The sequence below is a fragment of the Falsigemmobacter faecalis genome, assembly GCF_003863335.1.
Taxonomy (GTDB): domain Bacteria; phylum Pseudomonadota; class Alphaproteobacteria; order Rhodobacterales; family Rhodobacteraceae; genus Wagnerdoeblera; species Wagnerdoeblera faecalis.
In genome coordinates, this window is record NZ_RRAZ01000016.1 from 1,378 (window position 1) to 59,048 (window position 57,671).

Annotated in this window: 48 protein-coding genes, 2 tRNA genes and 5 pseudogenes (1 of these 55 running past the window's edge); 37 read left to right on the plus strand and 18 right to left on the minus strand. The window is 60.9% G+C overall.

Annotated elements, in window-relative coordinates:
* The 4 genes and pseudogenes from EG244_RS20675 to EG244_RS11940 all read right to left on the minus strand — a co-directional run.
* Positions 1–400 (minus strand): annotated as a pseudogene (locus EG244_RS20675) (hypothetical protein); the annotation flags it as partial.
* Positions 400–2,733: a hypothetical protein gene (locus tag EG244_RS11930; protein ID WP_124965228.1), complete on the minus strand. Its 2,334-nt coding sequence runs from the start codon at positions 2,731–2,733 to the stop codon at positions 400–402. The gene EG244_RS11930 and the pseudogene EG244_RS20675, both read right to left, overlap by 1 nt.
* Entirely contained in the window at positions 2,730–3,488 is a 759-nt protein-coding gene (locus tag EG244_RS11935) for a hypothetical protein (RefSeq protein ID WP_124965229.1), read from the minus strand. Before EG244_RS11935 ends, EG244_RS11930 begins: the two co-directional genes overlap by 4 nt.
* A 502-nt stretch (positions 3,489–3,990) precedes the next feature.
* Positions 3,991–4,557 carry a transposase gene (locus EG244_RS11940; protein ID WP_124965230.1) on the minus strand — a complete coding sequence of 189 codons (567 nt, stop codon included), beginning with the start codon at positions 4,555–4,557 and terminating at the stop codon, positions 3,991–3,993.
* Between the two features lie 350 nt (positions 4,558–4,907).
* On the opposite strand from EG244_RS11940, the pseudogene EG244_RS11945 reads away from it, so the two are divergent.
* From EG244_RS11945 to chrA, 7 genes and pseudogenes are all read left to right on the plus strand, one after another.
* Positions 4,908–5,060 (plus strand): annotated as a pseudogene (locus EG244_RS11945) (integrase core domain-containing protein); the annotation flags it as partial.
* A 543-nt stretch (positions 5,061–5,603) separates the two neighbouring features.
* Entirely contained in the window at positions 5,604–5,954 is a 351-nt protein-coding gene (locus tag EG244_RS11955; protein ID WP_124965232.1) for an ArsR/SmtB family transcription factor, read from the plus strand.
* Positions 5,955–5,956: 2 nt separating this feature from the next.
* On the plus strand, positions 5,957–6,382 hold the full coding sequence (gene arsC, locus EG244_RS11960; protein WP_124965233.1) for an arsenate reductase (glutaredoxin): 426 nt from the start codon (positions 5,957–5,959) through the stop codon (positions 6,380–6,382).
* A complete protein-coding gene (gene arsB, locus EG244_RS11965; protein ID WP_148097630.1) occupies positions 6,382–7,440 on the plus strand; it encodes an ACR3 family arsenite efflux transporter in 1,059 nt (352 codons plus the stop codon). The genes arsC and arsB overlap by 1 nt, the downstream gene beginning before the upstream one ends.
* On the plus strand, positions 7,437–8,126 hold the full coding sequence (arsH, locus tag EG244_RS11970) for an arsenical resistance protein ArsH (protein WP_124965234.1): 690 nt from the start codon (positions 7,437–7,439) through the stop codon (positions 8,124–8,126). The genes arsB and arsH overlap by 4 nt, the downstream gene beginning before the upstream one ends.
* Positions 8,126–9,316, plus strand: coding sequence for an MFS transporter (locus EG244_RS11975; protein ID WP_124965235.1), 1,191 nt, complete (start codon positions 8,126–8,128; stop codon positions 9,314–9,316). The genes arsH and EG244_RS11975 overlap by 1 nt, the downstream gene beginning before the upstream one ends.
* Before the next feature lie 138 nt (positions 9,317–9,454).
* Complete coding sequence (chrA, locus tag EG244_RS11980) at positions 9,455–10,663, plus strand: chromate efflux transporter (RefSeq protein WP_124965236.1); 1,209 nt, start codon at positions 9,455–9,457, stop codon at positions 10,661–10,663.
* A 336-nt stretch (positions 10,664–10,999) separates the two neighbouring features.
* On the opposite strand, the gene EG244_RS11985 is transcribed toward chrA, so the two are convergent.
* Complete coding sequence (locus tag EG244_RS11985) at positions 11,000–11,572, minus strand: L,D-transpeptidase (protein WP_124965237.1); 573 nt, start codon at positions 11,570–11,572, stop codon at positions 11,000–11,002.
* Between the two features lie 249 nt (positions 11,573–11,821).
* A complete protein-coding gene (locus tag EG244_RS11990; RefSeq protein WP_233589002.1) occupies positions 11,822–12,226 on the minus strand; it encodes a transposase in 405 nt (134 codons plus the stop codon).
* A 246-nt stretch (positions 12,227–12,472) separates the two neighbouring features.
* Between EG244_RS11990 and EG244_RS11995 the strand changes: the two are divergent.
* Positions 12,473–12,989, plus strand: a pseudogene (locus tag EG244_RS11995) (transposase); the annotation flags it as partial.
* Positions 12,990–13,040: 51 nt separating this feature from the next.
* Here EG244_RS11995 and EG244_RS12000 read toward each other — a convergent pair.
* The gene (locus EG244_RS12000) at positions 13,041–14,414 is read right to left on the minus strand and encodes a sensor histidine kinase (protein ID WP_124965239.1); all 1,374 of its coding nucleotides are present in this window, start codon (positions 14,412–14,414) and stop codon (positions 13,041–13,043) included.
* A complete protein-coding gene (locus tag EG244_RS12005) occupies positions 14,411–15,073 on the minus strand; it encodes a response regulator (RefSeq protein ID WP_124965240.1) in 663 nt (220 codons plus the stop codon). The genes EG244_RS12000 and EG244_RS12005 overlap by 4 nt, the downstream gene beginning before the upstream one ends.
* A 101-nt stretch (positions 15,074–15,174) precedes the next feature.
* On the opposite strand from EG244_RS12005, the gene EG244_RS12010 reads away from it, so the two are divergent.
* The 10 genes and pseudogenes from EG244_RS12010 (at position 15,175) to EG244_RS12055 (ending at position 23,779) form a co-directional block, all read left to right on the plus strand.
* Complete coding sequence (locus tag EG244_RS12010; protein ID WP_124965241.1) at positions 15,175–15,777, plus strand: DsbA family protein; 603 nt, start codon at positions 15,175–15,177, stop codon at positions 15,775–15,777.
* A gap of 99 nt (positions 15,778–15,876) precedes the next feature.
* Positions 15,877–16,755 (plus strand): MBL fold metallo-hydrolase, encoded by an 879-nt coding sequence (locus EG244_RS12015; RefSeq protein WP_124965242.1) that lies wholly within the window; start codon positions 15,877–15,879, stop codon positions 16,753–16,755.
* Positions 16,756–16,758: 3 nt separating this feature from the next.
* Positions 16,759–17,076 (plus strand): ArsR/SmtB family transcription factor, encoded by a 318-nt coding sequence (locus tag EG244_RS12020; protein ID WP_124965243.1) that lies wholly within the window; start codon positions 16,759–16,761, stop codon positions 17,074–17,076.
* Positions 17,077–17,126: 50 nt separating this feature from the next.
* Positions 17,127–17,555 carry a YeeE/YedE family protein gene (locus EG244_RS12025; RefSeq protein WP_124965244.1) on the plus strand — a complete coding sequence of 143 codons (429 nt, stop codon included), beginning with the start codon at positions 17,127–17,129 and terminating at the stop codon, positions 17,553–17,555.
* Between the two features lies 1 nt (position 17,556).
* Positions 17,557–17,967 (plus strand): DUF6691 family protein, encoded by a 411-nt coding sequence (locus EG244_RS12030; protein WP_124965245.1) that lies wholly within the window; start codon positions 17,557–17,559, stop codon positions 17,965–17,967.
* A 16-nt stretch (positions 17,968–17,983) separates the two neighbouring features.
* The gene (locus EG244_RS12035; protein ID WP_124965246.1) at positions 17,984–19,729 is read left to right on the plus strand and encodes a SulP family inorganic anion transporter; all 1,746 of its coding nucleotides are present in this window, start codon (positions 17,984–17,986) and stop codon (positions 19,727–19,729) included.
* A gap of 37 nt (positions 19,730–19,766) precedes the next feature.
* Complete coding sequence (gene dsbD / locus EG244_RS12040) at positions 19,767–21,446, plus strand: protein-disulfide reductase DsbD (RefSeq protein WP_158617297.1); 1,680 nt, start codon at positions 19,767–19,769, stop codon at positions 21,444–21,446.
* Positions 21,443–22,237, plus strand: a complete 795-nt coding sequence (locus EG244_RS12045) for a TlpA disulfide reductase family protein (protein WP_124965248.1) — start codon at positions 21,443–21,445, stop codon at positions 22,235–22,237. Before dsbD ends, EG244_RS12045 begins: the two co-directional genes overlap by 4 nt.
* Entirely contained in the window at positions 22,237–22,953 is a 717-nt protein-coding gene (locus EG244_RS12050) for a L,D-transpeptidase (RefSeq protein WP_124965249.1), read from the plus strand. The genes EG244_RS12045 and EG244_RS12050 overlap by 1 nt, the downstream gene beginning before the upstream one ends.
* A gap of 71 nt (positions 22,954–23,024) precedes the next feature.
* Positions 23,025–23,779 (plus strand): annotated as a pseudogene (locus EG244_RS12055) (IS5 family transposase).
* A 112-nt stretch (positions 23,780–23,891) separates the two neighbouring features.
* Here the strand turns inward: EG244_RS12055 and EG244_RS12060 are convergent.
* Positions 23,892–24,278, minus strand: coding sequence for a c-type cytochrome (locus EG244_RS12060; RefSeq protein ID WP_199737948.1), 387 nt, complete (start codon positions 24,276–24,278; stop codon positions 23,892–23,894).
* Between the two features lie 133 nt (positions 24,279–24,411).
* The gene (locus EG244_RS12065) at positions 24,412–25,194 is read right to left on the minus strand and encodes a glucose 1-dehydrogenase (RefSeq protein ID WP_124965251.1); all 783 of its coding nucleotides are present in this window, start codon (positions 25,192–25,194) and stop codon (positions 24,412–24,414) included.
* Between the two features lie 409 nt (positions 25,195–25,603).
* On the opposite strand from EG244_RS12065, the gene EG244_RS12070 reads away from it, so the two are divergent.
* On the plus strand, positions 25,604–25,996 hold the full coding sequence (locus tag EG244_RS12070) for a group III truncated hemoglobin (RefSeq protein WP_124965252.1): 393 nt from the start codon (positions 25,604–25,606) through the stop codon (positions 25,994–25,996).
* 123 nt (positions 25,997–26,119) lie between these two features.
* Here the strand turns inward: EG244_RS12070 and EG244_RS12075 are convergent, their stop codons facing one another.
* Entirely contained in the window at positions 26,120–26,821 is a 702-nt protein-coding gene (locus EG244_RS12075; protein WP_124965253.1) for a VIT1/CCC1 transporter family protein, read from the minus strand.
* A gap of 293 nt (positions 26,822–27,114) precedes the next feature.
* Between EG244_RS12075 and EG244_RS12080 the strand changes: the two genes are divergently transcribed.
* The 10 genes and pseudogenes from EG244_RS12080 to EG244_RS12125 all read left to right on the plus strand — a co-directional run bounded on the left by EG244_RS12080 (position 27,115) and on the right by EG244_RS12125 (position 36,621).
* Entirely contained in the window at positions 27,115–29,031 is a 1,917-nt protein-coding gene (locus EG244_RS12080) for a heavy metal translocating P-type ATPase (protein WP_233588998.1), read from the plus strand.
* Entirely contained in the window at positions 29,024–29,476 is a 453-nt protein-coding gene (locus EG244_RS12085; protein ID WP_124965255.1) for a universal stress protein, read from the plus strand. The genes EG244_RS12080 and EG244_RS12085 overlap by 8 nt, the downstream gene beginning before the upstream one ends.
* A 353-nt stretch (positions 29,477–29,829) precedes the next feature.
* Positions 29,830–30,197, plus strand: a pseudogene (locus EG244_RS12090) (transposase).
* Positions 30,198–30,768: 571 nt separating this feature from the next.
* Positions 30,769–31,428, plus strand: coding sequence for a hypothetical protein (locus tag EG244_RS12095; protein ID WP_199737950.1), 660 nt, complete (start codon positions 30,769–30,771; stop codon positions 31,426–31,428).
* Entirely contained in the window at positions 31,428–31,991 is a 564-nt protein-coding gene (locus EG244_RS12100) for a metallophosphoesterase (RefSeq protein WP_124965257.1), read from the plus strand. Before EG244_RS12095 ends, EG244_RS12100 begins: the two co-directional genes overlap by 1 nt.
* Before the next feature lie 40 nt (positions 31,992–32,031).
* Positions 32,032–32,538 carry a type II toxin-antitoxin system MqsA family antitoxin gene (locus EG244_RS12105; RefSeq protein ID WP_124965258.1) on the plus strand — a complete coding sequence of 169 codons (507 nt, stop codon included), beginning with the start codon at positions 32,032–32,034 and terminating at the stop codon, positions 32,536–32,538.
* Positions 32,535–32,783, plus strand: coding sequence for a 3'-5' exonuclease family protein (locus EG244_RS12110; protein WP_124965259.1), 249 nt, complete (start codon positions 32,535–32,537; stop codon positions 32,781–32,783). Before EG244_RS12105 ends, EG244_RS12110 begins: the two co-directional genes overlap by 4 nt.
* Before the next feature lie 32 nt (positions 32,784–32,815).
* The gene (locus EG244_RS12115; protein ID WP_124965260.1) at positions 32,816–33,049 is read left to right on the plus strand and encodes a hypothetical protein; all 234 of its coding nucleotides are present in this window, start codon (positions 32,816–32,818) and stop codon (positions 33,047–33,049) included.
* A 313-nt stretch (positions 33,050–33,362) separates the two neighbouring features.
* Entirely contained in the window at positions 33,363–35,399 is a 2,037-nt protein-coding gene (locus EG244_RS12120) for a TniQ family protein (RefSeq protein WP_124965261.1), read from the plus strand.
* A 307-nt stretch (positions 35,400–35,706) separates the two neighbouring features.
* A complete protein-coding gene (locus EG244_RS12125; RefSeq protein WP_199737952.1) occupies positions 35,707–36,621 on the plus strand; it encodes a HEPN domain-containing protein in 915 nt (304 codons plus the stop codon).
* A gap of 206 nt (positions 36,622–36,827) precedes the next feature.
* Here EG244_RS12125 and EG244_RS12130 read toward each other — a convergent pair whose 3' ends face one another.
* The 5 genes from EG244_RS12130 to EG244_RS12150 all read right to left on the minus strand — a co-directional run bounded on the left by EG244_RS12130 (position 36,828) and on the right by EG244_RS12150 (position 43,777).
* Positions 36,828–38,879 carry an ATP-binding protein gene (locus tag EG244_RS12130; protein WP_124965262.1) on the minus strand — a complete coding sequence of 684 codons (2,052 nt, stop codon included), beginning with the start codon at positions 38,877–38,879 and terminating at the stop codon, positions 36,828–36,830.
* Positions 38,866–40,155, minus strand: a complete 1,290-nt coding sequence (locus EG244_RS12135) for an SIR2 family protein (RefSeq protein WP_233588999.1) — start codon at positions 40,153–40,155, stop codon at positions 38,866–38,868. The genes EG244_RS12130 and EG244_RS12135 overlap by 14 nt, the downstream gene beginning before the upstream one ends.
* Positions 40,156–40,799: 644 nt before the next feature.
* Positions 40,800–40,875: transfer RNA gene (locus tag EG244_RS12140), tRNA-Ile, on the minus strand.
* A gap of 102 nt (positions 40,876–40,977) precedes the next feature.
* Complete coding sequence (locus EG244_RS12145; RefSeq protein WP_124965263.1) at positions 40,978–42,693, minus strand: peptidoglycan -binding protein; 1,716 nt, start codon at positions 42,691–42,693, stop codon at positions 40,978–40,980.
* A 1-nt stretch (position 42,694) separates the two neighbouring features.
* Positions 42,695–43,777, minus strand: coding sequence for a biopolymer transporter ExbB (locus tag EG244_RS12150; RefSeq protein WP_233589000.1), 1,083 nt, complete (start codon positions 43,775–43,777; stop codon positions 42,695–42,697).
* Positions 43,778–44,009: 232 nt separating this feature from the next.
* Between EG244_RS12150 and eda the strand changes: the two genes are divergently transcribed.
* Both eda and EG244_RS12160 read left to right on the plus strand, forming a co-directional pair.
* Positions 44,010–44,651 carry a bifunctional 4-hydroxy-2-oxoglutarate aldolase/2-dehydro-3-deoxy-phosphogluconate aldolase gene (gene eda / locus EG244_RS12155; RefSeq protein ID WP_124965265.1) on the plus strand — a complete coding sequence of 214 codons (642 nt, stop codon included), beginning with the start codon at positions 44,010–44,012 and terminating at the stop codon, positions 44,649–44,651.
* Positions 44,652–45,063: 412 nt separating this feature from the next.
* A complete protein-coding gene (locus tag EG244_RS12160; RefSeq protein WP_124965266.1) occupies positions 45,064–46,959 on the plus strand; it encodes a propionyl-CoA synthetase in 1,896 nt (631 codons plus the stop codon).
* A gap of 650 nt (positions 46,960–47,609) precedes the next feature.
* On the opposite strand, the gene EG244_RS12165 is transcribed toward EG244_RS12160, so the two are convergent.
* Positions 47,610–47,693, minus strand: a tRNA-Leu gene (locus EG244_RS12165).
* Positions 47,694–47,883: 190 nt separating this feature from the next.
* On the opposite strand from EG244_RS12165, the gene EG244_RS12170 reads away from it, so the two are divergent.
* Positions 47,884–48,348, plus strand: a complete 465-nt coding sequence (locus tag EG244_RS12170) for a disulfide bond formation protein B (protein ID WP_124965267.1) — start codon at positions 47,884–47,886, stop codon at positions 48,346–48,348.
* Between the two features lie 94 nt (positions 48,349–48,442).
* On the opposite strand, the gene EG244_RS12175 is transcribed toward EG244_RS12170, so the two are convergent.
* A complete protein-coding gene (locus tag EG244_RS12175; RefSeq protein ID WP_124965268.1) occupies positions 48,443–49,309 on the minus strand; it encodes an NAD(P)-dependent oxidoreductase in 867 nt (288 codons plus the stop codon).
* 66 nt (positions 49,310–49,375) lie between these two features.
* On the opposite strand from EG244_RS12175, the gene EG244_RS12180 reads away from it, so the two are divergent.
* The 5 genes from EG244_RS12180 to EG244_RS12195 all read left to right on the plus strand — a co-directional run.
* Positions 49,376–51,835, plus strand: coding sequence for a penicillin acylase family protein (locus EG244_RS12180; RefSeq protein WP_124965269.1), 2,460 nt, complete (start codon positions 49,376–49,378; stop codon positions 51,833–51,835).
* A gap of 25 nt (positions 51,836–51,860) precedes the next feature.
* Entirely contained in the window at positions 51,861–52,019 is a 159-nt protein-coding gene (locus EG244_RS20420; protein WP_158617299.1) for a hypothetical protein, read from the plus strand.
* Between the two features lie 325 nt (positions 52,020–52,344).
* Positions 52,345–52,944: a superoxide dismutase gene (locus tag EG244_RS12185; RefSeq protein WP_124965270.1), complete on the plus strand. Its 600-nt coding sequence runs from the start codon at positions 52,345–52,347 to the stop codon at positions 52,942–52,944.
* A gap of 251 nt (positions 52,945–53,195) precedes the next feature.
* On the plus strand, positions 53,196–54,458 hold the full coding sequence (locus EG244_RS12190; protein WP_124965271.1) for a metallophosphoesterase family protein: 1,263 nt from the start codon (positions 53,196–53,198) through the stop codon (positions 54,456–54,458).
* Positions 54,458–57,671 carry the 5' portion of an ATP-binding protein gene (locus EG244_RS12195; protein ID WP_124965272.1) on the plus strand. It continues 197 nt past the right edge of the window, so 3,214 of the gene's 3,411 nt are visible here — the first part of the coding sequence; its start codon is at positions 54,458–54,460; the stop codon falls past the right edge of the window. Before EG244_RS12190 ends, EG244_RS12195 begins: the two co-directional genes overlap by 1 nt.

Below are 57,671 nucleotides of genomic sequence, written 5' to 3' on the forward strand. Positions count from 1 at the left end.
GGGTAACCCTTTGCCAAACCGCATCCTGGGTCTCCCCACTCTTCTTCCTATATCCGGTCGCGGCGATGGTGCGATTGCCCAGATCTTTCCACGTTCCCCGGCCAGAGAGGAGGCAATGCACCATACGGGCTTGTGTCCCGTTTTTCATAGGAAGCGCCAGGTTGTTGACTTCCTCAAGCACCCGTTGAATTTCTTGGCTTTTTCCTACTCTGGTATTGCCCGTGACGATCACGCCGCGAGCCTCGAAGGGTTTCCCCAGCTTCGAGCGAAGCCGGTAGTCTTCGATGCACTGGACCACGGCGTCGCGAAGGCGGTCTGCTCGGTCCATCCGGAAATGCGCAGACTTCAATCCCAGGATCTTGGTTTCCTGTTCCGTGGTGAGGGACTGGAGTGTGATCATCAAATGAAACCCTTTTTCTGGACTGGACGGCTGAGTTTGGTGGAAACCGGCTGATCGCCGGCCAGGGTTTGGGAGGTCGGAGATGCCTTCTTTTTGGAGGGCTTCTTCACCTTCGTGTTGGGTTCAGAAATTTCATCTGGGGCTGCCAATGCAGGAGCAGCGGCGTCCTGCGCTGCAGGCTCCGCGGAAGTGCCTACAAGATCACCTTCAAGGATCACTTCCGGATCGAGAAGCTCATCCAAGGTCCGGTCGTTGCGGTGTGGGTCATGCACATGCCTGGTGCCCCGGAAGACGTTTTCACAGTCTTTCTTCACCTTTTCGAGGCTTGCGAAACCAGTGGAACGATTGGCCTCGGCGAATTTGCGCTCCAAAATCCCATTACGTTTACGACGGGCTTCCATGACGTAATCGTGGTCATATTCGGTCCGACGGGGATCGATTTCCCGCATGTAGATACCAAGGTCACGGAATTCCGGCAGGGTCAGCCCAGCGTAAGCCGTTGTCTGGAGGGCAGCGTTTATAAGTGGTTTATGACCTTGAACCGCGATCGTAACTACTTCGAGATCGTCTGGGTCGAGATAAGCATCCACTTTTGTTCCGGGAGCCAGGTCGAGCTTTTGAAGCTCATCGCAGTTGTAGCTCAGGTGCTGGAATAAGGTGACCCCCTCATGACTGGCGGAAACATTAAAATGCATGCCCAGTTGCAACCGACGCCGTGCTGCATCAGGCGGGGGCGTTGCGCCGCGAATTCTTTGAACTTCTTCGAGCATTTGAAGTGGTGTGCGGCCCCCTAGACCAAGGCCGCGGTGCGGAAGATTTGGATATTCCTCGAGGAAGTAAATGGAGACCAAAGCATAGAGCGACGGCAGGTCCAGAAGCGTATCCGCGACTGCATCATGACCCGCTTTATGCGAAGGTGATCTGCCTGTTGATCCTGGCAGAGGGTTAATCAGGCGCGACGTCATCGAGCCAATCACACGCTCGACATTCGGCTTGTCGGTGGCGGCATAGCTGCGCGCATCCATGGACATGGTGCCCATTCCTAAAAGGGCGTTTTTGACTACAGTGTTGCGAACGCCTGTTCCGCCGTCGGTCATCACGCGGCCGACAGCGGCCCCTGGAATAATGGGGCCTGTATATCCATATTGCCGAGCTTCGAGTTCTTTGCTCCGTGTCGCCATCCGCAACACCTGCAGGGTCGCTTCGGCATTGGGATTTTCTGTAATTGCCCAACCTACAACCAGTTTCGTCGCGACGCAGATCGCGAGCACAATTGCATAACGCTGCTGGGCGGCAGCTGCCTTTTCTTTCAGTTTTGCCCGTGCTTTTGCGCCTAACTTGGGTGAAACCCCATCGACCACAGCATTTATTAGGACGTCTAACCGGCCCTCGTCGATTTCGATAAACTCGTTGAACAACAGCGCGCGGATATCAGTGCTGCCCCTCCCAAATTTGTTACGCGCCTCGTGAATGCCATGATGGGCAACAAACAGTTCAGTAGGAGATACATGTGCTCTGATTATTTGCCTCAGCGTCGCGTGTGCCGGTAAAGACAGCTTTTCAGGAGGGCGGCGAGCAAAGTCTGAATCACCAGACACCCTCGCGGCGGCAAACTTGTTATAGTCGTCAATTTTGACTTCAAGCTGATCCTTAAGGTTCGCGACTGTAAGTTGCCGGGTATTCAATCCTATTTCTTTTATGGTCGAGCATGCGAGTTGATAGACCAGCCAGTGAAGCCGATTGCCTCTGTTCCCTTTCAGATGGTCCAGTGGAACGAATGCTTCGAGCCTATCCTCAATGTCCATCAAACCGGACAACGCCTCGTAAAGCCTCATCAAAGTGCGCCCCTTCGGCACGGATCTTGGATGCTTCGCTTGTGAGGAAATCGTAGAGCCAAATGCCGTGAAACCATGCCCAGAATAGCTGTTAACGAAATCTGCTATCCTGTCTCTGACTTCGGGATGTTGAAGGTATCTGATGCTAACCGTTTCTTTGCGGCCCTGTGTTTGGCGCGCAATCTCATTGTCTTCCTTCCTTACCGCGAGCGCACAGGCATGGTTGAAGGCTGCAATCCGTTGCTGAGTTTTATTCAAGCTTTTTACGGTTTCAAAACCGCCCAGCCTTTTGCGGCTTCTGCCTCCAGCGAGATCTAAGCTCGCATTCCCGCTTTTGAGCAGGCTGGTAAAGTCGGCATATGGCAGGTAATGCGACACGCCCTGAGTATCGAGCAGCTTGTAGCCGCCCTCATAAGTGCCCTGATGGTGATATACGTCTGGGCCGACTACCATCTCGGCTCCAACGGGCACGGAGTAAGAAAATGCCTCGCCCATCATGCTGCCAGCTCCAACCGAGCGTGTTCCCAGAGCAGATGGTCTAGGTTCGCCTTCAGGCTGCCGCGCGCCACCAAGCGGTAGCAAGATCGGAATATGGCACCCTTTGAGAGATCAATGCGCCCGTAAAGGTCCGTCATTCGGCGAAACAAAGGCGTGGACCGGATTGCATCGAGCACCTCAGCATCGATTGCCTCGTCTTCAGCGGTTCTCGAAAAATGGGCAGCGTGCAGCCGGATCAGATTGTCCTTTCGCTGCCGTGAGAACATGTCTGTATTCACCACGACAAGTGTGTCGGCATATGAGGGCGCCATCAATGCGCGCAGGCTGGCGATCTCCGCTTTGGTTTCCGTTCTGGTGAGGCTCTGCCCATTCTTGACGTAAAAAATACGTCTATGACCGTTACGATAGGTGGCTAAGAGGTCTGGGAAGTGAAAGTTAGGTTTAGGCCCTTTCGAGGGGAGCTCTATAGGCTTGGCCTGAAACACCAGATCATAGAGGTCTGGCCTCAACAGCAGCATATGAGCACACGCCAGCTCCCCACCGCTTTCGCATGCGCCGATCCTAGGCTGCCAGTTGTCCGCAGCCGTCCGATAGAGAAACTGCATCCGCTGCGAAACTGCACTACGCCCCGTAGGCTCACGATAGCCGGCGAACGGCAGGATATCTCTTAGCGGACCTAATTTTGGTTTTTCGATCTGCGGCAACTTCGGCTTTGCGTGATCCCAGCTTTCGCGCTGGTAATACTCGTCTGACATGTCTCTCACCCTTGGCGGGACACCCAGCCCGCCATTGTCTCACGATCGGTCGGCTTGGGCTGCGATATGCATGACTGCTTAGTCCCCCGGAGAGGTTCATTTGTTTGCAGATGCATAGGGCAAGCCGCGCCCACCACTTATCGCCCGCCGGTGTGGCGTGCGGCTCTTTCAGAATTCAGCCATATCGTGGCTGTCAGATAAGGAAGCTTGAAAGGGGTGTGACTATAGAGGGTGACTCATAAATTTGAGTCAAGTCATTGTTATAGCTAGAATTTTGTAAATATCTTCTCGTGCGGTTTTCGGCGTTTTCCAAAGGCGCAACGAGCTTGTCTCAAGGATTTTCCAATTCATATCGAGAGGAAAGCCCAGCGATCATCAGGGCGGCCGTGTCATCTTTACCTCCGTGTTCCATGCATCCCGCTTGAGAACATAAGGCCATATTTTCCGGCGCCCAAGTCACCGGGGAAGATAAAGATGTGTATAAACAGATAGGGTTAAAACATCATCGCTTGATGAAGCCACGCCGGACCTGGTCCAACCAATAGCGATGCTCAGCCGAGAAAAGTGCAAGGTGCGTTGGCTGCATAGGCTCGTGCATGCAAATTGCCCGTTCCAGAAGCCCTTCGCCGGCAGGCGCGAAATCCTGCAGTATTAACTTTTTCACGCGATAGGCGGTTGGCTGCGGGAGCTTATATTTTGCCGCGATCCGCTTTGGAGAGGGGTAGCGCCGGTCGCTTCCGAGGGCAAATTCCCGAATCACGTCCTCCGCGACGAGGAACCAGAGCGAGAAGCTAAGCTTGGTGCGGTGCAGGAACGTGCCGTTGGTGACCGAAAACTGCTTGCGGCATCTATGGCACTGGAACAGACTTCCGCGTTCCAGTTGCCCGATTGAGGTTTGAGCACATTCTGGGCAGCATATGCTGGTCGGCCACCTCGTCTCCTGAAGCCGTTGCCTTAGATCATCCTCTCCTAGGGCTTTGAGATAGCCTGGCTCGGGCAACCTTTCCCAAATCAGCAGCCAGCGAAACTGACCGTCATGGTCATCGTCGAAAAATGGCAGTCGGTTCATATTACTTATTCAATTGATTTTTCGAGAGCATCCGTGTGTGGGAGGCAGATGGTCAATCCCATCGCAGCAGTAAACATTAAAAGTCCCCAAGAGCTGAACTTCTTTGGACGCTTACATTTTGCTGTCCTTGGCGTGCATCGCGACTTCAACTCTAGCCCTTGGCTACGAGGACAGGTTCGCTGAATGCAACATGTCTTTCGCAGCTGCCAGTGTTCGCCAGGTAAATCGATCTGAGTGCCCAGAAGGGTTGGCCGGCACTGCATTCCTCGCCGATCGACGGCTCGACGACATTAGACCCGCTGTCTCACAAACATGAATCCGCCGCACGGAGGGATCGTGCAACAAAGCCCCTGCGGGCCTACGCAAGCGTCTCGGAAGCGAGCGTCGGAATTGGCAGGTATCTGAACTTCTACAATAGCCGTCGCCCGCATTCGTCCCTTGACGGCAAAACCCCAAATCAGGCCTATTTCAACCTGCCAATGCCCGAAGCGGCAGCGGCATAACCGAGGCGGAAAACCACTTAAAAAACGTCCTGAACCTGTTCAGAGCAACCGAACCACCCCGGCTTCCCTTGGCTTATGGTATTGATACGACAGCGTGACCACATGGTAGCATGGTCCCGTGCCCTCGCATCACTTGCATTGGAGGCATTCCCATGCCGACACAAAACTGGCGGTCAGAGCCCCGAGAGATCAACCTGTGCCGCGACAGTAAAGGGCAGATTGTGAGCATTCCCGCTGACCTCGAACTTCCGGGAGATCGGGTGAGGATCCGACGGGAGGGGCATCGCCTCATTATCGAGCCGCTGCCGAGGCGCAAGAGCCTGTTTGCTGTGCTCGCAACGATTCAACCACTCGGTCCGGAGGATGAGTTCCCGGATGTGGATCGGGCACTTCAGCCGTCGAAGGCCGTCGAAATTTGAGACAGCTGCTCCGGGCAAAGACAGTCGGGCGGCTGCCGCTCTCCCGTCTTTCAGATTAAGCTTTAGACTTGCATCCAATTCCTGTTTATTCATAGATCTCAAGATCTATTGAGGGATTGATTCGATGGAAGAAGAACGTGCACTCGCCGCTTTTGCGGCGCTATCGCAGGAAACGCGGCTCCGCATTGTTCGGCTGCTGATACAGGCCGGACCAGAGGGCATGGTGGCCGGCTCCATCGGCGAGGCCATTGGGGCCACCACCTCGCGCCTGTCCTTCCACCTGACACATCTGGAGCATGCTGGCCTGATACGGTCACGACGCGATGGGCGCTTCATCATCTATACCGCGGTCTATTCTGCCTTTGCCGGGCTGATCGGGTTCTTGATGCGCGACTGCTGCCAAGGTCACCCCGAGATTTGCGCACCTGCCGTTGCGGCATTGGATTGCGCCTGCGAACCCACTGAGAAGGCATGACCATGGACATCGTGATCTATCACAACCCAGCCTGCGGGACGTCTCGCAATACACTGGCGATGATCCGCAATGCAGATATCGAGCCGCATGTGGTCGAGTATCTGAAAACGCCGCCAACCCGTGATCTGCTCATCCAACTCATCGGGCGGATGGGGGTCGCGCCGCGTGCGCTTCTGCGCGAAAAGGGCACACCTTATGCCGAGCTGGGCCTTGATGATCCTGCGCTGCCTGATGAAGCGCTTATCGATGCGATGATGAAGCATCCGATCCTCATCAACCGGCCCATCGTCGTCAGTCCTAAGGGGGTCCGGCTTTGCCGTCCCTCCGAGGCCGTGCTGGATTTGCTCCCCGCGCAACAGGGCGCCTTCAGCAAGGAAGACGGCGAGCGGGTTGTGGACGAAGACGGCAATCCCGTGCGGTGCGCATGATGCAGCGCCTATCTTTTCTTGATCGCTATCTGACGCTGTGGATCTTCGCCGCCATGGCGCTCGGCATCCTGCTGGGCACCCTGTTCACCGGACTGCCAGAGGCGCTGAACGCGATGTCGGTCGGCTCTACCAATGTCCCCATCGCGATCGGCCTGATCCTGATGATGTATCCGCCACTGGCAAAGGTTCGGTATGAGGCGCTGCCACAGGTGTTCACCGACAAGCGTGTGCTGCTGCTGTCGCTGGTGCAAAACTGGATCATCGGGCCGGTGCTGATGTTTGTGTTGGCGGTAATCTTCCTGCGCGATCACCCGGAATACATGACCGGCCTGATCCTGATCGGCCTTGCCCGCTGCATTGCGATGGTGCTGGTTTGGAACCAGCTCGCGCGCGGCGACAATCAATATGTTGCGGGGCTGGTGGCTTTTAACTCGATTTTCCAGATCCTGTTCTTTTCGACCTATGCGTGGCTGTTCCTGACCGTGCTGCCGCCCCTGTTCGGTCTGCAGGCCAGTGTGATTGACGTGGGCTTCTGGACGGTGACCGAGGCTGTTCTGATCTATCTCGGGCTGCCCTTCCTTGCCGGCTACCTGACGCGCCGTGTCCTGATCGCCCGCAAAGGCGAGGTCTGGTATCAAGGCATCTTCCTGCCGAAAATCAGCCCGCTGACGCTGATGGCGCTGCTGTTTACCATCGTGGCCATGTTCAGCCTTAAGGGCGGTGACGTGGTGCGCCTGCCGCTGGATGCCCTGCGGATTGCGGTGCCGCTGGTGGTCTACTTCATCGTCCAGTTCATCGTGAGCTTCATGATGGGCCGCTGGATCGCGAGGGATTACCCGCGCACCACGGCGATCGCCTTTACGGCGGCGGGCAACAACTTCGAGCTGGCGATTGCTGTTGCCATCGCGGCCTATGGCCTCGCATCGCCCGTAGCCTTCGCCGCCGTCATCGGCCCTCTGGTCGAGGTTCCGGTTCTTATCCTGCTCGTCAGTGTAGCCCTGCGACTTGGCCGCCGCTGGTTCCCTTGCGATGCCGCGCTCAAAGAGGTTCGCACATGATCCCCGACCTTCCGAACCTCTCGCCCGAGGCGGTTCAACTGCCTCAGATCGATGGGCCGGCCCCTCGCATCCTTTTGCTTTACGGCTCGCTGCGCGAACGCTCCTACAGCCGCTTCGCCACGCTGGAGGCCGAGCGCCTTCTTCGCCACTTCGGCTGCGACACGCGAGTGTTTCATGCAGGCGGCCTGCCACTGCCGGACGATACCGAGGCCTCTCACCCCAAGGTGCAGGAACTGCGCAATCTGTGCCTGTGGTCCGAAGGGCAGGTCTGGACCAGCCCCGAGCGTCATGGCGCCATGACGGGCGTGATGAAGTCGCAGATCGACTGGATCCCGCTGTCGATGAGCGCCATTCGACCCACGCAGGGGAGGACGCTGGCCCTTATGCAGGTCTCGGGCGGCTCGCAAAGCTTCAATGCCGTGAACCAGATGCGCATCCTTGGGCGCTGGATGCGGATGCTGACGATCCCGAACCAGTCCTCGGTCGCTAAGGCGTATCAGGAGTTCGATGAGGACGGGCGCATGAAGCCGTCGCCCTATTACGACCGGATCGTGGATGTGATGGAGGAGCTGGTGCGCTTTACCCTTCTGACGCGGGATCGACCCGATCTGACCGACCGTTACAGCGAGCGGAAGGAAGCCGCCGAGAAGTTACAGGAGCGCCTTAACCTGAAAGATGCGATCTGATGCAAGCGACGCGGCGCTGGCCGGTTATTTCTGCCCTTGGCATCGTGCAAATCTTCGCATGGGGCAGCAGCTACTACCTGATGGCGGTGCTGGCTGCGCCTATCGTGACAGAGACCGGATGGCCTTTGCCTTGGGTGGTCGGCGCGATATCGGTGGCACTGGCCTGCGCTGGACTGGCATCGCCACAGGTCGGCAATGGCATTGCACGCTTTGGCGGACGGCCTGTGCTGGCGATCGGATCTGCGCTTCTGGCATCGGGCCTTGCCGTGATTGCAGCCGCACCGAACCTTCCTGCCTTCTACATAGGCTGGTGTATCATAGGCTTAGGGATGAGCGCAGGCCTTTACGACCCAGCTTTTGCCACGCTGGGTCGGCTTTATAAGGAGAACGCTCGCAGTGCCATCACAGCGCTGACCCTGTGGGGCGGCTTTGCCAGCACCGTCTGCTGGCCGCTGTCGTCCTGGCTTTTGGAACAGATGGGCTGGCGCGGCACGGCGATCACCTATGCTGCTATCCACCTGTTAATTTGCCTGCCCTTAGTCCTCCGCTTGATCCCGAAAGAGCCACCGCTCCAGCCGGAGGCGGCCCCAGGCGAGACAGGTTCTTTTCTACTGCTCGGCCATGAGAGGATGGTGTTTCTGCTCATGGCCGCAATCCTCGTCATTGCCGGGCTTTCGGTCACGCTCATCTCTGTTTACCTGCTGGCGCTGCTTCAGGCGCAGGGTCTCTCTCTTTCTGAAGCAGTTGCCCTAGGCACTCTGCTGGGACCGGCGCAGGTCGCGGCACGTATCGTTGAGATGGCAGGCCGCGGAAGGCACCACCCGATCTGGGCGCTGGTTGTCGCCACGGGCTGCGTTGCCATCGGCCTTTTGCTCTTGGCACTCGATATGGATGTGCCTGGCCTCGCCGTGATCCTTTATGGTGCGGGCAATGGCGTCTTTTCGATTGCCCGCGGTTCCCTGCCTTTGGCTCTGTTCGGGCGGGATCGCTACCCGGTGGCGATGGGCCGTTTGGCGCGCCCATCGCTTCTGGCCCAAGCCGCCGCGCCCCTGCTGGGTGGGGTGCTTATGTCCGGTCTGGGTGAGGGGAAGACTTTGATGATCGTGGCCTGCCTCGGCTTGGTAAACCTTGCGCTGGCGGTGGCAATGTGGGGCATGATCCGGAAAGACACGGATCGCTCAGCCACCTGAAGGCTCAAGTGCGGATGTTCGCCTGAGCCGATATCTGACAGTAAAACCATTGCAATTCTATAAGATCACTTGCGCCGGATACGCCTGCTTTCAAGGCACGCGCGTCCTTTTGAAGAAACTAAACCGCGAGACGCATCCGTGACAAAACCATCCCACAAAGCAGGCACCGCAGGCACGCCCTCTGAGGTTTTCGGTGTGTTTCTGAAGCTGGGGCTGACGTCCTTTGGCGGCCCCGTCGCGCATCTTGGGTATTTTCGGGATGAACTGGTCACGCGCAGGGGCTGGCTGTCGGATGCCGCTTACGCAGACCTTGTGGCCCTGTGCCAGTTCCTGCCGGGGCCTGCCTCGTCGCAGGTGGGCTTTGCTTTGGGCATGATGCGGGCCGGATGGCTTGGGGCGCTTGCCGCCTTTGTTGCCTTCACGCTGCCCTCTGCGCTGATCCTGCTGGCCTTTGCGCTTGGCGCTGCCACCATGTCGGGCCCGATCGGCAGCGGCGCGCTGCATGGATTGAAGGTTGTGGCCGTGGCGATTGTGGCGCAGGCGGTTTTGGGCATGGCACGCAGCCTTTGCCCCGACCGGGCGCGCGCAACCATCGCCGTCATTGCCGTTGCCATGCTGGCCTTTTTGCCAATGGCGGTGGGCATGGTGGGCGCAATCCTTATGGGGGCGGTCGCCGGGCTGATGGTGGGTCGCGGATCGGGCAGCCCTGTGGGCGGCCATATGCCGTTGCCGGTGACCAAAACCCACGCAGGCATCGCGCTGGCCGCATTCGCGGGCCTGTTGCTGGGCCTGCCGCTGCTGGCAGGCCTGTCGCAAGGGTGGGCGGTCGCGGACAGCTTTTACCGGGCCGGATCCCTAGTGTTCGGCGGCGGACATGTTGTGCTGCCCCTTTTGCAAGCCGAGGTCGTGACGACAGGCTGGGTAACGCCTGATCAGTTTCTGGCGGGCTATGGCGCGGCGCAGGCCATGCCTGGGCCTTTGTTCACCTTTGCAGCCTATCTTGGGGCTGCTCATGGGCCTGCTCCCAATGGTGTTTTGGGTGCGACCCTCGCATTGCTGGCGCTGTTCTTGCCCGGCTTTTTGCTGCTGATTGGCGCGCTTCCGTTTTGGGAGGGGCTTCGGGCGCGGCCTGTGGCGCAGTCCGCGATGCAGGGGGCGAACGCTGCCGTTGTTGGCATTCTGGGGGCCGCGCTTTATTCGCCGGTCTTCATCAGCGCCATTGGCAATATGGGGGACCTGACCCTTGCGCTGACATGCTTCGTCGCGCTGGTGGCATGGAAAGCCGCGCCTTGGCTGGTTGTGATGATCGCGGCACTCGGAGGCATAGGGCTAACCCTGCTGTCTTAACTGTCATTGGCAGCTTTGGGCAGTAGCGGTAATGCAGGTGCTGTCCTGAGCAGTCAGAGAAAGCCTGTTTTCATGCAATGTTTCAACTTCCTTCAAAGCCAAAGTCATCCGCGGGCGTTGCTCCTCGTGCAGCTCCAAGGCTGTCGAATATGCCACTCTGGAATGGGTTGACCGGTTCCCCATTCCACCTGCTTGAGCCAATCAGGAACATCCCGCCCCCAAAGGCCGAGACCAACTTCTACGCAACTCTGAAAACTGTGCCAATCGCCGCGTAACGAAACAAAATCAGCCTCCCGGAATCCCAACAAGGTTTAGCTGAAATTTCGAATAGTCACGTCAGAGCAAAAGGACCTGTGTTCCAACTTGTGCTACGGCAAATAGCTCCGCCACCTGCTCATTATAGAGCCCGACGCATCCATCTGACGAACGCCGCCCGATTTTGCGCGTATCATGTGTGCCATGGATCAGATAAGCGGGCCAGGAAAGATACATAGCATGCGTCCCAAGTGGGTTTTCTGGCCCCGGCGGGACGTGAGAGGGTAATGATGGATCACGGCGACGCATATCCGGCGTCGGCGTCCATGTCGGGCCAACACGTTTACGAACGATTTCGGTTCTTCCGCGTTTTGTCAGCTCGTCGCTGATCGGGACCGACGTAGGGAAAAGTCGATAGGCTGATTCATCTGCCGACCAAAAATGCAAAGCGCGCGATTGCAGGTCGGCGATGATAACGCCCTTCCCAAGGCTTTCAAAATGGTCCTGCCAGCGCAGCGTGCGAAAGCCAGAAGTATTTGAGCGTCGCAAGAAAGGCTGAGGGGGGACTTCAGCCGCAGTCCTGATGGGTAGAACAAGTCCTGCCGTTGTCGCGGACAGTGCCAGAAGACTGGCTCTACGCGTAAGTTTCAACATGCCCACCTCCATTTCAGATGGGCGAATGCTAGCTGATTGTCCTTAACTCAAACTTAAGGATCACCCGGAAACACTCCGTAGAAATGCTTAAGGCTCGCTTAGCAACTCTATCTTTCACATCCCCCACATGGGACTGATTTTTGATGGTTCTTGCGCAGAGCTTTTGCATAGTGACCAGCCTCCTGTCGGCGACGGTGCTGATGAAGCTGTGCGGTTTTCCGGCCTTGCGGAGGCGATCTGCTAAGGATTTCAGCCCAGCTTGTGATGTGCCGTGACCAGGGCCGTTTGGAACATCACCTTCCGCAAAGCACGGCGATCTCCTGAGATGGCCCGTTTCCCGCGAATGGCTCCACTGACGTGCGCGCCCCGGGTCAATCCGGTGAGTGCGGCAGCCTGTTTGCCGGTAATGCTGCCGTGCCGGAACATTTCTGCAGTCATCGCCGTGCTCGCAACCAGGACTATCTCTGGGATAGAGCGGCGAACTCGGGCAGGCTCCGATAGGCGTTTATCACTCGCAATGCAGCCGGTAATGCGACCTTCCAGCTTCTTGATCAGGCTGTCGATCCGTTGTTTCAACTCGGTGTCGACATCCTCGAACATCCAGGCAGTGCCCAGTCTGATGCCACTGACTTGGGCCAGCAGCCTTCTGCGCATCTCGACCAACTGCGCTCTCCTGGTCTTCAAAGTTCCAATAAGACGCAGCTTTTCGGGTGAAGGACCCCGGCCTGCCGCTACCCTGAAGGCGAACAAGCGTGCTCACGCCCTAAGGATCAGGCGCCGCCGCACCTCACTGACTTTGGCTGTGAAGGGGCAAGTTTGACAGAACGCGGTTAGACAAGGGTCAGGACCCGTTGATCATCCGCTCGAGGCATGATTCAGGCTCCGCGAAGAGACTAACTGATGAGCAACCTTCTCTGGCTGACGGACCCGCAGATGGCGCGGCTCCGGCTCTTCCTCCCCAAGAAACACCCCACGCCGCGCGCGAATGACCGACGGGTGCACCGCACAGCGTCTAGCTTGCTGTCGAAAAATGGCGACCCCGTTCCAAAGATCCCGTCTGATCGGTCGGATTAACGACGGTATTAACACCACGCTGCACACCGTCGCCGGTGCGCATGGACGCCCGAGCCGCAGCGCTTCTGAGCAGCCCGCCTTCTGCGGGCTGGCTACTGGCCGATCTGGGTTATAATGCCGACCGGTTCAGGGAAGAATTGAAAGACAAGTGGATAGATCCCTACATTCCTGAGCGGAAGCCTCGTGCTAAGCCCACCAGGAACGACAACTGCCGTTACAAATGCCGCAACCGGATCGAGATCACGTTCGGCCGCTTGAAGGTCTGGCGTAGGATCGCCAACTGATACGACAGATGCGCGAGGTCTTCATTTCGGTCATTGCCCTGGCCGCAACCGTCTTCTTCCGACGATGGCGCCAGAATGTTTCCTGGCCCCATGGAGTCAGACGATACGCGCTACTGAAATCTCAGCGGTAATGCCAGTCTGGCCTCTTCGCCTCCGTCCGCGCGTGGCGCGAGGGTGAGAGAGCCGCCCAGGCGTAGTGCCGTAGCCTCGACGATCGAGAGGCCAAGGCCAGACCCTGTGCCGCTTTTGGGCCGTCCGCCGCGGAAGAACCGCTCGGTGATCTTGGGCCGGTCCTCATCGGGAATGCCGGGCCCGCGGTCGGCCACGCAGAGGAGGAGGGCGTCATCCTTTACGGCTGCCGTTAAGACCACTTCCTCACCCTCAGGGCTTGCCTGAAGCGCGTTCTCGACCAGATTGCGCAGGGCGGGCGCCAGCAGGGACCCGACACAGGCCATCTCGGTTTCTGACTGAAGCTCGAGCCTGAGTGTAATCCCTCGCAAGGCCGCCATATCTCTCAGATCCCGCAGCACATCTTTCACGATGGAGCCAAGCTTAGGACATGGCCCGGTCGGCTGCTCACTGGCCTCTGCTGCTGTCAGGTCCAGAAGCTGGCGTGCCAGCCGGTCGGTGCGTTCAACACCGCGAAGTATCTGGCGCAGGGCATGAGCACGCGTTTCTTCGTCCGGCGCCATTTTTGCGATCTGCGCTTGTGTTTTCAGCCCCGCAAGCGGCGTTTTCAGCTCATGCGCGGCAAAGGCGGTAAAGTCCTGTTCGCGTTCGCGCTGCCCCTCAACCCGGGCAAAAAGTCCGTTCAGGGCACCGATCATCGGGCTGAGTTCCCGCGGCACCCATTTGGTAGGAAGGGGTCGAAGGTCCTGCGCGCTGCGTGCTCGCAGCAGACGGGCAAACTCCGACAAAGGCTGCAGCCCGCGGCCGACGCCCAGCCAGATCAGCAGCGCGAGCGCAGGCAGGATCAGCAGGGCCGGGGCCAGAAGTCCCATAACCACCCCGCTCACCAGCCCGTCGCGCATTGCCAGCGCATCTCCCACCATCACCCGAATGCCAAGCGCTTCATCGACATAGGTATAAACGCGCCATTGCTGTGGGCCCGTCTCTGTCCGGATCTCTCTTTGCGAAAAGCCCGAAGCGGCCTCTGCGGCCAGAGGCTCCGAGGGTGCCCCCGCGCTTTCGCTTTTCAAACTGCCGTCCAGTCCCCAGACCTGACAGACAAGCTGGCGCGAAAACAGCGGCTCATCGGGGCCGAGAACACCCGCCACACCCGCCTGCGGGTCATGGACCGCACCGGGCAGGCCCTGCCGCCCGATGAGCGAGGCAACCATGCGGGCGCTTTCCTCAAGCCGGCGATCAAGCACATGGCTGACCTCCTGGCGGGTGGAATACTGAATCCAGATCACTGCCGAAAGCCAGACCATGCCGGTCGCGGCCAGCAAAGCGATGAAAAGACGCCGCCGGATTGAGATCATACCGGATCCGCCAGGCGGTAGCCCGCGCCGCGCAGGGTGCGGATGAACCCTGGTGCAAGGCGGGCGCGGAGTTTATGGATATGGACCTCTACGGTGTTGCTTTCGACCTCTTCCTGCCAGCCGTAGAGCCGCTCTTCGAGCTGCGATTTCGACAAGACGACCCCTGGATTTTCCATCAAAGCCTGCAGGATGGTAAACTCGCGCAGGCCAAACTGCACCGGCCGTCCAAGATATGTGCCCGACATCCGCGCCGGGTCCAGCACCAGACCGTTCCAACGCATCTCAGGGGCCGCGCGGCCCTGAGCGCGCCTTATCAGCGCGCGCAGCCGCGCTGCCAATTCGCTCAGATCAAAGGGTTTGGCGAGATAATCATCCGCCCCTGCATCAAGGCCCGCAATTTTCGCGGGCGTCTGATCGCGGGCGGTCAGCACCAGCACCGGCAGGCTGTTCCCGCGCCCGCGCATGTCGCGCAGAAGATCGAGGCCCGAGCCATCAGGCAGCATCAGATCAAGCACCATGGCCTCAAAACCCGGCTGTGCTAGCGCCTGCCGGGCATCGGCAAGGCTTTCAACCGCTTCGGTCGAAAACCCCTGCAGCCGCAGTCCGACCAGCAGGCCGTCGCGCAGCATCTCATCGTCTTCCACTATCAACAATCGCATCCGGGCACCTGTTCTGACGATGAGGCATTTCGCGGATCAGCCTTAAGCCTGACTTAAGCCGCAGCCGCAAGACAGAGCCGGATAGATCAGGAGAGTGTGATATGCTGACACGACGGGCGATGCTGACGATGACGGGCGGCTTTTTGCTGTTTCCCACGGCTCTTGCGGCGCAGAGCGAGGATGTGCAGGCGCTGACCCATACCCCCGATCAGCCGGTCCTTGGCAACCCGGACGGCGATGTCACGCTGATTGAGTTTTACGACTACCAATGCCCCTTCTGCCGGAAAATCCACGGCGAGGTCACCGATCTGGTGCGCCAGGACGATAAGATCCGTCTGGTGATGAAAGACTGGCCGATCTTTGGCGAAACTTCGATTTTTGCACATAAAGTGGGGCTCGCGGCGGTGTCGATGGGCAAGTATGAGGCCGTCCATGACGCGCTGATGAGACTTCCCGGACGGCGGCTGGAGGAGGCCGATATTGCCCGCGCCGCCAAATCCGTGGGCGTTGATGCCGAAGCTGCCGCCGCGCTTTTTGACAGGCAGGCCGACCGCTGGATGCCGCTGATCTGGCGCAATGAGCAGCAGGCGCAGCAGTTGGGGCTCCAGGGCACCCCGGCCTTCATGGCGGGCCTTGCGATCTATCCGGGGGCGGCTTCGCTGAGCACCCTGCGTGGGATGGTTCGGGAAGCCCGCAAAGGCTGAACCTTCTGCTAAAATTTATAATATAAAAAAGTATTGCATTATTTGTGGAGCGTCCTATCTTCCTCTCAGCAGCGGCGGGAACGCCTGATGGAGAAGATCATGACCCACAAACCCGAAGTGACCGGCTTTTTCGACAAGCGCACGTTCTCGGTGCAATATGTGGTGGCGGATCCCGCCACCAAACTCTGTGCGATCATCGATCCGGTGCTGGATTTCGACGAAAAATCGGGCCAGACCGCCACAGTGAATGCCGATACCATTTTGCAGTTTGTGCAGGACCAGGGCCTGACGGTGCAATGGATCCTCGACACCCACCCCCATGCCGATCACTTCTCGGCGGTCTCATATCTGAAGGCGAAAACCGGCGCGCCGATCGCCATCGGGGAAAAGGTTCGCGATGTGCAAAAGCTCTGGAAGGGCTTTTACAACTGGCCGGATTTTCCCGTAGACGGCAGCCAGTGGGATAAGCTTTTTGCCGATGGTGAAGCCTTTATGGTCGGTGAGATCCCGGCGCATGTCATGCTCTCTCCCGGGCATACCCTGGCCTCGGTGACCTATGTGATCGGCGATGCGGCCTTCGTGCATGACACTTTGTTCATGCCCGACAGCGGCACCGCGCGCACGGATTTCCCGGGGGGGGCGGCCAAAACCCTGTGGGACAGCATTCAGGCGATCTTTGCGCTGCCAGATGAGACCCGTATTTTCACCGGCCATGACTATCAGCCCGGTGGCCGTGCGCCGATGTGGGAAAGCACCGTGGCTGAGCAGAAGGCGAAGAACACGCATATGTCAGTCTATAAGACCGAGGCCGAGTTCATCGCTGCCCGCGAAGCCCGCGATGCCACCCTGCCGATGCCCAAGCTGATCCTGCAGTCGCTGCAGATCAACACCAATGCGGGCCGTCTGCCCGAGCCGGAAAGCAACGGGCGTCGCTATCTGAAGATCCCGCTGGATCTTCTGCAGGCACCCTGGGGATAAAAGATGAGTGACATCAAGGATGTGGTCCCGGCCATTGCGGCCCTCGAAGAGCGGGCGGCAGAGGCCACCGCTTTTCTGAAAAAGCTCGCCAATCAGGACCGGCTGATGATCGTCTGCACCCTGATTCAGGGCGAACGCTCTGTGCGCGAGCTGGAGGAAAGCCTTGGGCTGCGTCAGCCAAGCCTGTCGCAGCAGCTTGGTGAGTTGCGCCAGGCCGGGATGATTGAGGGCCGCAAAGAGGGCCGTGAAATGTTCTACCGCCTGGCCGATGAGCGCGTCTGCGCACTTGTCGGCACGCTCTACCAGATTTTTTGTAAGTAACGCCCAAAGGCCCCCTCCACTCGGGGCGGCCAGGCCGGGAAAGGTGTCTTATGACCGAATTTACTCCGCTTTTGTCCATGACCGGAGGCGCCCTGATCGGGTTCGCAGCCGTGCTCCTGATGGCTTTTCACGGCCGGATCGCCGGGATCAGCGGCATGTTGCAGGGTCTCCTGCCGCCTTTTGCCAAGGATTGGGGCTGGCGAGCGGCCTTCCTGGGCGGTGCGATTGCCGCTCCCGTGCTGATTGCCGCTCTGACCGGATGGCGGCCTGAGTTTGTGGCCCCCACGCCGAACCTCTGGCTCGTAATCGGCGGGTTGATCGTGGGTGTGGGCGTGCAATTCGCCTCGGGCTGCACCTCGGGGCATGGCGTCTGCGGCATGTCGCGGCTCTCGATACGCTCGATCCTCGCTACGCTGACCTTCATGTTTTCGACCGGCGTCACCGTTTACGTCGTGCGCCACATCCTCGGAGGGTTCTGAGATGCAGATCCTGATTGCAGCCGTCATCGGCCTGATTTTCGGTGCGGGCATCACCCTTGGCGGCATGATCAACCCGGCCAAAGTGCTGAACTTCTTTGATATTGCCGGCACATGGGATCCGTCTTTGGCCTTTGTGATGGGTTCTGCGCTGATTGTGACCGCCACCGGCTACCGCCTAGTCTGGAAGCGCCCCGCACCGGTCTTTGAGGCGAAGTTCCAGGTGCCGACCCGCAAAGACATCGATCCGGCCCTGCTCGGCGGCGCGGCCCTGTTTGGTGTGGGCTGGGGGATTGCCGGCTTTTGCCCCGGTGGCGCAATCCCGGCGCTTGGTCTCTTCGAGCCGCAGGCGTTTCTCTTTGTCGGCTCCATGCTGGCGGGGCTCTATCTCGCCAAAACCCTTCGCAAATCCTGATCTGAAAGTCTGAGAGATGTCGCGTCTGTCCAAATACCTGCCTATCCTGACCTGGTCGCGCAGCTACGACAGCGCGACGCTTTCCGCCGATCTTCTGGCGGCGGTGATCGTCACCATCATGCTGATCCCGCAAAGCCTCGCTTATGCCATGCTCGCAGGTCTGCCGCCCGAGGTGGGGCTTTACGCCTCGATCCTGCCGCTGGTGGCCTATGCAATTTTCGGCACGTCCAAAACTCTGGCCGTCGGGCCGGTGGCGGTGGTCTCGCTGATGACGGCCTCAGCCGTGGGGCAGATCGCAGCGGGAGGCACCGCGGATTACGCCACCGCGGCCGTCATGCTGGCGCTGCTCTCGGGTGCTATGCTGCTCGCCATGGGTGTGCTGCGTCTGGGCTTTCTGGCGAATTTCCTGTCGCATCCCGTCATCTCGGGATTCATCACGGCGGCGGGTCTGCTGATCACGGTGGGGCAGATCAAACATATCTTGGGCGTTGCAGGCGGGGGGGAGCATTTCTTTGACACCCTTCTGGCGCTGGCAGGCCAGATCGGCGCAGCAAATCCGGTCACCCTTGCCATCGGGCTTGGCGCTCTGGCTGCCCTTTACTGGGCGCGCAAGGGGATGGTGGGACTGCTGACGCGCATGGGGCTGGGCAAAGCCTTGGCCCAGATGCTGGCCAAAGCCGCCCCGATCCTGGTGGTGGCGGTGACATCGCTGCTGACCTGGCGCTTTGATCTGGGGACCCTAGGCCTGCGCATCGTGGGCGATGTGCCCGCCGGACTGCCGCTGCCTACGTTGCCCGCGCTGAACCTTGGGCTGATAGAAGCGCTGTGGATGCCCGCTCTTCTGATCTCGGTCGTGGGCTTTGTCGAGAGCGTCTCGGTCGCGCAGACCCTTGCCGCCAAACGGCGCGAGCGAATAGAGCCGGATCAGGAACTGATCGGGCTGGGCGCGGCCAATCTCGCCTCGGGGCTGGCAGCAGGCTTTCCGGTCACCGGTGGCCTTGCCCGCTCAGTTGTGAACTTTGAGGCCGGGGCCCGCACCCCTGCGGCGGGCGTCTTTACTGCCATCGGGATTGCGCTGGCGGCGATGTTCCTGACGCCTGCGCTTTACTATCTGCCCCAGGCCGTGCTGGCCGCGACCATCATTCTAGCGGTGCTGACGCTGGTGGATCTAGGTTCAATCCGGCGCAGCTTCCGCTATTCGCGCCCCGATTTTGCCGCCCAGATGGCAACCATTCTGGTCACGCTGGGCTGGGGGGTCGAGGCTGGGCTGATCGCGGGCGTCAGCCTCTCGATCGGGCTATACCTGTGGCGCTCGTCGCGGCCCCATATGGCCATCGTGGGCCAGGTGCCCGGGACCGAGCATTACCGCAATATCGACCGCCATGAGGTCCTGACCTGCGAAGGTGTCCTCTCGATCCGCGTGGACGAAAGCCTTTACTTCGCCAATGCCCGTGCGTTGGAGGATCGGATCAGCGCCGAAGTCGCCGCGAGGCCAGGCTTGCGCCATGTGGTGCTGATGGCCTCGGCCATTAACGAGATTGATGCCTCGGCGCTCGACAGCCTTTTGTCGATCAATGAGCGGCTGAGCGAGGCGGGGATCACTTTCCACCTCTCGGAGGTCAAGGGTCCGATGATGGACCGCCTGCAACGATCCGATTTCCTCAGCTGTCTGACGGGACAGGTGCACCTGAGTCATCATGCTGCCTGCTGTGCGATCCGGGGTGGCTGCACGCCGCGGGTCGGGGCCATCGGAAGGGCTTAAGTTTGGGTTAAGTCCAGAGGTTCAAAGGGGGCGCATGATGATATTGCGCCCCCTTTTGCTTTTCACCGCCCTTTGGCTTGCTGCCGCCCAGGGCGCTCTTGCCAACCCCATTCAACGCCTGAGCGACGGGCCGCTGCGCCCGGACCAGGCCTTTCGCTATGAGGTGATCCCCGGCGCAGAGGGGCAGGCGCAGATCCGCTGGATCATTGCGCCAGGCTATTATCTTTACCGCGATAACTTCACCGCCCGCGACAGCACGGGCAACGATCTTGCGCTGCAGACACCCGCCGGAGAGATCCGCGAGGATCTGAATTTCGGCGCGGTTGAGGTCTATCCCCGCGATATGACCCTGAGCATGAGCGGGGCCTACGGGCCCGTCACCTTGGGCTGGCAGGGCTGTCAGGACGATGGCATCTGCTATGCGCCCCAGAGCGCGATGATTGAGCTCCCGGGAACCGCCGCTGCCACCACCCCCGAGGCCGCCCCGCTGACTGAGGTCGAGATCCTCAGGTCCAAAGGCGGTATCCTTTGGGTGCTTGCGGGCTTTGCGGGCCTCGGGCTTTTGCTCTCCTTCACCCCCTGCAGCTTTCCCATGCTGCCAGTGCTCTGGGCCATGCTGGGCGGTGCGCCTGCAGGCTCGCGACGGGCGGTGGGGATTGCGGTGTTCTACGTCGCAGGCATGGCGGCGGGTTTTGCCATGATCGGGGCGCTGGCAGGATTTATGGGCGCGGGGTTACAATTCTGGCTGCAACAGCCGGTGGTGATCCTCTTGGTCGCTGCGCTCTTTGCCATCCTGGCTGCGGCCTCGCTGGAGCTGATCCCACTGAAAATGCCCGCGGCGGTGACGCAGCGTCTGCAGGTCATGGGCGGGCGCGGATCGCTGGCCGGGGCCGGGCTTGCGGGTCTGGCCTCGGTGCTGATCCTGGGGCCTTGCGTGACCGCGCCGCTGGCGGGGGCGCTGCTTTATATCGCGCGCAGCGGTGATGTGGCGCTTGGGGCGGCGGCGCTTGCCATGCTGGGGCTTGGGCAAGGCCTGCCGCTGATGGCTCTCGCGCTATTTGGCCGACAGGTGCTGCCCAAAAGCGGGGCCTGGCTCGGGGCCAGTCGGATCGCCTTTGCAGCCCTTCTGGCGGGGATGGCGGTCTGGCTGGCGGCGCGGGTGCTGCCGGGCCCGGTCGGGTTGTCCCTTTGGGCGCTGTTGGGCTTTGCCCTGGCCGCGGTTGTCTGGGGGCCAGACTGGCCGCGCCGCTTCGGGGGCATGCTGTTCTTCGCTTTGGGTCTTTTGCAACTTGCGGGCGCAGGCTCCGGCGGCTCAGACCCCCTGCGGCCTTTGGTCTTTGCTTCCCCCCTGGCCTCTGTCACCCCTTCACAGGTCGTGCGTAGTCCGGCTGAACTCAGGACCGCGCTGGCGGCGGCTGAGGGCCCGGTGCGGGCGGTTTATGTCACGGCTGACTGGTGCGTGATCTGCAAGGGGCTTGAGCGGGATGTCTTTCCCCGGCCCGCCGTGCAGCAGGCCCTGGCAGACCTGCCTTTTATCAAGGCCGATGTCACGGATTTTAGCGGCGAGGGTGGCGCGCTGGCGGAGGCTTTAGGTGTTATCGGCCCGCCGACGCTGGTCTTTCTGACTGACCAGGGCAAGGAACGCACCGCGCTGCGATTGACCGGCAGCTTCACCGCAGAGGCCCTCACGGACGCCCTGAGAAAAGCCAAAGAATGACGGATTTTGCCCTTGGTCCCTTCCTGATGTCCGGTGAACGGCTGATCTGGATCCTCGCGACGCTGGTTCTTTGGGTCGCAGCGGCGCTGGTCAGCCGCAAGGGGCGGCCCGATCTGAATCCCTGGGCCTTTCGGGCGGCGCTCGCGGGTCTGGTGGGCGCGCGGCTGGGCTTCGTGGCGCAGAATGCCGATGTCTATCAGGCGGATCCTCTGAGCATTTTTGCGATCTGGCAGGGCGGTTTTGCACTTTGGGGCGGTGTGGCGGGCTTTGCCGCCATGACGCTGCCGCTGATGTGGCGCAGGCGCGAGATGACGCCGTGGATCGCCGCCTCCACGCTTCCGGCTCTGACCATCCTGTTTATCCTGGGGCAGCTGCTACGCGCTCATGAGCAGTTTTTGCCGCAGGACCGGCCGTTCATTGATTTGGCCGGCACGCAGATGACCCTTGAAGGGCCTGCGGTGGTGAACCTTTGGGCCACCTGGTGCCCGCCCTGTCGGCGCGAAATGCCGATGATGGTCGAAGAGGCCCAGGCCAATCCCGATCTGCCGATCTATTTTGTGAACCAGGGCGAAAGCCCCGAAAAAATCCGCCAATACCTCAGCTCTGCGGGTCTGGTCATGACCCCGGTCCTGGACCCTTCGCTGGGACTGATGGCACAAACGGGCATTCTGGGACTGCCCGCTACCCTCTTCGTTGATGCCGAAGGGCGCGTGACCCGCGCTCACATCGGCGAAATTTCCCGCGCTGCTCTGCGGCAGGGCATATCTGATCTGAAAAAGGGAACCCCGTGATGCTACGCCGTCCTTTCCTGCCGGGCACGGCCCCCGGGCTGCTGTTTTTGGTGCTCGCGGCCTGTGCCGCGCCACAGCCGCCCGAGCCACCGCCTGCGCCCGCGCATCTGACGCCCGAGGTGCTGGCGCATTACGGCAGCCGCCCCGATGGCGAGGTGGAACTACCCGCAGTGCCTGCGCGCTATCTGTCTCCCGAGAACCTGCGCCAGGAGGTGAACTTTATCACTGATGAGCGCCCGGGCACCGTGATCGTCGATCCCTGGACTCGGCATCTTTACTATGTGCTGCCAGAGAACCGTGCCGTCCGCTACCGCGTGGCGGTGGGGGATGAGGGGCGGGCCTTCTCGGGCCAGGCGACCATCCCTTACAGCCGTTCTTGGCCGTCCTGGCGCCCGACTGAAAATATGATCCGGGAGTTTCCAGACCAATATGGTCCGCTGAGAGGCGGCATGGATGGCGGGTTGATGAACCCGCTCGGCGCGAGGGCGCTTTATCTGCATCGCGGCGGGAAAGACACATTCTACCGCATCCATGGCACTTCGGATGTGACTTCCATCGGCAATGCCACCTCAGCGGGCTGCATCCGCATGTTCCATCAGGATGTGATTGAGTTGGAGACGCTGGTGAAATCAGGCGCGAAGGTCGTGGTTCTCACCGAAGAACAATCAGATGACCTTTCTGCGCGGCAAGGGAGTAGTCCAAAGTTGGGCAGCTGATCAGCTCGGGTCCGGACCCATTGATTAGGCAATGATTTCATGGAGCAGGCTCTTGTCAGGAGGCCTGCTTCATCAGTGATCTTTTCTGGCTCAGTGGTGAGAAAATGGTGCGTCTTAAGCCGTTTTTTCCGAAGTCCCACGCCCGCTCTCGCGCTGATGACCGCCGTATTTTGAGTGGTATTATTTTCATAAATCGCAACAGTTTACGCTGTAAGGATGCTCCGGCTGAATTTGCCCCTGTGAAGAACCTTTATAACCGCTGGAAGCGATGGGGAGACACGGCGTGTTCGCGCGCATGATGCTGGGGCTGGCGCAGGTAGATGCCATCCGACCACCTTGATGATCGATGCGACTTATCTGAAGGTCCATCGAACCGCGTCGAGCCTCCGGCTGAGAAAGGAGGGTGCGGGCGCCTGATCGGCCGCACGAAAGCCGGCGCCAACACGAAAATGCATGCTCTGACCGATCGAAATGGCAAACCCCTGCGCTACTTTCTGAGCGCGGTCCAGGTCAGCGGCTACACCGGCGCAACAGATCTGTTCTGCTCGTTTCCTGAAGCCGATTTCCTGCTCGCAGATCGGGGGTATGATGCCGATTAGTTCAGAGATGCCCTGAAAAACAAAGGGATTACGCCCTCTATCCCTGGAAGAAAGTCTCGGGGAACACCGATCAAACATGTCCGGAGGCGCTATCGCCGCCGCGGCTGAATCGAGATGACGTTTGGAGACTGAAGGATTGGAGATGTGTCGCTACACGCTACGACAGGTGCCCCAAAGTATTCCTAAAGGCAATTATCCTCGCAGCTACCGTATTGTTCTGGTTATGATTCCTGACCCTAGGCACTATAAATGGCTCTGACACTATCGGTGCGGCCGACTTCGATGAGGTCAGCGATGCCGAGAAGGCCGCACAGATATCGGTCCGTAGGGGCGTGGGCCCTATTGCTGGATGGATTCTAGATAGCGCGTTAGCTCAACCAAGCGTTTGGGGGTGGGGGTAATTGTGCCATCACCTGCATCAAAAGGCACACTTTCACCTTCAAGCAACTGGCCGAATTCGGGCATGTCCGAAGCGGATCGGCCCATCGTATAGCCGTAAATCTTGCCCATCACCTGAAGACGCGGGAAGGTGCCGCCATTCTTGCTCGACAGCGTAGTCAGATTGGTGGCCTTGACCCCCGCGATGCCCGCTCCATCCGCGCCATGACAGCCTGCGCAATACGTCGCGAAATCGGACTCGGCCCGATTGTTCTGGGGTAGCGGCGCGCAGGCTGCCAGCACGGCCAGCCCCGCTGCGCCCAAGCCGACACTCAAAGTCCACTTCATATCGCTCTCCATTTGTCCTTTGGTCTCCGACCCTTTGGCAGCTCGCCTTGCCGCGCGTAACCCCGCGCTGGCCGGTCTGGGCTAAGTGGCGCCGCCTATCGCCCCCGCTCAGTCTCGGCGGCGCGCTTGCGGATCAATATTTGTTAGACTGCCCGCCATCGATCTCAATCACGGTTCCATTGATGAACTGCGCCTCGCCCGACAGCAAAAACGCGGTCAGCGCGGCGACTTCCTCCGGCTTACCGAACCGGCGCATCGGGTTCGGCTCTACGAACGTCTTGCCCACGCTTTCCCAATCTTCGCCCCCCATTTGCCGCAACGAGGCCTCAACCATGGGTGTCATAATCGCCCCTGGCGCGATTGCATTGATCTGAATGCCAAACTGGCCGTATTCGACGGCGCTGTTGCGTGTCAGCCCGACGACGCCATGTTTGCTTGCAGCATAGCCCGACTGATGCCCCACCCCGCGAATGCCGCCAACCGAGGCGCAATTCACGATGGCGCCATGGCCCTGACGACGCATCACCTTCAACACCTCGGCCATACCGAAGAACACGCCGTCGAGGTTAACCGAGATCACCCGATGGAATTCCTCGGCCCCGAAATCTTCGGTCAGGTTTTGGCGGCCTTCGATGCCGGCATTGTTGAAAAATCCGTCGATGCGACCGAAGCGCTGCAGGGTCTGCGCGACATAGGCTTGAACCTGTGAGAGCTGCGCCACATCGGCGGCGACAGTCACAGTCTCGGATCCCGCAGGAAGCGAGCGCACGGCGGCTGCCATGCCTTCGGGCGTCAGATCAACGAGTGCTAGTTTGGCACCCTCGGTCGCCAAGCGCTGAGCGGTCGCAAGCCCAAGACCCGAGGCGGCGCCGGTGATGAGGATAACTTTACCTTCAAAACGCTGCGTGTTGGACATGAAGAGCTCCTTTCACTCCTTTATGATCAAGCCGGGGCGGCTCGCCCGCGCCAGCACTTCAGCGGCCTGAATGCTCGGCAACAGGTAACGCCTAAAGGAAAGCTACCACGATGCCGACGCTACCAGCGGGCCGTGATACGCTGGACATACAATACCCTCCCGACCCCGGGTGCTCTTATGGCGAGGACGGGGACATAGGCGCACGATCATACGGATCCGAAACTATAGATATGACGCAGATCAATTTCATCTAGCGAAAATTCCGCTACACGTCGGGCCGCCAAGATCCGATAAATGGATTTGGCACATCTCTGATGTGAGTTCAGAAATCTTATGATGGTCGGGTCATGTTAGAAGCCATGCGCAGAGGAAACACTCGTGACACAGAGGCAGGTGAAAGGGGGCCAGCATGAATGCGCGTAGGTTTGAGATTACCGCCGAAGAAATCGGAGTGGTGGTCGCGCGCTTTTACGCAGACATTCGCCACCATCCAGTTCTTGGGCCAGTATTTGCACGGCACGTCACGGATTGGTCAGAGCATGAAAGCAGGATCATGTCTTTCTGGCGTAACGCGATCCTGCGCGAACAGGGCTACGATGGAAACCCCATGATCGTTCACAAAAAGGCAGGAGACATACGCGCCGAGATGTTTCCAATATGGCTGGACCTCTTTGATAAAGTGCTGGCTGCTAACCTCACAATCGATCAGGCCCACAATTGGTCAGCCCTCGCGCACCGGATTGGCAAGGGCCTCAGCTATGGGCTTGTGCAGGCTGGCGATCCCCCAAACCTCCGCCGCTGACAGAGAGGCAGCCGTTTCATCAGCCAAATCTTCGACAATGCCAGAGCCGTTAAGCCGGGCCCTTTTGAACTCTAAAATACCTTTCCCCCGATCCCCAGGAAGGGGGGATAGCCCCCTGCCTGCCTAGACCGCGACCCCAAAGAGCTTGCCGATAGCGGCGGTCACTGCCATCGCGGCACCGCCCCAGAAGACCACACGCAGTGTCGGTCGCAACAGCCTGGCCCCGCCGGCCCAAGCCCCGAGAGCCCCGAGAACTGCAAGCGCGAGCAGCGTCGTCACAGTAACCACGACGGCGACAGTTTCTGCGGGTGAGACGAGCGCTGCCAGCATCGGCACGGCTCCGGCCATAGTGAAAGTGAGCCCAGAGGCAAAGGCAGCCTGTAAGGGATTGGCGCTATGCACCTCAGAGAGGCCGAGTTCATCGCGCACATGGGCACCAAGCGCGTCAGCTTCGGTCAATTCGCGCGCGACAAGCGCTGCCGTCGCGGGCGAGAGCCCTCGGCTCTCCCAGATAGAAGCCAGTTCCGCCTCCTCCTCCGCGGGTGTCTCGCGCAGAGCCTGCACCTCACGGGCGATGTCAGCACCTTCAATATCCGATTGTGAGCTGACCGAGACATATTCCCCCGCCGCCATCGACATCGCCCCGGCGGCCAATCCCGCGGCGCCTGCAATCAACACCGCCTCTGCGGAAGGATTGGCGACCGCCACGCCCACGATGAGCGCCGAGATCGAGACGATCCCATCGTTGGCGCCGAGCACCGCGGCCCGCAACCAACCGCTGCGGTTGACGAAATGCACTTCTTCATGGGCTGACTGATAGGTCATGGCCGTCCCGCTCCAATTTCATACTGTCGATCTGACCCTGTAGATTCCAGGCCGCGCCAAAGCTTCACCGCTCATCCGCGCTCGATGGATTGAAACGCTGACGAGGCAATCGACTTCCTTAAACTTCCGGTAACAATGTAGGGTGAACCGGATCATTGCAATTGATCTGGGTCATAGCCGACGTTGGACGGAATGAATTATCGGCTCCTCATGCGCCGAACCCGCCGCATGCGTGTCAACACAGGAAGCTTCCTATGCCCAGCACCGCCCCTGTAAGTCTTGAAGAACGCCTCATGCTTCCCCTCACGCTTGCGGCGAGTTTCGGCATGGCGGCCGCCTTCTTCGGCACCTTCGTGCTGCCGGGGATCTGGCTCACGGCAGGGCTTGCACTTGTCTATCTTGCGGCCGGGCTTCCGACGGGGCTGCGCGCGCTTGGTGCACTTTTCAAGGACCACGTGCTCGACATCGACCTGTTGATGATCATCGCGGCTTTGGCCGCGCTTGCGGTAGGCGCCCCACTGGAGGGGGCGGTTCTCCTCACACTCTTCAGCATTTCGGGCACGCTGGAGCATCGCGCTATGGGCCGCGCCCGCCGCGCGATCGAGGCGCTGATGGCGCTGCGCCCCGAGACTGCGCTGCGGCTGAGCGCCACGGGCGCGACAGAGGAAATCCCCGTCGTGGCGCTTCGCGAGGGGGATTTGCTTGTCCTGCGTCCGGGCTCGCGCGTGCCCGTGGATGGCGTGCTTGTCACCGGCGAAGGCACGGTCGACGAGGCGACGATCACCGGAGAGTCGATGCCCGTCTCGAAGGCGCCCGGCGCGAAGCTTTTCGAGGCGACGGTCAACCTCAATTCCGTGCTGACCATGCGCGCAAGCGCCACCGTCGAAAGCAGCACCGTGGCGCGGATGATCGACATGGTGACCGAGGCCCAAGCCGCCCGCGCGCCGTCCGAGACCTTCAGCGCCTGGTTCGGGCAGCGCTACACCGTGGCCGTGCTTTTGGGGGCCACGCTGGCGTTTGTTGTTCTCTGGGGGATGGGGGCTTCCGCCTCCGACGCCCTCTACCGCGCTGCGGTGCTGTTGGTGGCAGCAAGCCCTTGCGCCGTGGTGATCTCGGTGCCCGCCGCCATGCTGTCGGCGCTGGCGGCTGCGGCACGGGGCGGCGTGTTGTTCAAAGGTGGCGCGGCGCTTGAAGCCTTGGCAGAAGTGAAGAGCTTTTCCTTTGACAAAACCGGCACCCTGACCACCGGAGTTGCAGAGGTCACCGACCTCACCTCAGAGACCCCCGAGGGGCGCATGCTGGCGCTGCTCTCGGGTTTGGAGGCGCAGTCCGAGCATCCGATCGCCGCCGCGATCCGGCGCCGGGCAGAGGCCGAGGGGCTTGCCCCCGCCGCCATTCGGGATGTGGTGACCCATCCGAGTGAAGGCATCACCGGGATCGACGAAGAGGGGCCGATCTGGGCCGGAAACCAGCGGATGCTGGAGCGGATGGGGGCACGTGCCGATACCGCCGGGGCTCAGCGGCTGAAGGCCTCTGCCCAAACCGTCACCTGGATCGGCCGCGGCGCGCAGCTGATCGGTGGTGTTACGGTGGCAGACCGCCCGCGGCCAAGCTCTGCCGCCGGGCTTTCGCAACTGCGTGCGGCGGGGGTGGCGCATCTGGCCCTGATGACCGGGGATCGCCGCCCGGTCGCCGAGCGGATCGGACGGGAGCTTGGCTTTTCAGATACGGAAATCAACGCCGAGCTCTTGCCTGAGGACAAAGTGAGGCTGGTTGCCGCGCTTGCGGAAAAAGGCCGAACGGCCTTCGTCGGCGACGGGGTGAACGATGCCGCAGCCCTTGCCCGGGCGGATGTCGGCGTCGCTATGGGGGTCGCGGGCAGCGAGGTGGCGCTGCAGGCCGCGGATGTCGCCCTGCTGTCCGAGGACATGACGCGCCTTGCCGCCGCGCGGAAGCTCGCTTTGCGCACACGCCGGATCATCCGGCAGAACCTTGGCTTTGCTCTGGCGATGATGGTGCTTTTGATGATCTCAGCGCTCTTCTTCGACCTACCCTTGCCGCTTGCCGTCATCGGTCATGAGGGGGGCACCGTTCTCGTGGTCCTAAACGGCTTACGGCTCCTTGCTGATCCGATCCGCAATGATCTCGGTGCGGCGCGAAAAGCGCCCTCGCATCCCTCCTCCCAACCTCAAGAGGTTTCTCATGTATAAGCACATCCTTATCACCACCGATGGCTCTGAGAACGCGGGCCTTGGCCTTGAGCATGGCCTTACATTGGCATCCTGCATCGGCGCTGCGGTAACGATCCTGACAGTGACGCCACCCTTTCCGATTGTAGCAGCGGCGATGGGGGCCGGGTCATACACGCCGGTGGCGGTGCTTGAGGGCTATGATCAGGCGCAGCGTGAAACGGCCGAGCGGATCCTTGAGGCCGCCGCAGAGCGTGCGAGACATGCGGGCGTTTCTGTAACGGCCCTGCACGTGCCCGATGCCACGCCTGCTGATGCTATCTTAGAGCGCGCCGAGGCACTTGGTTGCGATCTCATCTGTATGGCCTCTCACGGGCGGCGCGGGCTAAAGCGGATGTTGCTTGGCAGTCAGGCAACCGAGGTTGTCACCCGTTCCGCAATCCCCGTCCTGGTCGTGCGGGCCTGATACCCCTCGGCCCGCTGCGAAGCGGGCCGGGCCGAATACAGAAGGTTGGGATGACCCGAACACCTGCAGAATTCTGGCGAGATTTTCCTTCCTTTCGGGGGGAAAGAGAGTTCGCATGGAGCTCTGAAGCCTGCGGAAAACCACATGAGCGATGCGTGGCTATCGGATGCTACGAGCCCGCATGGTGTTCGCGGTAAGGTCCAAATCAACGCCGCGAGCTCGATTGTTCGTGCTGCACATCTGGTTCTCCTGATCTGTCCGCGACCGTTGCGCCAAAAGTCTCCTTGACGTGTTCACTGCGACCTCTCGCTGCGATCGGCGGCCTATGGTTAGGACCCATTGATTAGGCAATGATGAGTGATCTTTTCTGGCCCAGTGATGAGAAAATGGCGCGTCTTGATCCGTTTTTCAGAAGTCCCGCGGTCGCCCTCACCTTGTTGATCGCCGTGTTTTGCCTGGCATAATATTCATAAATCGCAATAACTTGCGCTGATACGAATACGGCCCGGCAAAGACGCTCTACAACCGTTGGAAGCGCTGGAGCCGGATCCGTGTGTTCAATCGCATCATTACTGGCCTGGCCGCCGAGGCTGCTGACGAGACGATGATCATGATCGGCAGACTCAAGGATTGGCGGCGCGTTGCGATCCGATACTACAGGTGCCCCGTCGTATTTCTCTCGGCCATACCACTTGCCGCAACTGTCCCCTTCTGGCTCTAAAAGTAATTAGCCTGGAGCCTAATATTTCTACGCCTCAGCATTTGTGATCAGTGGCTTCGGGTGCCAAGGCACGGCAGTAGGGAAGATGTATGTAGTGAAAGATCAAATCTGATAGCGAGCACAGACTTACCACCATCCCATCCGATCCGAGTAGCAGGCGCGACGCCCATCGCTGAAGCACATTTCACGCACCAGTCAGGCCTAACTATCGCAGGTCACGAATCAGACGCATGCGCTCGCTGGTGGTTCCCGGCAGCTCAGCCCCCCCCTTGGGTGAAGTATGGTCACGTGCTCAAAATGCAAAGAGCAACGCGAGCCGCTTCGTAACGCTTAACGGAAGTTTGGATGGCCCCAGGGGCGCTCCGGACCTCTGAGCATCTCCCCTTAGTTTCTCGTAATATATCAGCGCCGTAAGCGCAGTTTGGGTGAATAAGCGCTCAGGTTAGGGAGCAGGAAAATCTAATTCCCACTTCCGAGCCGCTTCGTAAGTGGTTGAATAGGTTAACTTGTTGAGATTTTTTGGGATGAGGTCTAGCGTTCAGGAGTGGGGCAACTGCCAAGGTAGATCATCATGACACGTCGGAGGATATTGCAGGCCGGAGACACCGGTCGGGCCGTTTGTCAGGATTGTGCCACGGTTGTTCCTGTAACCTACTGCTACCGCGATGTGCCCTTTCGAGAGATGCCGGGCAGCGCAAAAGGTATTCTGAGCGGGACCTGTGATCACTGTGGGACAGTCGTGCTGATCCCGGCGCAGAGTTCACCACATATCCGCTACTGGCTGGAGAAAACAACGCCACCTGTCAGGCTGATGGTCAGTCGGGCAGAGATGGAAATCTTCGATGCGGCGCTCGCTCAAATTCATCGCCGGCTGGTGCCTGAAGGCAGGGGTTCTGCCCTGATCTACGCGTTCCGGCAGTTGTCCCAGGATCCGGCCCTGCGCGAGCGGATCACCAACGCCTTACCGGCCTTTCAGGCGGAGATCTCATCCATCCTGCAGCGCGCCAGGGTGAAAAACCTGAAGGTTCCGACCCAGCAACTGCGGCTGAGTCTTTCACCTCAGCAGGCCATTGCGATCCGGGATCTTGCGGGAACCATGGGACTGACGCTGTCTGATCTGGGGCGTGCAGCCATACTTGTGTTCCGGGAAGCAGAGAAAGATCTCTCCGCCGAGCAACTCAGAAAGTTCAGAGCGGATGTCCTGGCACAGCGCTTTGAAAGGGTTGGATGATGGCTGTCTGGTATACCGCCGACCTGCACTTCGGCCATGACAACATCCTGTCCCATGCTGCGCGCCCGTTCCGGGATGTGCAGCACATGGATGCCAGCCTGCTGGAGACCCTTTGGAGCAAGGTCTTGCCCGAGGATCAGCTCTGGATCATTGGCGATTTCGCCTTTGGTCCCAAAGCAAAGGATGAGGCCTGGCTGTGGCAGATCTTCGGTCAACTGCCGGGAGCCGAGAAGCATCTCATCATAGGCAATCATGATGGCCCGATGACAAGGGATCTCCCCTGGGCCAGCGTGGCGCATATCGCCGAAGTTCATGATCCGGGATCTGATCTGCCGGTGATCCTCTGCCATTATCCGATGATGACATGGGAGGGCGCACGCAAAGGCGCGGTGCATCTCTTCGGCCATGTGCATGGCAGTTGGAAGGGCAGTGCCAACAGCATCAATGCCGGCGTCGATGTTTGGGATTACCAGCCGATCACGCTGCGTGATGCGCTTGCTCGCATGAAAACACTCCCACCGCATAAGCACTGGCAGGATGTTGAGCCCCGGACCAGGCGCTGACCCCGAAGGGCCGTGAGGAACGCCTCAGAAAGGAGCCGACATGAGCAAAGCGCCGGAAAGCATGAAACATCCCGAAACGGGCATCGCGCTCTACCGTGCGGTCAGGCCCGTAGCAGTCTTCTATGGCGAGACGTCAGAGACCGCAAATCTGCCCGGTTGGTTTCCCGAAGATCCCGCGCTGGTGGACATGGGAGTGCTCACTCCGGCCGATTGCAAGTTCTATGATCGGATCTTCAATAAGCTGAAGGCGCAGGCAGAGGGTTTCCTCACCCCCGCAGAGGTTCGGCGGATCCGGCGCCGACTGAAGCTTGGCGGCAGGCCCGTCACTCAGGTGATGGCAGGTGAGATCATCTGCGCCGACATGAAAGCGTTTCGCCGCTATGAGGCCGGCGACGCCGTCGTTCCACGGGAGGTGGACTGCGCACTACGGCTGCTCGATGAACGGCCGACAGCTCTCGCCATTTTGCCATTAGCGCAGCGATACTTGCAGGCGGCCGATCAAGGGACATCTCATCCGCAATTGGGCGGGATCGGAGAGATAGAATGAGCCTTTCTGCTGATACCACTACACTGCTGTTCCTGGACTTTGAGGCCTCCTCGCTCTCGCAGAACTCGTGGCCGATCGAGATCGGCTGCTCTCGACTGATCAATGGACAGACTGTTACGCGTTCATCGCTCATCAGGCCTGACCCGACCTGGGATCTGGATGACTGGAACCCGGCGGCGCAAAAGGTGCATGGGATTGCCCTGAACGATTTGCACGTGACGGTGCCCCGCCAGCTGTCGACGTAGCACGGCTGTTCTACCCCGACCTCAGCAGTTGCATGGTGTTCAGCGACCAGCCTGAATTTGAAACGCACTGGCTCAACAGGTTGCTCGCGGTCGCAGGCCTGGCGCCTGTTCCCGTGCAGCACTTCTCACAGGGGCTCGAAGAGATCCTCAACGACCGTCAGCTGGATTTCTATCATGAACGGCTCATGCGATTGCCCGCGCCGCACAGGACAGGCCCTGACAGCGCCCGTTTCACGGAGGCGCTGCGGTATGCCCTTACGATGTGATCGTTTCTTTCTGCCGTCAATATGTCGTGGCTGGCCCTTGCCACCTTGGTCAGGCAGCCCGCGCCTTAAGGTGACAGAAGACGGCGCGCCCGCCCTAAGGCCATGGGTCACAGGATGCGATAAAACAGCTGGAGCATGCGATTGTTATCTCATTCGCATGCTCCAGCTGGCTGACGCGCGGTTCCTATCTCTCGATGAAATCGCCAGCGCAGCCAAAATCGCAAAAATCTCATAGGCAGGTCTTGGGTTTTGGGGAAGCCTGCGTAAATCTCATTGTCCATTGCGGGCGTGGTCCAGATTTGGTGGAACTGCCATGAATTCTTTGCCCAGTTATCTTCCGGCTCCAGTGGAGAGGGAGACACTCCCATCCTATGTGTCGCGCGTTGCGCACAGCTTCGGTGTGAGCGTGAACACGTTCCTGAACGATGCCGGGCTTGGCAGAAATTTTTGTGCGCGACCTGAGCGGTCCGCAGCGCTTGAGGATTTTAAGCAGATAACCGGGCTGCGCTCCGAGGCTGTGGACATGCTGCTGCGCTGGACAGGCGTTGGCGTTGACGAGACCCACCTTGTTTTCGCAGATGCGGTGATGAACACCCGATCGCTTCGCAACCCGGTCGTGCGCGGCTGCATGGCATGCCTGCGCGACGATATCATGGCCGGCCACCTTGCCAGGCCTCTGACCTCTGCAGTCTACCGCGGACACTGGCAGCTCAGGGATTGTTTCGTATGTCTTAGGCATAGCCGTCTCTTGGACACGCTGTGGAGCGAGACCATGATGACGAGGCGCTACGACATCGGTCAGAACATTGCTGAACTCCTGCCTGGTCTTTGGGCCGCTGAGCCTGAGAAATCCGAGATAATCCCGACCAGCTTTGAGCATTGGCAGGACAGCAGGTTGGCAGGCACAAGCAGTGACAGCTGGCTCGATCAGCAATGTCTTCACGCCACGATTACTCTGGCGCCGTTGTTCGGAGCGGATATTCTGGCCTTGTCACTGGACGCTGCCACCTCCGTCGAGCAGATGCGGCTTGCCCAGCAGGTCGGTTATGAGGTGATGACTGGTGGCGCTGCTGCCATAAGCGATGCCCTAACTGATCTCGCCCTGACAAAGTCCAGTCCGGCTGCCGCGTTCAAACATCTGTTCCGTAAGCTATCTTGGGGGCAGACGCCTGAGGCCGGCTATCAGCCGTTTCGTTCCATCCTACGCGAGATCTGTCTGAAGCACTGGGCCTACGGAGAAGGCGAGATACTTCTGGGCGAGCCGGTCAAGCAGCGAATATACCATACGCTCAACAGCGCTGCAGCAGAGGTTGGTGTCTCACCGCGGCGAATGCGCATCATGCTTGAGGCGTCACTCTTCCCCCCGGGGGATAAGAGAACCGTGAGTATCGGCCGCATATTTACCCCAGAGGAGGTTCGCAAAGCGGCAGCAGGAGCAGCTACCCTGGACGGGCTGGATGATTACGCTGAGAATGCACGACAGGCGCAGTCTCTTGCTTCTGCGAGGCAAGGGGCACTGACTACGACATCGCGGGTCAGGCATTTCCTTGGCCTCTCTCGCGATCAGTTCGAATCCGTGGTTGCCTCTGGCCTTGTCACTCGTCATCGCAGGGCCTCCGAGGCACGTGCGTGCTGGAGGTTGCAAGATTGGGTGGAGCTTCTGGAAACCCTGCATGCCAGTGCAATCACGTGCGCGGTGCCGAGCCCAGACATGATGCCGCTGGCCTACATCGCGGTTCGCGTTCAAAAGGCAATCGGAGAACTGCTTGGTGCTGTAGTTGCCGGCAAGATCAAGATTTACATAGATCAATCTTCAGCCGCAGGCGGGGATGGCCGAGGCTTGGAAACTTTCAGGCTGTGTTTGCCCGAGGCAAAAGCCTGGGCCTTGGGCGCTGACACGGCGATTGATGCCGCCCCACCGAAATTGCTCTCAATAAGCCAGGTTGCGGCGAAGGGCCTCGTGCCGCGCGGCCAGGGATTTCCGCAACTTGTTCGAGACGGCCATACGCCATCAACCCGGAGAGAAATAATATCAGGTGGCCGGTTTGCCGCTTGGCTCTCGGACGAGGATGTCCAAGCGTTCAAATTGAAATACGTAACCGTGGGTGAAGTCTCGGACCTCTATGGAACGAACAAACGTGACGTATGCGCGTGGCTCCAGCAGTATGGGATCGTGCCGTTTTCGCCAGATGGCCAAGACTACGGCATGATCTGGCTGCGGTCAGATCTGGCCGCGCTAGAAAAGCCTGGGGTTCTGCCGCATCGGCGCAATCAGGTTAGTTTTTTCATGCGAACGTCTCTGGCGAGTGATTACTCAAGTCCCGTAGCTATCCGAGGGATGTCGAGGTGATCGCATAAAGTCGCGTTAACCACTTTCAGCCGCATCTGATCTGTTGTCGCTGAACGCGAAATCGAGCCGTGGGGCGCAAAAGGACCCGTGATAGCCGCTCACTCTTTGCATGAGGGTGCGGCTGTTACTATCGACGGTTAGCGGACGGTCGCGTGGACAAAATGCTGCTTCACAGTGTTCTCAGATATGCCGTCCAGATTGCTCCTCAGCAAGCACCAAAGTAGTTTGGCTTTGACACGAGACGAAGGTGGAGCACGCGAAAGCGCAGGCCCTCCACAGAGGCTGTAGCTTTGACGAGGATATTCCGATGACGCGCTTTTACTTCCCCCATCTCTTTCTAATCCCCTCTTCATCAGAAGAGGTTCTCCACGCACCCTTTGGGTTGCACCCGCGTAGATGGGATGTTTCTATTTTTGATTTGCATTCTCTAATAGCTGAAAAGCATCCGATACGGATGTCCGCGGAGCTCATTCAGATCTTCCTTCCGAAGGCCAATCTGGAGGTGTCGGTCGACGCAATAGATTATGCCGCGGCAAAGGATATTATCTCAACATTCCAAGCAATGTTGTATTTACTAAATATCAATCCAACAGTCGCGCCGTTCGCAACCAGTCATTCAATGAACGAATATGCCGGAATTAACTATAGAAGCTCCGATGCCCTCAAAGACAAACTACCAGAGGGTTTACGCAGTGGTATTACAGCAAAAAGCGCGCGAGTAGAAGGGTGGCCGCATGATCTTACTTTCTCTGTAATCCAAGGAGAAAGGATGTGCTACTCAGCGAATGTCGGTAGAGACGATTTTATCCAAGCCGCTGAGGCAGTGGAAATTTGGAGAGAAATTGAAGCGAAGTATGTCAAAGCTTCGATACTGCGTTCAGCGCTTGCCAAAGCTCCATTGATGCCCGACCAGTCATCTTCAATCCTTTCAATTTGGCAAGCGCTCGAGTCCGTTTTTGGAAAAGGCCCGGAGTTATCATTTAGGATGTCGCTTTCTTTGGCAGAACTCTGTGGTCCAATCGCTTCTCGTTCTGAAATTTATACTATGGCTAAGAAGAGCTACAAAGATCGAAGCGGAATCACTCATGGAGAATTGAGTTCTGCGAGTGCCGATCAATGGATGCGTGCTTGGAATTTGCTAAAGAACGCTGTTCGAGCCATTTTGCACAGAAGGGCGATTCCTACAGAGGATGAACTCTTCTCGGAATTGCTTTCTCGCTAAGGCTTATATCGGCATTGCCGCTTGGCTACGAGAAACATGCGTCTCTCACAATAGTTTGCGGCGGGCCAGTCAACGTAATAGGCTCATAGGCGCCGCACGCTCCCTCCTCGATACCGCAATGCGCTCCGTCAATTCTTAATTAAATATCGAACGCGCATTCAGCTGCCCCGCATGCTATCGAAGGATTGAAACGGAAGTCTGAAAAATTATACTTTCCAATGCAAACTGGGGTTTCGGGGGACATACCAAAGCTCGCGAACCTGAGTGTCATCACTGTTGGGCTTGGGATCCGCATCCCTGACGCGGAAAGTGGTCGGAATTTTCACCGCACTTCCGAAGATTAGTGCGTGCTGTTTAGGTAAGGACGGCAGCCGTTTCAGAACTGTCTCCGAAATAAATGGTGTCATCTGTTTAATCTGCGAGAGATCGTCTGGGTTTTGAATGCGATGAATGATGAAGTTGTTGCATTGCGAGAGAACCGTTTTCGAGAGCTCACTTGGCCGTTGTGAAGCCACAATTAAGAAAACGCCGTATTTCCTGCCTTCTTTGGCAATCCGCTGGAATGTTATGCCCGCGTCGAGGGCAAAGCGGCTCGGGCGCTCAGAGATGTAGCGGTGCGCCTCTTCAAGGATCAGATGGACAGGCATCTTGTTTCGGGACGTCGCTCGGCGCATCCGATCGAAGATCAGCCGTGCAACAACTGCGGAGGCTAGTTCGACGATCTCGTCCGACGCATCGTTTAGGTCGATGATGCAGATTTGACGTTCTTTCCGGTATTTTGTCCCCTCCCGTGCGAGTCCAAGGAGACGATCAACGAAGTGCGTTGGCTCCCTGTCATAATCCTGCAAGCATTCAACAGATGCCCGCAAAAACTCATAATCTGGATTATCCGATACAGACTTCAATCGCGTCACCAGCTGTGAGCAATAGTCTCTTATCTGTTTGTTTCCATTTGCCTCCTCGTAAAAGAGAGCTAGGTCGAGCGCATCTTGAAGCCTATCAAACGAAAATGGTTTATTTGCGTAACTTGGAAGAACAGGCTCCTCTTTTTGGTGCTTCTGCAAAAGCTCCAAAAGGGACTCGTATTTAATGGATGTCTCCCGTCTGGGGCCATCTTTGAACTGCCCAAAGTCGATAGTTAGCCCAGGCGAGACTACGGATTTATTGATTTCATCGGTCGAGAATGTGCCCAATATCGCCAAGATTCGGTCGACTTTGCTGGGTGAGCTAGCGTCACCGTGCAGGATCGAATAGATGATCTTCGCAAGAACATGGTTCTGAATTTCAATCAATTCATCCTTTTCAACAGGATCGTCCAGCACGGAATCTTCCGGATTTTCCTGAAATAGCGTTGTTAGCCCGAGCGCCGTTCGCAATGCTGGCAGTTGAGTTTTTTCACTCGCGCGCAGCAAAAGAGCCCATTCATCTACTGTCATGAACCAATGCGGCAGACGAAAGCGATCGACCAAATCAGCGCCTAGGAAACCTTCTTCTAGCCCTTCGACTTCTAGCTCCGAACTAGTTGCCTTGAAGAAGCTCGCTTGAATCTGCCACGGCATATTTTCAAAGGCTTGTCGATATTCACCATTCACATCGAAAAGCACGAACGACGCACCAATCGCCCAGAATTCTTCAGCTCGATCAAATACGGACTGAACAATCGACGCGACAGTGCAGGATTTGCCACTGCCGGTATTCCCCAAGACGGCAATATGTCCGCCGAACAGCGCATCAATCTGCGCCTTAACAGGGTAGTCCTTGAAGACTGCAGATGTGCCAATCTCGATTGTGTGCGGCACCACCCCCTGCTTTGCCGCCCCGTCAGCATCGGTCTTGGTTTCCTCATCCGAGGGCTGTTCCACGTTGAAGATGCGGTCGAGGTCTTCGTCACGCGCATAAAGGGCGTCTGCATACAGCGGTGGAAACGTCGAGACACCGAATTTGAATGAGCCTCCTTGGACTGGCATAGAGCCGACCGGAACCACGTCTAGGAACTTTGCCGCTGTGGCTTTGTCCATCTCTGGACCGTTCCCGTAGGCCGGCGAAAAATCCTTTTCTCTAAGGCCGACAACCTCCAAGACGACATACTCGGATTGGGTCGATACCATGAGATATGATCCTAGGGCCGCGATATAATGGACATCATCGAAGCCAATGACCGTGAAGTTGTCGCTGCCCCTATGCAGCTCTACAACGAGGCGATCCGCTGAAACGCTAACGATCTTGCCTATGGCACGGCTTGCATCATCCCTCGCCATTTTCGCCGCCCTGCTGCTTGGAAAGCAGTTTCTTGAAGACCTTCTCGATAGCCTGCTCTTCTTTCTGATCCGCACTCGTTGGCACCAAGTCCTGCACAATACTGTCGAAGTAATGAGCCTTCTTGCCCGTCCCCTCGTCGTTGCCCCAGATGAAAGAAATCCTCGGGTCTCCTAGCGCTGCGAGCTCTTTAGTCACCGGATTGTAGGCATCGTCAGGGTTAAGAAAGGCGATCAAGCGGAAGCTTGGGAGGGTAAGCCCCTGAAAAATAATGTTGTTGATATGCTCGTCGCCGAAGCTAAATCCCATCACAAAAAGGACACTTTGATCTTGAACTATCTGACGCTGGAACTCACGGAACATATCTGAGTAGGGTGAACCAAAACTCGCTGCCTGCTTCGAGGGCGTTGGATAGATCATGACGCGGTCCTTGGCAGGGTCGAGCTTCTCAGCGGACTCACGGATTGGGAAAAGTCCTGTTTCCTCTTCCGTCCAGTTTACAGACCCGTGGAGCTTGCAGAAATGCACATATCCATCGACCGCTGCCCACCTTTTCGAAGAAATGTCGAGCTGCTCAGCCAAGGCCCGACGGTATGTGGAAGGGTTGAAACGGCGCTCGATCGTGCCAGCGAAACCGTTGGAGTATGGAATGCCGGATCGGTCCATGGCCCGTTCGTTGAATAAGTCGTAGTTGGTGGTGAATACCCACGGAGGTGCAAGCCCGCGGGAGCGTGTTGCCAGCGACTGGTAAAAGCGTCGGTAGAGTGTGACGACTTTTTCATCGCCATGGGCAAAACATCCGTCAGTGCATTTTTGAAGAATAAACTTCTTAACGCCTGCGATTACGGCGTCGACGGTTTCAAGAGCTTCCTGAAACTCCGGCTTAGAACTCGTTTTGCAAAACTGCTGCGCTGTCATCAGGACTTCCATCATTCGCTCAAGGTTTTTCTGGAAATCGTTGTGCATTAGGTCGATGCCAAGCCGGTCCTTAAGTGCATCTCGTTGTTCAATAGTGACAAAGGCGCCTGAGGAGGGAAGGCTAGGAATGCCGTGAAGGGTTGCCTGGAACTCTCCCGCAAGCGGCCCCATAGTAGGAATGCCAAACTCATGGCTATCATGCATGTAGGACGAGCAACCGGAACCAATGAGAAAAGAAAGGTTCTTGGAACCGAACACCTCTGCCAGATGACGCCGGATGATTTCAGTCCGGTCATCAAAGCCAGCATCAGCTGGGAGTTTTGAAAATTCGTTTTTGCTCCCTTTTCTAAAATTGATCACACAACCCCTCCACGTAAATCTCGCTCTTAGTATTTCGGATCACGGTAGCGCCAAGGCTAGGATTCTGTAAATCTTCTTCCGGTTGCCGCGCCTAACAATTAGGGGGGCAGCGGACGACCACTATCCACCCCTCTGCTGTCATTCAAAGCGCACGAGCGCGACTAATGAGGGCCGTAGGCTACACGGAGGAACCTCTCGAGAAGACCCGAGCAGATCAACTCGTCATGAAACCGACCGAAACTGCCCCATTGTGGGCCTGAGAAAATGGCACGGGCGACTGAGCAGAAGGCTGGCCCTTGTGCCACGCCTGAGATTTGATTGATCGAGGTTAAACCTCACTGCGGTCGCTGCTGCTGGCGAGGCTATTTTCCCTGGCCAGCACTACTCAGAGTCGCCGTGAGAGGTCTGCGCTGAGCCCCAAGAAAGTCAAAATATGGCCAGCCCGTGGGGTGCGCAGCAAGTTCGCCCTATGCGAGCTTTGATCGATATTCTGCAGTGTGAAGTTTTTCACCGCAGTGGATCCCCATACCCGGCCTGGTGGGGGGGGCAGAGCTAATCTGCGTGAAATTTCCCTTGACAGGGGTGTGCAAGAACAAACCGTGTTTCGTGCACACTTATGCCTTATCGGCAATAAAACCGTTGTTTGGTAGGCCCGGAGGGACTCGAACCCCCAACCAAGGCGTTATGAGCGCCCTGCTCTGACCATTGAGCTACAGGCCCGACCTGCGACAGGGGTCGCAGATCACCGGGGTGGGGTCAAGGGGGGCGGGCGCAAAAAATCCTGCCGCCACATCTCTCAGTGGCGACAGGGGCTTAAGGGGATTACCGCTCGGTCAGCTTCAGCTCAATGCGGCGGTTCTGGGCGCGGGCTGCGGGGCTGTCGCCAGAGACCACGGGGCGGTATTCGCCAAAACCGGTGGCCGCCATGCGCTCGGGCGGAAAACCAAGCGCCGTCTGCATATAGCGCACGACCGAAAGGGCGCGGGCCTGGCTCAGCTCCCAGTTATCGGCGAAGATGCCGCTACCGGAGAGCGGGACATTGTCGGTATGCCCGTCGACCCGCAGCACCCAGTCGATGTCTGAGGGGATCTCGGCGGCCGCATCGCGCAGAAGACCCGCAACCCGGGCGATCTGGCTGCGCCCCTCGGGGGCGAGATCCGCAGAGCCGGGGTTAAAGAGCACCTCAGAGGAGAAGACGAAACGGTCGCCCACCACCTGCACGCCTTCGCGCCCCGCAAGAACCGTGCGCATCTGGCCGAAGAATTCCGAGCGGAACCGCTCGAGGTCCTGCTTTTCGGCCTCAAGGCGCTTCCGCTCGGCTTCTTCCAGTTCCGCGCGGCGCTTCTGCTCGGAGGCGACCTGCGCCAGGGCCGTATTGAGCTGCGTGCCCAGCGCGTCGAGCTGCAGCCGGTTTGCAGCCCCCCCCGCCTCAGCGGCGGCCAGAAGATCCGACAGACTGCCCAACTGCCCCCGCAGCGCCGCGACCTGCTCATTCAAAAGCGCCACCTGGCGGGCCTGCTCAAGACTGCGGCTCTGCTCTTCGGTCAGTTTTTTCTCGGCCGTTGCCAGCAGGGCCGCGCGGCGCTCTGCCTCGGACTGGGCCTGGGCGCGGCTGGTCTCGGCGGTAAGGCGCGCGGCGATGGCGGCGGCCAGATCTTTGCGCAAAGTCTCGGCCTGGGGGGCATTGCGCTTTGCAGCTTCCAGATCCGCGGCCGTGGCCTGTTGTGCAATCAGCGCCGCAGCCAGGCGCTGGTCGAGATCTTTGGAGGCGGCATCGGCGGCGGCCAGCAGCGTCAGGGTCTCTTCGGCGCGTTTGCGCTCTGCCTCAAGGGCAAGGGTCATGGAGGTGAGTTCGGTCTCTGCCCCCTCCAGCCTTTTGCGCAGCGCCTCTGCGGCGGCGGCATCGGCGAGACGCGCGGCCTCAGCCGCATCGAGTTCGGATTTGCGGGTTTCAGCGGTTTCAACGGCTGTGGCTTCGCTGCGGCGCAGATCGGCGACCAGCGCCTCAAGTGCCTCACGGCGGGCAGCGTCGAGGCGCGCGGCTTCCACCGCCGCATCCATTTCGCTGCGCGCAGAAGCAAGGGCCGTATCCAGCGCCTCTTTTTCACTCAGCACCCGGCCCGCCTCTGCCTCAGAGCGGGCGAGATCGGCGCGGATGCCGTCGCGCTCGGAGATCAGCGCCAGAACCTGCTGCTCAAAGCTGGTGATCCGGGTCTGCGCCTGCGTGAGTTCCCCCGAGAGCGAGGCGATGCGCGCCGCGCGCAGATCCAGTTCGGCCCGTGCGGCGCCGAGGTCATCCCCAAGCTGGTTCGATTTCTGCGTCTCAAGGCCCAGCGCATCAGCAAGCTGCGCCACCTGCCCCGAGAGGCTGTCGAGCTCGGTGCTCTGCGTGTTGATCGTGTCGCGCAGCACCGACTGCACGATCATAAAGACCGTCAGCAAAAAGATCAGCACGATCAGCAGCGAGCCCATGGCATCGACAAAGCCGGGCCAGATATTCGGGCTCTGCCGGCCGCCGTTGCGTCGTGACAGCCCCATCTTAATGCCCCGAAGCGCGGGCGAACTGCCGGACGGCCGCGGTCAGCGCGGTCAGATCAGAGCGCAGATCCGCGACCGATTCCTGACGGCCTGCGCTCATTTCTTCAAGGACGCGCAAGAGCTGCACATCAATGGAGCGCAGCCGCATCCGGGCCTCGGCATCGGCCCCAAGGCCGCCTTCGGTCTCCATGATCTCCAGCATCCGCGCCTGCGAGCGGGCCATCTGCTCAAGTGCCGGGTCGGAATTGCCGACCGTTGCCATCTCTTTAAAGCCCTCTGCCATGGCCTGCAGACCGGCCGCCATGGCCGCACGATCCTGCGAGGCGCGCTGCTCGGTCTGCTCCATCCGACGCACGATCTGATCAAGAAGCGAGACCAGCGCCGAGCTGTCGCCCTCATTCTCAGAGCCTGCCAGCCCGATACGGGTGATCGACGACAGCCACTCTTCGAGTTCGCGGTAAAAGCGGTTCTGCCCGTGGCTCACAAAGAGCTCCAGCAGACCCACCACCAGCGAGCCCGCAAGCCCCACCAGCGAGGAGGAAAAGGCCACGCCCATACCGCCCAGCTGGCTTTCCAGCCCGCGCATCAGCTTCTGAAAGACCTGAACCGCGGTCTCCCCTTCCTGCGGCGTCAGGGAGCGGATGGTATCGACCACCCCCGGGATGGTGGTGGCCAGTCCATAGAAGGTGCCCAGAAGCCCGAGGAAAATCAGCAGGTTCGTCAGATACCGCGTGATATCGCGGACTTCATCAATCCGCGTCGCCAGACTGTCGAGAATGGAGCGCGTTGAGCCCGACGACAGCTCACTGTCCGCCCCGCGGGAGCGCAGAAGCGCTGCAAGCGGCGCCAGCAGCCGCGGGGCTGTGGTATGATCCGCCCCCGCCCCCGGGCCATTGCCGAGAAAATTCTCCAGCCAGCGCACCGCGTAGAACAGCTGCAGGATCTGCCAGAAACAGGCGATAACCCCCAGCAGAAATACAAAGATGATCACGCCATTCAGCCATGGGCTGGTCAGAAAGACCCCGCGCAGCGCGGCAAAGGCCAGCCAGCCTCCGGCACCTACGAGGCCCATCACAATCAGCATGGACAGGATTTGCGAGACGGGCCGCGTGAATTGAACGGAGGTCTCGGTCGGGGGAGTGAGTTTGGTCTTCAACGGTCGGGCCGCCCTTCGCCTTGCGATTGATGCGCATCCTAGGCTCCGCCGCCTGCCCTGCCAATCGGATTTTCCACGGCGGGATGTTGCGACCAGGGGCGTTGCACCTTTTGTCGTGCGGGTGTCTGATGGGGATCGGTATATTACGGAGTGCCCCGCCATGACCCCTCAGGACAGCTCAGCCTTTCTGCTTTCGCTTGCCGCCCGCGCCCCCGTCATCCCGGTGCTGGTCCTTGAGGATGAGGCAAAGGCCGCCCCTCTGGCCGAAGCTCTGGTCGCGGGGGGGCTTTCGCTGCTTGAGGTGACGCTGCGCACCTCCTCTGCGCTGGATGCCCTCGCGCGCATGGCCGCCGTTCCCGGGGCCGTGGTCGGAGCCGGCACCGTCCTCACGCCCGAAGATGCCCGCGCCGCCAAAGCCGCGGGGGCGGAATTTGCGGTCTCCCCCGGCGCCACCCCCTCGCTGATCGCCGCCTGCACCGGGATCGGCCTGCCGCTTTTACCCGGAGCCGCCACCGCCTCTGAGGTTATGGCGCTGATGGCGGCGGGCTTTCGCTTTGCCAAATTCTTCCCCGCCGCGCAGATCGGCGGCGCGCCGGCGCTGAAATCGCTCGGTGGTCCGCTGCCGCAGATGCGGTTTTGCCCGACGGGCGGGATTACACCGGAAAGCGCGCCCGACTATCTTTCGCTCAGCAATGTTGCCTGCATCGGCGGCTCCTGGCTCGCACCGGCGGACCTGCTGGCAAAAGGAGATTTCGCCGCCATCCGCCGCCGCGCCGAAAGCGCCGCCGCTTTGCGGGACTGAGGTCAGGTCTGACCCGTCTTTGACCCGGACCACCGGTCAGGCGCTTGCGGAGCCTGCCCTGCCCGGGTCAGCTCCCGTCTGAGCGCAGAATGCGCGGCGCGCCGGGCTTGACGGTTCCGCGCCAGACCGCACATTCAATGCCCCTCCCCCGAAAATTCCGGCCCCTGAGCAGATCCGGTGCGGCCAGCGCCGCGCCAAACGCTGGCCCCCTATGGGGGCGGCGCAAAGCGGCGCAAACCTACGCCCGCCGCGCGCTCAGCTCGCCACGCCCCCGAGGCGGTGATCGCGACATCGCTCACCGCCCGGCGCCGCGCCTGCTGCGGGATTGAATTTCCCCGCCATTCCGTCAAAGCTGCCCGTAACGAGCGGTTGCGCGGGGGAGACGCGGGCCGCTTCGGGAGGAGAACCGACGATGAGCTACCGCGAGACCTATGCCGCCTGTGCGGCAGACCCTGACACCTGGTGGATGCACGAGGCCGAGGCGCTCGACTGGGTCAAAAAACCCTCCAGAGCGCTCTTTGCCGACAAAGCACCGCTTTATGAATGGTTCGCCGATGGCGAGATCAACACCTGCTGGAATGCGGTTGACCGCCATGTTGAGGGTGGCCGCGGGGCGCAGACCGCGATCATCTGGGACAGCGCCGTCACCGGCCAGGTGGAAAAGATCAGCTACAGCGATCTGCGCGACCGCACCGCCCGTCTGGCAGGCGCGCTTCAGGCCCGCGGGATTGGCAAGGGCGACCGGGTGCTGATCTATATGCCGATGATCCCGGAGACCATGGTCGCCATGCTGGCCTGCGCGCGGATCGGGGCGATCCATTCGGTGGTCTTTGGCGGCTTTGCCTCTCCTGAGCTGGCCACGCGGATTGATGACGCCACGCCCAAGGCCATCCTTGCGGCCTCCTGCGGGATCGAGCCGGGGCGCATCGTGCGCTATAAACCGCTCCTTGATGCCGCCCTTGAGATCTCAAAGCACCAGCCCGACCTTTGCGTCATCTTCCAGCGCCCGCAGGAAGCAGCCGATCTGCGCGAGGGCCGCGATCATGAGTGGCATGCTTTTCAAAAGGACGCGCCCCTGGCCGACTGCGTCCCGGTTGCGGGCAATCACCCGGCCTATATCCTTTACACCTCCGGCACGACAGGGCAGCCGAAAGGCGTGGTGCGCCATACCGCAGGCCATCTGGTCGCGGTGAACTGGTCGATGAAAAACATCTACGGCATGAAGCCGGGAGATGTCTTCTGGACCGCCTCAGACCTTGGCTGGGTCGTGGGCCACAGCTTCATCTGCTACGGGCCGCTGGTGCATGGCAATACGACCGTGCTCTTTGAGGGCAAACCCGTGGGCACCCCCGATGCCGGGACCTACTGGCGCGTGGTGCAGGACCATCAGGTCGCAGCACTTTTCACCGCGCCGACCGCCTTTCGTGCCATCCGCCGCGACGACCCGGAGGGCGCGCTGATCGGCAAATATGACCTCTCCTCGCTGCGCACGCTCTTTCTCGCCGGAGAGCGGGCGGATCCTGACACCATCCGCTGGGCCGAAGAGAAGCTCCACCGTCCCGTGGTCGATCACTGGTGGCAGACCGAGACCGGCTGGCCCATCGCCGCAAACCCGGTCGGTCTGGAGGCCCTGCCCGTCAAGCCAGGCTCGCCCTCGATGCCGATGCCGGGCTACCGTGTCGAGGTTCTGGATGACCAGGGCCAGCCCCTGCCGCCCGGAGAGCTGGGCGCGATCGCCATTCGCCTGCCGCTGCCGCCGGGCACGCTGCCGACGCTCTGGCAGGCCGAGGCGCGGTTTCGCAAAAGCTATCTCGAGGCTTTCCCCGGTTATTATGAGACCGGGGATGCGGGCTATATGGATGAAGACGGCTATGTCTATATCATGGCGCGCACCGATGATGTGATCAATGTCGCGGGCCACCGCCTCTCGACCGGCGCGATGGAGGAGGTGCTGCTGAGCCACCCCGATGTCGCGGAATGCGCGGTGATCGGGGCCGCAGATGCGCTGAAAGGCCAGACCCCGATCGGGCTTTTGTGCCTCAACCGCGGCACCACGCGACCCGAGGCCGAGATCGTGACCGAATGCGTAGCGCTGATGCGCGAGAAAATCGGCCCCGTGGCGGATTTCCGCAAAGCCGTGGTGACGGAGCGCCTGCCGAAGACACGCTCGGGGAAAATCCTGCGCTCGACCATGGTGAAACTCGCCGATGGCGAGGCGGTGAAGCCCCCGGCCACCATCGATGATCCCGCGATCCTCAATGAGATCGCCCTTGCGCTGGGCCGCATCGGCTATCCTGCGAAGGCCTGAGGCTGAGGCGATCCGCAGGGCCCGGACACCAGCCCTGCGGATCGCGCGCTTCCACAGGGCTGGCACCGTAGCAGGGTGCCGCAAAGCCGCTATGGTTCTGCACCGCGCGGGCTGACGGCTGCCCACCACAGCCCTCAAAGCGCAGCGCCTGTGTCTCAGACGCTCAGCCCGACCGCTCTGGCAGGCATTTGCCTTTCCATCAGGAGTTGCAGCTCTCTGATCAGGCTTTGCCACTCAGGTCCCACGGCCAGGGAATCGCTTTCCTGCCTGACGAGGCGGCGCGAGGCGGCGATCCGGGCAAAGCCCGGATCATGCCGCCGCCACCTCTCTCCCCTCGCGATTATGCAGCGCACCGCCCACTCATCATATCACCACTCCGGCAGCGGCAGTTTCAGGGCCGGATCCTGGCCCGCTGCACGCCCGAAACTGTACCGATGAAAAAGAGACCATGCGAAGGGCCCTGCGCATTCCGCTGTGACGGCGCTGGCCTGGCAGAGCCATCACAGCCCTCTGCCTCCGGCACCCGCCTGTGCGACCTCAGATCCTCCGGCGGGCGGCCTGACGGGTATTACCTCGGGCCAGGTCCCGGTCCGCGAATCCCCCGCCGGAAAACGAAAAAAGCGCCCCGAAGGAGCGCTTTTTCAGTCAACTGGTACGGGTGGGGAGACTCGAACTCCCAAGCCTTGCGGCGGAGCATTTTGAATGCCCTGCGTCTACCATTCCGCCACACCCGCACGGGATCGAAACCCGGCTGATGCTCTCCTCATACAGGCGCGCGGGACCTCTGTTCAATCCCCTTTCATATTGCGCTGACAAGAAAATCGCGCCGGAACGCACGCCTCCGTGATCGCGGGCCACCCCTGCCCCCCTTGCCTTTTTCACCGGAGCGGGGAAAGTCAGCGCGATCTCCTGAAAGGAAACGCCGTGACGCGCACGCCGCTTATTCTTCTCGCCACCGCAGGCTCGGCTGCGCTTTTGCTTGGCGCGCTGGGATTTCAGTATCTCGGCGGACTTTTCCCCTGCCCGCTGTGCATCTGGCAGCGCTGGCCGCATCTGGCGGCAGTGCTGATCGGGCTTCTTGCGCTGCGCATCCGTGAGCCGCTGCTGCCGCTGGCAGGCGCGCTGGCCGCCCTGACCACCGCAGCGATCGGCGGTTTTCACACCGGGGTTGAGCTGGGCTGGTGGGAGGGGCTGCAAAGCTGTCAGGGGGCCGGGATTGCGACCCTGTCGCTCAATGATCTGCTGGACCCCACGGCCAATGCGCCGGATCCGGTGCGCTGCGATCAGGTGGCCTGGTCCTTCCTTGGCCTGTCGATGGCGGCCTGGAATATGATCGCAAGCCTTGGCCTCACCGTGCTCTGGCTGCTGGCGGCAAAGAAAAGCCGCTGACGCCGGGGCAGTTGTGGCGGCAGGCTTGAGCAGGCTGGCTTTGGAACAAAAGCGCCGGATCTCAGATCCGGCGCTTTGCATTTTGTCGCCCGGCTTACTTCGGCAGCCGTTTGATGAGAGACGAGGTGTCCCAGCGCCCGCCGCCCATCTGCTGAACATCCTTGTAATATTGATCGATCAGCGCCGTTCCGGGCAGGCTTGCGCCGATCTCATCGGCGGTGGCCAGACAGATGCCCAGATCTTTGCGCATCCAGTCGACGGCAAAACCGAAATCAAACTGATCGGCCAGCATGGTCTTATGGCGGTTCACCATCTGCCAGGAGCCGGCGGCACCGCCTGCGATCACCTCAACCACGGCCTCCCCGTCGAGCCCGGCTTTCTGCGCGAAATGCAAGGCCTCAGCCAGGCCCTGAACCAGTCCGGCGATGGCGATCTGATTGACCATCTTGGCAAGCTGCCCGGCGCCGCTCTCTCCCAGACGTTTGCAGATGCGCGCATAGGCCGCAATCACCGGCTCGGCGCGGGCGTAATCGCCCTCATCCCCGCCGCACATCACCGAAAGAACCCCGTTCTGCGCCCCCGCCTGACCGCCCGAGACCGGCGCATCGACAAAGCCAAGGCCCTGAGCTGCGGCCACCGCGTTCAACGCGCGGGTGACCTGCGCCGAGACCGTGGTGTGATCGACAAAGACCGACCCCGGCTTCATCCCCGCAAAAGCGCCGTTCTCTCCCAGACAGACCGCGCGCAGATCGTCGTCATTGCCGACACAGGCCATGACGAATTCCGCGCCCGCCGCCGCCTCGCGGGCGGTGGCCGCCATAAGGCCGCCATGCTCACCGACCCAGGCCTCAGCCCTGGCAGTGGTGCGGTTCCAGACCGTCACCTCATGACCTTTGGCCCGCAGATGGCCCGCCATGGGATAGCCCATCACCCCAAGACCCAAGAATGCTACATGTGCCACAGCTTCCCCCTGTTCCGGCTTTCGTCTAGGGTCAGTGCTAACCTGCCCTGACGCCTGAGCAAAGCCATGTCCGCTGCCTTCCGCTGGCTCCTTCGCATCTTTCTGACGCTGTGTGTGCTGACCGCCCTTACGCTGGCGTTCCTCTGGACGGTGCTGAGCCGCTCTCTGCCGGACTATAATGCCGAGATGCGGGTTGAGGGCATCTCCGACGGCCTGGAGATCGTGCGCAACAACGCCAATGTGCCGCATATCTTCGGAGCCTCGGATGAGGATGTCTATTTCGGCCTTGGCTTTGCCCATGCCCAGGACCGGCTGTGGCAGATGACGCTGCTGCGCCGCACGGTGCAGGGACGGCTGTCTGAGGTTTTCGGCAGCCGCACGGCGCGTATTGATGAGTTGATGCGCAGGCTGGATCTTTACACGATCGCCACCCGCTCGGTGCCCGCCCAGGACCCGGAGGTGCTGGCTGCGCTGGAGGCCTATTCGCGCGGCGTCAATGCCTGGCTCGCGCAGGTCAATGAGGGGGCTCTCGGGCGCGGGGCGCCTGAGTTCTTCCTCTTTGATCCGGTGATCCCGGTCTGGCAGCCCGCAGACAGTCTGGCGATCCTGAAGCTCATGGGGGTGCAGCTCTCCGCGCATCTCGAAAATGAGGTGCTGCGCGCGCGGATGTCGATGCTGCTCTCGCCCGAGCGGCTGCGCGATATCCTGCCCGACGACGAGAAAGAGGCCATCGCCGCTCTGCCGCCCTATGCGGCGCTTTTCCCCGGCATGGGGCCGGATTATGCCGCGCTGAAAATCCGCGAAGAGGCGCTTTCGCCCTTCCCGCGCCGCGCTTTTGCGGGGGCCTCCAATGCCTGGGCGGCGGCACCCCAGCGCGCGGCGGCGGGCGGATCGCTGCTGGCCAATGACCCGCACTTAGGCTTCACGGCGCCGACCATCTGGTATCTGGCGCGGCTGGAGCTATCGACCGGGGGCGTGATCGGTGGCAGCATTCCGGGCATGCCGCTGGTGATGGCGGGGCGCAGCGAAGATTTCGGCTGGGCGCTGACCTCATCTTACCTGGACGACCAGGATCTCTATATCGAGAAGCTGAACCCGGAAAATTCCGAGGAATATCTGACCCCTGAGGGCTGGAAACGCTTTGAGACCCGCCGCTCGATCGTGACCATCAAAGACAGCGCGCCGCTGACCCTGACGCTGCGCTGGACCGAGAATGGCCCCGTTTTGCCGGGCACCCATTATGATCTGGCCTCGGTGACACCTGCGGGTCATGTCGCCTCGCTGGCCTGGACGCTTTTTGACCGCGAAGACCGCTCGATGACGGCCGCGATGAAGCTGATGCAGGCGGGCACCATCGCCGAGGGCATGGAGGCCACCCGCGATTTCACGGCCCCTTCGCAGAACGTCACCATGTCAGACCGCGACGGCGTGGCGATGATCACCATCGGCAAATTCCCCGCCCGCGATGTCGCCCATCAGACCCGCGGCCGCCTGCCCTCTCCCGGCTGGCTGGCAGAGAACCGCTGGCAGGGCAGCCTGCCCTGGGAGACCAATCCGCGGTTTGAAGAGCCCGGGACCGGGATCCTTGGCAATACCAACAACAAAATGATCGACCGCCCCTTCCCGCAGCATGTCAGCTACGAGTGGGGCGATACCGAGCGGATCCGCCGCTGGCAGCGCCTGATGCAGGTCCGCGATGTCCACACCCGCGAGAGCTTCATCGAAGCGCAGCTTGATACCGTCAGCCCGGTGGCGCGCAATCTGCTGCCGCTGATCGGCGCCGAGCTGTGGTTCACCGGCGAACCCGCCCCCGAGGGCACGCCCGAGCGCAAACGCCAGCAGGCTCTGGCGCTGCTGGCCGAATGGAACGGCGAAATGAGCGAGCATCTGCCCGAGCCGCTGATCGCCTCTATGTGGCTGAGAGTGCTGCAGGAAAAGCTGATCCAGGATGAACTCGGCCCCATGGCCGCCGAATTCACCCATATTGAGCCGGTCTTCATTGAGCGGGTGTTTCGCGATACCGAAGGCGCGGGCGTCTGGTGTGACATCATCCAGTCCTCGCCCCTTGAGACCTGCGCCGAAATCGCGCGTCTTGCGCTGGATGAAGCGATCCTGCGCCTGACCGAGCGCTATGGCGCCAATGTCGAAAGCTGGCGCTGGGGCGATGCGCATATCGCGACCCATGACCACCCGACGCTCGGACAGGTGCCGGTGCTGAAATTCATCACCAATATCCGCCAGTCGACCTCGGGCGATGATTTCACGCTGATGCGCGGCCGCACCGCCGGCACCGGGGTGAACCCCTTCCGCAACGTCCATGGTGCGGGTTACCGCGGGGTCTATGATTTCGCCGATCCCGACAGTTCGGTCTTTATCATCTCGACCGGGCAGTCCGGCCACCCCCTGAGCCGGTTTTACGACAACTTAGGCGAGTTGTGGCGGCGGGGCGAATATATCCCGATGTCGCTCGATGCCGATCTGGCCCGCGCGGCGGCGGTGGGGATCACCCGCCTGACGCCGCGCTGATGTGAAGTGAGGTGAAGTGAGCACCATGCATCCGCTCCTCCTCATCCCATTGGTCATGGCAGCCGCAGCCCTGACGGTCTTCGGTCTGGGCTATCTGCCCGCGGCCCTGCAGGCAGGCGCGGCTGTGGCCCTGGCCCTCCTTGCCCTGGTGATCCGCTTTGCAGGCGGCAGACCGCGCCGCTGAAGCTTTCGGGAGGGAAGCGGGTCGAAGCTGCGGCAGCCGCCCCTCCCGGCAAATCGGCGGGCCGGATCAAAGGCACGCGGGCCGCGATCTGCCCGGCCTGCAGCCCCGAAGCAGCGGCAGTTCGCCATGGCCCGTCCGGGCGCGGGAACCCTTGCGGCGGCCTTTGGGTTTTTCTGATCAGGCCCATCTGCAATCCGCATCACCAAACCGCTAAAATCCTGAAAAATCCATAGCCTGCGGCGGCAGCCTGCCGCATCACGCCCTTGACGTCATGCGTCGAAAAGCCCTTATTCGTCGCAGTCATTCAAACCGGAGAGGAACCGTCATGGCCTTCACCCTGCCCGAGCTGCCCTATGCCCACGACGCGCTTGAAGCGCTTGGCATGTCGAAAGAGACCCTCGAGTTCCACCACGACATCCACCACAAAGCCTATGTCGACAACGGCAATAAGCTGATCGCCGGCACCGAGTGGGAAAACAAATCCCTCGAAGAGATCGTCGTCGGCACCTATCAGGCCGGTGCGGTTGCGCAAAACGGCATCTTCAACAATGCCTCGCAGCACTGGAACCACAACCTGTTCTGGGACGTCATGGGCCCGACCGGCAAAGAGATCCCGGCGAAACTCGCAGAAGCGCTCACCGCCGCTTTCGGCTCGGTTGAGAAGTTCAAAGAGGACTTCGCGGCTGCCGGTGCCGGTCAGTTCGGTTCGGGCTGGGTCTGGCTGGTGAAAGACAAAGACGGCGCGCTGAAGATCACCAAATCGGAAAACGGCGTGAACCCGCTGTGCTTTGGTCAGACCGCGCTGCTGGGCTGCGACGTCTGGGAGCACTCCTACTACATCGATTTCCGCAACAAGCGCCCGGCCTATCTGTCGAACTTCCTCGACAAACTGGTCAACTGGGATGCCGTTGCCGCAAAACTCTGATCGCTGTCAGATTTTGGAAAAGACCCGCCCTTCCGGCGGGTCTTTTTTATTGCAGACCGTCAGGAACCACGGGGGGAACCAGGCTGCGCGGCACTCCCTCTGGCCAGGCCCCCAGATCGCACCCCGATTTTCCCCCGGCAAAGCCGCAGGCCCTTCCGGAGAAACAGTTTATAAACGCAACCTCATGGAGACTTGCCCGGGGCGGCCGACCCGCTCATAGTTGAGACGGCTTCAGGTTCAGGTAACAGATTTTGGCTTTTCGCTTCATTCACACGGCAGATCTTCACCTTGATGCCCCCTTAAAGGCCATTGCGCTGCGCGATCCGGATCTCGCGCAACAGGTGGGGGTGGCCTCGCGCCTCGCATTGTCGCGCATCATCGATTTATGCCTTGAGGAACGCGTGGCCTTTCTGCTGATCGCGGGCGATCTCTGGGACGGCACCTATAGCTCCACCCGCACGCCGCGCTTTTTAAAGCAGGAGCTGATGCGGCTGAACGAGGCGGGGATCGGCTGCTACATCATCAGGGGCAACCACGATGCCCTCGCGCGGCAGACCGGAGAGCTGGACCTGCCCGCCAGGACCCATCTCTTTGGCGCGCGCGCCACGACCGCAGAATTTGACTGCGGCGGGCAGCAGGTCGCCATTCACGGCCTGAGCTTTCGCGAAGCCCATGCCCCCGAAAGCCTGCTGCCGCGCTACCCCGCGCCCAAACCCGGCGCCTTCAATATCGGCCTGATGCACACCAGCCTGAACGGCAGCCCCGGGCACGACAATTACGCGCCCTGCAGCCTCGCGGATCTTGACGGCCATGGCTTTGACTACTGGGCGCTTGGCCATATTCACCGCCGCAGCGAACATCGCGGCCGCGCCACGATCGTCATGCCCGGCATCCCCCAGGGCCGCGATATCGGTGAAGCCGGGGCCGCCTCGGTGACGCTGGTCCATGTGGCCGACGACCTCAGCGTGACGCTCGAAGAGCGCTCGGTGGCCTGCCTGCGCTTTGATCGGGTCGAGGTGGACTGCAGCGGGCTGGAGGACTGGAGCGCGCTTCTGAGCGCCCTGGAAACCGCGATCCGCAGCGCCGCAGACCGCAGCCGCGAAGAGGATCATCTGGTCATCCGCCCCGTTCTGCGCGGTGCCACCCCGCTTGCCTGGCGGATCAGCCGCGACCTTGACCGGCTGAGCGAAGAGGCCCGCGCCATGGCTGCCGTCGCCGGGATCTGGATCGACAGGCTTGAGCTGCGCACCGCTGATCCGCAGGCGGCCCCGGAGGCTGCGGGCAGCCATCTGCCGGCGGAACTGGTGCAGACGGTTCTGACCGAGCTGCCCCGCGATGCGGCCCTTCTGGCCGCGCTCAGCAGTGCGGCGCAGGATCTGCTGAAGGATCTGCCCTCCGATCTGCGCGATATTTTCGGCGGCGATGAGGCCGACTTCGCCAGGCGCTGCCAGGAGATGCTGGCCGAGGGCGCGCCCCTGGTTCTGGCCGGGCTGAGCATGGATGAGGCGACGTGATGCGGCTCGAACGCCTTGATCTGACGCGCTATGGCCGCTTCACCGACCGCAGCCTGAGCTTTCCCCCGCCCGCCCCCGGGGCCGCGGATCTGCACATCCTTTACGGTCCGAACGAGGCCGGGAAATCGACGCTTTTTGCCGCCTGGCTGGATCTGTTGTTCGGGATCCCCACCCGCACGCGGTATGACTTCCTGCATCCCGGCCCCACCCTGCAGATCGGCGCGCGGCTGTCGCATCCGGGCGGCACGCTGGAGATCCGACGCCTCAAGCGCAACAGCGCCAGCCTGACCGATCTGCACGGCGCGGCCCTGCCCGAGGCCAGTTTGCAGGCCGCTCTGGGCGGGCTGGCGCGGGACGGCTATTCGGCGATGTTCTCGCTCGATGACGAGACGCTGGAGCGCGGCGGCGAAAGCATCCTCTCCAGCCGCGGCGATCTGGGGCAGATGCTCTTTTCGGCCAGCGCCGGGCTGTCGGGGCTGGTCCCACAGCTGGAAACCCTGCGCCAGAGCCTTGATGGTTTTCACCGCAGCGGCAAGCGCAGCGGCTGGCTTTATGACGCCAAAAAACAGCTCGGAGAGCTGGAGCGGCAGCGCCGTGACCTCGATATCTCAGCCGGCACCCTGCAACGCCTGAGCAAAGAGGCTCAGGTCAGCGAGCAGGCCTGGCAGGAGGCCCGCGCCCTGCAGGAAGGTCAGGAAAAGGACTTCGACCGGCTGCAGGAACTGGCCGGAACCCTGCCGCTTCTGGCCCGTCTGGCGCGGCTGCAGGACCACTATGCGCCGCTGCGCGATCTGCCCGAGGCCTCTGACGCGCTGCAGCAGCGGTTTGAGCGCGCCGGGGCGGAACGCGAAAAGCTGACCAACCGGATCCGGGACCGGGCCCTGCGCCTGCAGGGGCTGGCCGATCAGCGGGCGGACCTCTCGCCCGACCCTCTGGTGCTGGCGCGCGCGGAAGACATTGAGGCCGCTGAGGCTTTGCGGCCCGAGCATGACAGCGCCCGAAACGATCTGCCCCGCCGCCGCACTGAGGCCGCAGAGGCGCAGGCGCAGCTTTCCGACATTCTGGCGCAGCTTGGCCAGGCCGGGGCGGACCCGCAGAAAATCAGCCTTGCCCCGGCCCGGATGGCCGCATTGCGCGCGCTTCTGACCGCGCGCTCGGGGCTGCAGAACAGCGCCGGCACCGCCGCCCTCGAAAGCCGCAGGGCCGCGGATTTTCTGGAGCGTGAGACCGCAAGGCTGGGCGATCCGGGCCCCGCAGAGGATGAGGCGGCCCTTGCCGCGCTGGTCTCGCGGCTGCGCAGCCAGGACCCCGCCGATGCCCTGGCCCGCGCTTTGCGCGACCGCGATCAGGCCCTGAGCCGGGTGGACGCAGCCCTTCTGGCCCTGGCGCCCTGGAGGGGCGATGCCGCAGCGCTGACCGCGCTTGCCCCGCCTGCCGGATGGCAGATCGCCGACTGGGAAACCACCCTTGAGGCCAGCCGCACCGCCGAGCATGACGCCCGCAGAGACGCCGCCACCCTGCGCGACGACATCAGCCGTCTCGGGCGCGAGGCCGCGGGCCGCGAGGCCGCTCATGCCGCCAGCGGCGTCACCCTCTCGGATGCCGCCGGGGCAAGGCGGCTGCGCGAAGCGCAATGGGCCGCACATCTGAGCGATCTCAATGCCGCAAGCGCGCGCCGCTTTGAGCAGGCGCTGCGCGAGGATGACCGCATCTCGGTCCTGCTGGCCGAAACCATGGCAGAGGCGCGGCGCGCGGCGCAGGACCAGGCCGCGCTGGCCAGCGCCGAAGCCCGGCTTGAAGCGGCCGAAAGCCGTCTTGAGGCCGCGCTCACCGCACAAAGCGCCACGACTGAGGCGGTTCAGGCCGCGTCCCGGACGCTTGGTCTGTCGGGCAGCGCGCTGGCCGATCTGAAGTCCTGGCTTGATCTGCGGATCAGGGCTCTGAGCGAAATCACGGCGCTGCGCGATGCCGAGGCGGGTCTGACCCGCAGCAAAGCCACGCTTGAAGCCGCCGCACAACTGCTCAGGGCTGCGCTTGGGGCCCAGGCCGAAGCACCTCTGCAGGCTTTTGAGCTGCTGCTCGCCACCGCCGTGGCCCGGATCGAAGCCTCTGAGCGGCGGCGTGAAGCGCGCCAGCATCTCACCACCCTGGCCGCCGATCTGCGCGAACGCAGGCAGGCAGAGGCTGATGCGGCCCACGCCTTCAGCACATGGCGCAGTGACTGGAGCACGGCCACGCGCGACACCCTGCTGGCGGCCTTTTGTGACGATGATCCGGCGCTGAGTTCGGTGCTCGATCTGCTCGATCAGCTCAGCGTCACTGCGCAGAAAGCCCATAGTCTGCAGGACCGTGTTGCCAAGATGGAGGCGAATTGTCAGCGCTTTTCAGAGGCGAAATCCGCAGCTCTTGCGGCCCTGGAGATGGCACAGGACCAGCCCTGGAGCGATGTGCTGCAGCGCCTGCGCCGCGCGCAGGACGCCGCGCGCGATCACGACAGTCTGGACGGGCAGATCGCCAGAGAAGGCCAGGATGAGGCTCAGGACCAGCGCGCCCTCGCCGCCTGTGCTGAGGAGATCGCCGGGATCGGCACTCTGCTGGGCTGGACTGAGAGTGAGAGTGAAGCTGAGGTTGCGGGCAGCCTTGCAGATCACCTCCGCAAGTGCCGCGAGGCCGCGGGTCTGCGCCTTGAGATCGACGAGCTGCAAAAAGAACTGCGCGACCGCCCTGCCCCCGCGGCAGAGGAAACGCCCGATGCCGTGCGCCAGCGCCTTCTCGATCTCAGAGCCGCGCTGTTCATTTCACGCGCCGGGACAGAAAGCCGCCTGACCAGCCACCTTGAGGCGAAAAGCAAAGCAGAGGCCGTGGGCGGCGACGATCAACTGGCGCGCATCGCGGCCGAGCGCGAGAACCTTTTGCTGGAACTGCGCGAAAAGGCGACCGCGCATCTGACGCAGAAGTTCGGGCTGATCGCCTTTGAAGCGGGGCTGCGCCGCTACCGCGATCAGCACCGCAGCACCATGATGACCCGCGCCTCAGAGGCCTTCAGCCGCCTCAGCCGGGGCGCCTACAGCGGCCTTGCCGCCCAGCCCGACGGCGCGCAGGAGGTGCTGGTCGCACTTTCCGCAGCCGGGGGGGCAAAGCTGGCCGCAGATCTTTCCAAGGGCGCGCGGTTTCAGCTTTATCTCGCCCTGCGCATCGCCGGGTATCATGAGC

Excerpts from the sequence above, each read along its gene's own strand:
- EG244_RS11935 (WP_124965229.1), bottom strand. The coding sequence starts at position 3,488 with ATGTCAGACGAGTATTACCAGCGCGAAAGCTGGGATCACGCAAAGCCG.
- EG244_RS12150 (WP_233589000.1), bottom strand. The coding sequence starts at position 43,777 with ATGCTGATTGTGATGGGCCTCGTAGGTGCCGGAGGCTGGCTGGCCTTT.
- EG244_RS12125 (WP_199737952.1), top strand. The coding sequence starts at position 35,707 with ATGACGCGCTTTTACTTCCCCCATCTCTTTCTAATCCCCTCTTCATCA.
- EG244_RS12120 (WP_124965261.1), top strand. The coding sequence starts at position 33,363 with ATGAATTCTTTGCCCAGTTATCTTCCGGCTCCAGTGGAGAGGGAGACA.
- EG244_RS12110 (WP_124965259.1), top strand. The coding sequence starts at position 32,535 with ATGAGCCTTTCTGCTGATACCACTACACTGCTGTTCCTGGACTTTGAG.
- EG244_RS12065 (WP_124965251.1), bottom strand. The coding sequence starts at position 25,194 with ATGTCCAACACGCAGCGTTTTGAAGGTAAAGTTATCCTCATCACCGGC.
- EG244_RS12075 (WP_124965253.1), bottom strand. The coding sequence starts at position 26,821 with ATGACCTATCAGTCAGCCCATGAAGAAGTGCATTTCGTCAACCGCAGC.
- EG244_RS11955 (WP_124965232.1), top strand. The coding sequence starts at position 5,604 with ATGGAAGAAGAACGTGCACTCGCCGCTTTTGCGGCGCTATCGCAGGAA.
- EG244_RS12095 (WP_199737950.1), top strand. The coding sequence starts at position 30,769 with ATGACACGTCGGAGGATATTGCAGGCCGGAGACACCGGTCGGGCCGTT.
- EG244_RS12025 (WP_124965244.1), top strand. The coding sequence starts at position 17,127 with ATGACCGAATTTACTCCGCTTTTGTCCATGACCGGAGGCGCCCTGATC.
- EG244_RS12085 (WP_124965255.1), top strand. The coding sequence starts at position 29,024 with ATGTATAAGCACATCCTTATCACCACCGATGGCTCTGAGAACGCGGGC.
- EG244_RS12020 (WP_124965243.1), top strand. The coding sequence starts at position 16,759 with ATGAGTGACATCAAGGATGTGGTCCCGGCCATTGCGGCCCTCGAAGAG.
- EG244_RS12105 (WP_124965258.1), top strand. The coding sequence starts at position 32,032 with ATGAGCAAAGCGCCGGAAAGCATGAAACATCCCGAAACGGGCATCGCG.
- EG244_RS12045 (WP_124965248.1), top strand. The coding sequence starts at position 21,443 with ATGACGGATTTTGCCCTTGGTCCCTTCCTGATGTCCGGTGAACGGCTG.
- EG244_RS12000 (WP_124965239.1), bottom strand. The coding sequence starts at position 14,414 with ATGATCTCAATCCGGCGGCGTCTTTTCATCGCTTTGCTGGCCGCGACC.
- EG244_RS12080 (WP_233588998.1), top strand. The coding sequence starts at position 27,115 with ATGCTTCCCCTCACGCTTGCGGCGAGTTTCGGCATGGCGGCCGCCTTC.
- EG244_RS12115 (WP_124965260.1), top strand. The coding sequence starts at position 32,816 with ATGGTGTTCAGCGACCAGCCTGAATTTGAAACGCACTGGCTCAACAGG.
- EG244_RS12145 (WP_124965263.1), bottom strand. The coding sequence starts at position 42,693 with ATGGGGCTGTCACGACGCAACGGCGGCCGGCAGAGCCCGAATATCTGG.
- EG244_RS11985 (WP_124965237.1), bottom strand. The coding sequence starts at position 11,572 with ATGTTGAAACTTACGCGTAGAGCCAGTCTTCTGGCACTGTCCGCGACA.
- EG244_RS12100 (WP_124965257.1), top strand. The coding sequence starts at position 31,428 with ATGGCTGTCTGGTATACCGCCGACCTGCACTTCGGCCATGACAACATC.
- EG244_RS12130 (WP_124965262.1), bottom strand. The coding sequence starts at position 38,879 with ATGGCGAGGGATGATGCAAGCCGTGCCATAGGCAAGATCGTTAGCGTT.
- EG244_RS11990 (WP_233589002.1), bottom strand. The coding sequence starts at position 12,226 with ATGCGCAGAAGGCTGCTGGCCCAAGTCAGTGGCATCAGACTGGGCACT.
- EG244_RS11930 (WP_124965228.1), bottom strand. The coding sequence starts at position 2,733 with ATGATGGGCGAGGCATTTTCTTACTCCGTGCCCGTTGGAGCCGAGATG.
- dsbD (WP_158617297.1), top strand. The coding sequence starts at position 19,767 with ATGATATTGCGCCCCCTTTTGCTTTTCACCGCCCTTTGGCTTGCTGCC.
- EG244_RS12035 (WP_124965246.1), top strand. The coding sequence starts at position 17,984 with ATGTCGCGTCTGTCCAAATACCTGCCTATCCTGACCTGGTCGCGCAGC.
- EG244_RS12185 (WP_124965270.1), top strand. The coding sequence starts at position 52,345 with ATGGCCTTCACCCTGCCCGAGCTGCCCTATGCCCACGACGCGCTTGAA.
- EG244_RS12030 (WP_124965245.1), top strand. The coding sequence starts at position 17,557 with ATGCAGATCCTGATTGCAGCCGTCATCGGCCTGATTTTCGGTGCGGGC.
- EG244_RS11975 (WP_124965235.1), top strand. The coding sequence starts at position 8,126 with ATGCAAGCGACGCGGCGCTGGCCGGTTATTTCTGCCCTTGGCATCGTG.
- EG244_RS12005 (WP_124965240.1), bottom strand. The coding sequence starts at position 15,073 with ATGCGATTGTTGATAGTGGAAGACGATGAGATGCTGCGCGACGGCCTG.
- arsC (WP_124965233.1), top strand. The coding sequence starts at position 5,957 with ATGGACATCGTGATCTATCACAACCCAGCCTGCGGGACGTCTCGCAAT.
- EG244_RS20420 (WP_158617299.1), top strand. The coding sequence starts at position 51,861 with ATGCATCCGCTCCTCCTCATCCCATTGGTCATGGCAGCCGCAGCCCTG.
- EG244_RS11940 (WP_124965230.1), bottom strand. The coding sequence starts at position 4,557 with ATGAACCGACTGCCATTTTTCGACGATGACCATGACGGTCAGTTTCGC.
- EG244_RS12015 (WP_124965242.1), top strand. The coding sequence starts at position 15,877 with ATGACCCACAAACCCGAAGTGACCGGCTTTTTCGACAAGCGCACGTTC.
- arsH (WP_124965234.1), top strand. The coding sequence starts at position 7,437 with ATGATCCCCGACCTTCCGAACCTCTCGCCCGAGGCGGTTCAACTGCCT.
- EG244_RS12160 (WP_124965266.1), top strand. The coding sequence starts at position 45,064 with ATGAGCTACCGCGAGACCTATGCCGCCTGTGCGGCAGACCCTGACACC.
- EG244_RS12070 (WP_124965252.1), top strand. The coding sequence starts at position 25,604 with ATGAATGCGCGTAGGTTTGAGATTACCGCCGAAGAAATCGGAGTGGTG.
- EG244_RS12010 (WP_124965241.1), top strand. The coding sequence starts at position 15,175 with ATGCTGACACGACGGGCGATGCTGACGATGACGGGCGGCTTTTTGCTG.
- EG244_RS12180 (WP_124965269.1), top strand. The coding sequence starts at position 49,376 with ATGTCCGCTGCCTTCCGCTGGCTCCTTCGCATCTTTCTGACGCTGTGT.
- EG244_RS12060 (WP_199737948.1), bottom strand. The coding sequence starts at position 24,278 with ATGAAGTGGACTTTGAGTGTCGGCTTGGGCGCAGCGGGGCTGGCCGTG.
- EG244_RS12050 (WP_124965249.1), top strand. The coding sequence starts at position 22,237 with ATGCTACGCCGTCCTTTCCTGCCGGGCACGGCCCCCGGGCTGCTGTTT.
- eda (WP_124965265.1), top strand. The coding sequence starts at position 44,010 with ATGACCCCTCAGGACAGCTCAGCCTTTCTGCTTTCGCTTGCCGCCCGC.
- arsB (WP_148097630.1), top strand. The coding sequence starts at position 6,382 with ATGCAGCGCCTATCTTTTCTTGATCGCTATCTGACGCTGTGGATCTTC.